The 57,671-nt window shown below is 57.1% G+C and carries 43 protein-coding genes and 1 pseudogene (1 of these 44 running past the window's edge); 38 read left to right on the forward strand and 6 right to left on the reverse strand.

Annotated features, from left to right (window positions below):
• Positions 1-742: 742 nt before the first annotated feature.
• Entirely contained in the window at positions 743-1,792 is a 1,050-nt protein-coding gene (locus ACR0L4_RS19240; RefSeq protein WP_480514685.1) for a LacI family DNA-binding transcriptional regulator, read from the reverse strand.
• Positions 1,793-1,919: 127 nt separating this feature from the next.
• Here ACR0L4_RS19240 and ACR0L4_RS19245 point away from each other — a divergent pair, with 127 nt between their 5' ends.
• From ACR0L4_RS19245 to ACR0L4_RS19330, 18 genes are all read left to right on the forward strand, one after another.
• On the forward strand, positions 1,920-3,425 hold the full coding sequence (locus ACR0L4_RS19245; RefSeq protein ID WP_170752983.1) for a sugar ABC transporter ATP-binding protein: 1,506 nt from the start codon (positions 1,920-1,922) through the stop codon (positions 3,423-3,425).
• 11 nt (positions 3,426-3,436) lie between these two features.
• On the forward strand, positions 3,437-4,456 hold the full coding sequence (locus tag ACR0L4_RS19250; protein WP_170752981.1) for an ABC transporter permease: 1,020 nt from the start codon (positions 3,437-3,439) through the stop codon (positions 4,454-4,456).
• 20 nt (positions 4,457-4,476) lie between these two features.
• Positions 4,477-5,523, forward strand: a complete 1,047-nt coding sequence (locus ACR0L4_RS19255; protein ID WP_170752979.1) for a substrate-binding domain-containing protein — start codon at positions 4,477-4,479, stop codon at positions 5,521-5,523.
• A gap of 119 nt (positions 5,524-5,642) precedes the next feature.
• Positions 5,643-6,404 (forward strand): ATP-binding cassette domain-containing protein, encoded by a 762-nt coding sequence (locus tag ACR0L4_RS19260; RefSeq protein WP_480514686.1) that lies wholly within the window; start codon positions 5,643-5,645, stop codon positions 6,402-6,404.
• Positions 6,405-6,415: 11 nt separating this feature from the next.
• Positions 6,416-7,543, forward strand: coding sequence for an ABC transporter permease (locus tag ACR0L4_RS19265; protein WP_170752975.1), 1,128 nt, complete (start codon positions 6,416-6,418; stop codon positions 7,541-7,543).
• A gap of 83 nt (positions 7,544-7,626) precedes the next feature.
• A complete protein-coding gene (locus tag ACR0L4_RS19270; protein ID WP_170752973.1) occupies positions 7,627-8,778 on the forward strand; it encodes a substrate-binding domain-containing protein in 1,152 nt (383 codons plus the stop codon).
• A gap of 133 nt (positions 8,779-8,911) precedes the next feature.
• On the forward strand, positions 8,912-9,874 hold the full coding sequence (locus tag ACR0L4_RS19275) for a YncE family protein (RefSeq protein ID WP_170752971.1): 963 nt from the start codon (positions 8,912-8,914) through the stop codon (positions 9,872-9,874).
• Entirely contained in the window at positions 9,871-10,875 is a 1,005-nt protein-coding gene (locus tag ACR0L4_RS19280; protein ID WP_480514687.1) for a 4-hydroxythreonine-4-phosphate dehydrogenase PdxA, read from the forward strand. Before ACR0L4_RS19275 ends, ACR0L4_RS19280 begins: the two co-directional genes overlap by 4 nt.
• Before the next feature lie 10 nt (positions 10,876-10,885).
• On the forward strand, positions 10,886-12,061 hold the full coding sequence (locus ACR0L4_RS19285; RefSeq protein WP_170752966.1) for an L-rhamnonate dehydratase: 1,176 nt from the start codon (positions 10,886-10,888) through the stop codon (positions 12,059-12,061).
• A 3-nt stretch (positions 12,062-12,064) separates the two neighbouring features.
• Positions 12,065-12,973, forward strand: a complete 909-nt coding sequence (locus ACR0L4_RS19290) for a dihydrodipicolinate synthase family protein (protein ID WP_480514688.1) — start codon at positions 12,065-12,067, stop codon at positions 12,971-12,973.
• Position 12,974: 1 nt separating this feature from the next.
• A complete protein-coding gene (locus tag ACR0L4_RS19295; protein ID WP_480514689.1) occupies positions 12,975-14,477 on the forward strand; it encodes an aldehyde dehydrogenase (NADP(+)) in 1,503 nt (500 codons plus the stop codon).
• A gap of 60 nt (positions 14,478-14,537) precedes the next feature.
• Positions 14,538-15,578: a LacI family DNA-binding transcriptional regulator gene (locus ACR0L4_RS19300; RefSeq protein WP_480514690.1), complete on the forward strand. Its 1,041-nt coding sequence runs from the start codon at positions 14,538-14,540 to the stop codon at positions 15,576-15,578.
• A 91-nt stretch (positions 15,579-15,669) separates the two neighbouring features.
• Positions 15,670-16,758, forward strand: coding sequence for an ABC transporter ATP-binding protein (locus ACR0L4_RS19305; protein ID WP_480514691.1), 1,089 nt, complete (start codon positions 15,670-15,672; stop codon positions 16,756-16,758).
• Between the two features lie 31 nt (positions 16,759-16,789).
• Positions 16,790-18,121, forward strand: a complete 1,332-nt coding sequence (locus ACR0L4_RS19310; protein ID WP_480514692.1) for an extracellular solute-binding protein — start codon at positions 16,790-16,792, stop codon at positions 18,119-18,121.
• A gap of 82 nt (positions 18,122-18,203) precedes the next feature.
• Positions 18,204-19,130 (forward strand): carbohydrate ABC transporter permease, encoded by a 927-nt coding sequence (locus ACR0L4_RS19315; RefSeq protein ID WP_480514693.1) that lies wholly within the window; start codon positions 18,204-18,206, stop codon positions 19,128-19,130.
• Positions 19,131-19,135: 5 nt separating this feature from the next.
• Positions 19,136-20,008, forward strand: coding sequence for a carbohydrate ABC transporter permease (locus tag ACR0L4_RS19320; RefSeq protein ID WP_480514694.1), 873 nt, complete (start codon positions 19,136-19,138; stop codon positions 20,006-20,008).
• Entirely contained in the window at positions 20,008-20,748 is a 741-nt protein-coding gene (locus tag ACR0L4_RS19325) for a cytochrome b561 domain-containing protein (RefSeq protein WP_170752951.1), read from the forward strand. Before ACR0L4_RS19320 ends, ACR0L4_RS19325 begins: the two co-directional genes overlap by 1 nt.
• Positions 20,748-21,665 carry an SMP-30/gluconolactonase/LRE family protein gene (locus ACR0L4_RS19330; protein ID WP_170752949.1) on the forward strand — a complete coding sequence of 306 codons (918 nt, stop codon included), beginning with the start codon at positions 20,748-20,750 and terminating at the stop codon, positions 21,663-21,665. Before ACR0L4_RS19325 ends, ACR0L4_RS19330 begins: the two co-directional genes overlap by 1 nt.
• 842 nt (positions 21,666-22,507) lie before the next feature.
• On the opposite strand, the pseudogene ACR0L4_RS19335 reads toward ACR0L4_RS19330, so the two are convergent.
• Positions 22,508-22,806 (reverse strand): annotated as a pseudogene (locus tag ACR0L4_RS19335) (IS110 family transposase); the annotation flags it as partial.
• 310 nt (positions 22,807-23,116) lie between these two features.
• Here ACR0L4_RS19335 and ACR0L4_RS19340 point away from each other — a divergent pair.
• From ACR0L4_RS19340 to ACR0L4_RS19435, 20 genes are all read left to right on the forward strand, one after another.
• Complete coding sequence (locus tag ACR0L4_RS19340; protein WP_480514695.1) at positions 23,117-23,992, forward strand: AfsR/SARP family transcriptional regulator; 876 nt, start codon at positions 23,117-23,119, stop codon at positions 23,990-23,992.
• A gap of 377 nt (positions 23,993-24,369) precedes the next feature.
• The gene (locus ACR0L4_RS19345) at positions 24,370-25,968 is read left to right on the forward strand and encodes a phage tail sheath family protein (protein WP_480514696.1); all 1,599 of its coding nucleotides are present in this window, start codon (positions 24,370-24,372) and stop codon (positions 25,966-25,968) included.
• Positions 25,969-25,994: 26 nt separating this feature from the next.
• Positions 25,995-26,522, forward strand: coding sequence for a phage tail protein (locus ACR0L4_RS19350; RefSeq protein WP_480514697.1), 528 nt, complete (start codon positions 25,995-25,997; stop codon positions 26,520-26,522).
• Between the two features lie 6 nt (positions 26,523-26,528).
• A complete protein-coding gene (locus ACR0L4_RS19355; protein WP_480514698.1) occupies positions 26,529-27,251 on the forward strand; it encodes a T4 family baseplate hub assembly chaperone in 723 nt (240 codons plus the stop codon).
• Positions 27,212-28,297 carry a hypothetical protein gene (locus ACR0L4_RS19360; RefSeq protein ID WP_480514699.1) on the forward strand — a complete coding sequence of 362 codons (1,086 nt, stop codon included), beginning with the start codon at positions 27,212-27,214 and terminating at the stop codon, positions 28,295-28,297. Before ACR0L4_RS19355 ends, ACR0L4_RS19360 begins: the two co-directional genes overlap by 40 nt.
• Positions 28,294-29,595 carry a Pvc16 family protein gene (locus ACR0L4_RS19365; protein WP_480514700.1) on the forward strand — a complete coding sequence of 434 codons (1,302 nt, stop codon included), beginning with the start codon at positions 28,294-28,296 and terminating at the stop codon, positions 29,593-29,595. The genes ACR0L4_RS19360 and ACR0L4_RS19365 overlap by 4 nt, the downstream gene beginning before the upstream one ends.
• Positions 29,592-31,700, forward strand: a complete 2,109-nt coding sequence (locus ACR0L4_RS19370) for an ATP-binding protein (protein WP_480514701.1) — start codon at positions 29,592-29,594, stop codon at positions 31,698-31,700. The genes ACR0L4_RS19365 and ACR0L4_RS19370 overlap by 4 nt, the downstream gene beginning before the upstream one ends.
• A 205-nt stretch (positions 31,701-31,905) precedes the next feature.
• Entirely contained in the window at positions 31,906-33,564 is a 1,659-nt protein-coding gene (locus ACR0L4_RS19375; RefSeq protein WP_480514702.1) for an eCIS core domain-containing protein, read from the forward strand.
• Entirely contained in the window at positions 33,554-33,805 is a 252-nt protein-coding gene (locus tag ACR0L4_RS19380; protein ID WP_170752931.1) for a hypothetical protein, read from the forward strand. Before ACR0L4_RS19375 ends, ACR0L4_RS19380 begins: the two co-directional genes overlap by 11 nt.
• Before the next feature lie 59 nt (positions 33,806-33,864).
• Complete coding sequence (locus ACR0L4_RS19385) at positions 33,865-34,482, forward strand: hypothetical protein (RefSeq protein ID WP_170752929.1); 618 nt, start codon at positions 33,865-33,867, stop codon at positions 34,480-34,482.
• 9 nt (positions 34,483-34,491) lie between these two features.
• Entirely contained in the window at positions 34,492-34,791 is a 300-nt protein-coding gene (locus tag ACR0L4_RS19390) for a hypothetical protein (protein WP_480514703.1), read from the forward strand.
• Positions 34,788-35,924, forward strand: coding sequence for a phage late control D family protein (locus tag ACR0L4_RS19395; protein WP_480514704.1), 1,137 nt, complete (start codon positions 34,788-34,790; stop codon positions 35,922-35,924). The genes ACR0L4_RS19390 and ACR0L4_RS19395 overlap by 4 nt, the downstream gene beginning before the upstream one ends.
• Positions 35,921-36,418 (forward strand): phage baseplate assembly protein V, encoded by a 498-nt coding sequence (locus tag ACR0L4_RS19400; RefSeq protein WP_170752923.1) that lies wholly within the window; start codon positions 35,921-35,923, stop codon positions 36,416-36,418. The genes ACR0L4_RS19395 and ACR0L4_RS19400 overlap by 4 nt, the downstream gene beginning before the upstream one ends.
• A gap of 319 nt (positions 36,419-36,737) precedes the next feature.
• Positions 36,738-37,100 (forward strand): GPW/gp25 family protein, encoded by a 363-nt coding sequence (locus tag ACR0L4_RS19405; protein WP_480514705.1) that lies wholly within the window; start codon positions 36,738-36,740, stop codon positions 37,098-37,100.
• Entirely contained in the window at positions 37,097-39,718 is a 2,622-nt protein-coding gene (locus ACR0L4_RS19410) for a putative baseplate assembly protein (RefSeq protein WP_480514706.1), read from the forward strand. Before ACR0L4_RS19405 ends, ACR0L4_RS19410 begins: the two co-directional genes overlap by 4 nt.
• Positions 39,715-43,125, forward strand: a complete 3,411-nt coding sequence (locus ACR0L4_RS19415) for a putative baseplate assembly protein (protein ID WP_170752919.1) — start codon at positions 39,715-39,717, stop codon at positions 43,123-43,125. Before ACR0L4_RS19410 ends, ACR0L4_RS19415 begins: the two co-directional genes overlap by 4 nt.
• Positions 43,122-45,698 (forward strand): hypothetical protein, encoded by a 2,577-nt coding sequence (locus ACR0L4_RS19420; protein WP_480514707.1) that lies wholly within the window; start codon positions 43,122-43,124, stop codon positions 45,696-45,698. Before ACR0L4_RS19415 ends, ACR0L4_RS19420 begins: the two co-directional genes overlap by 4 nt.
• Positions 45,699-45,710: 12 nt before the next feature.
• Complete coding sequence (locus ACR0L4_RS19425) at positions 45,711-47,654, forward strand: DUF6519 domain-containing protein (RefSeq protein ID WP_480514708.1); 1,944 nt, start codon at positions 45,711-45,713, stop codon at positions 47,652-47,654.
• 557 nt (positions 47,655-48,211) lie between these two features.
• Positions 48,212-50,431, forward strand: a complete 2,220-nt coding sequence (locus ACR0L4_RS19430; protein WP_480514709.1) for a hypothetical protein — start codon at positions 48,212-48,214, stop codon at positions 50,429-50,431.
• A gap of 18 nt (positions 50,432-50,449) precedes the next feature.
• Positions 50,450-51,445 (forward strand): hypothetical protein, encoded by a 996-nt coding sequence (locus tag ACR0L4_RS19435; RefSeq protein ID WP_480514710.1) that lies wholly within the window; start codon positions 50,450-50,452, stop codon positions 51,443-51,445.
• A 29-nt stretch (positions 51,446-51,474) separates the two neighbouring features.
• Here the strand turns inward: ACR0L4_RS19435 and ACR0L4_RS19440 are convergent, their stop codons facing one another.
• The 4 genes in view from ACR0L4_RS19440 to ACR0L4_RS19455 are tightly spaced (at most 12 nt apart) and all read right to left on the reverse strand, a layout consistent with a single transcriptional unit that may run on beyond the window.
• Positions 51,475-52,935 carry a hypothetical protein gene (locus ACR0L4_RS19440; protein ID WP_480514711.1) on the reverse strand — a complete coding sequence of 487 codons (1,461 nt, stop codon included), beginning with the start codon at positions 52,933-52,935 and terminating at the stop codon, positions 51,475-51,477.
• Positions 52,936-52,940: 5 nt separating this feature from the next.
• The gene (locus ACR0L4_RS19445; RefSeq protein WP_480514712.1) at positions 52,941-53,984 is read right to left on the reverse strand and encodes a caspase family protein; all 1,044 of its coding nucleotides are present in this window, start codon (positions 53,982-53,984) and stop codon (positions 52,941-52,943) included.
• Positions 53,985-53,996: 12 nt separating this feature from the next.
• A complete protein-coding gene (locus tag ACR0L4_RS19450) occupies positions 53,997-56,246 on the reverse strand; it encodes a GDSL-type esterase/lipase family protein (RefSeq protein ID WP_480514713.1) in 2,250 nt (749 codons plus the stop codon).
• Positions 56,247-56,256: 10 nt separating this feature from the next.
• Positions 56,257-57,671, reverse strand: the 3' portion of a protein-coding gene (locus tag ACR0L4_RS19455; protein WP_480514714.1) for a peroxidase family protein. 328 nt of this gene lie beyond the right edge of the window; the window shows 1,415 of its 1,743 coding nt (coding positions 329-1,743); its start codon lies off the right edge, out of view — the gene reads right to left on this strand; it ends in the stop codon at positions 56,257-56,259.

Here is a 57,671-nt window from a genome sequence, read left to right on the forward strand (position 1 = left end):
CCATGGATATCTTGGCAACGTAAGTCCAGCTGACTTCGAAGATCGGTCAGCCGGGTCCTTTCAAACCGTCCACTGAAACGGGGCAAGACGAGACTGCGGACGTCGGTCCGGGACGGTCGAACGGCAAAAAAGTCAGCATGTGGGCCGTCCGAGCCAAAGGCGCACAGCTTGCAAGTTGATTTGTGTACTGTCGTCGAGGCGGAAAAGAACCCACTTTGTAATTTCGCATTTCTTGATGCACGCGCCCGTAGTTCTAGAACAACAGTCAAGGCTGAAATTCCGGCGCTGCCAAATGAGATCATCACGGACTGCTCCAGTGATGTTCCGGCACACGTTAACAGAACTGCATTCGATCTGACAGGTTGGGGCGGAGTTTGCGACAGAACCCTCCGCTTCAGGTTTACCCTATGTTTTAGCCGCGTGTCACAGCACGGGAAGAAGCTGCGAGGTGCCGACTTTCTAGTCCGCCAATTTGTCGCGGGCTCCACTAAGCTGGAATGGAGGTTATCAGGTCGCCGCCGCGACGATCGCTTTTGAGCTCGGACCTGTCGCTGCGAAGATCGATCCGGGCGGCGGTTAATTTCCACTGACTGTGTTTTCGTCCAGCCTCCAATTTTGTTCCTGCAGCGAACAGCGGCAAAGCAGGCGCGCGCGCAGCATTGAGACAATGGGTCGGATATCGTCTCCGGGCCCGGGGCGACTGGCGTGCGTACCTTGCATCGCATCTGTTTCGCTCGCCAGTCTATCCATTCGGTCTGGATTTTCTCACTGTGCTCCCGGGAATGAGTCGAAACCCAACGTCCTTCGTAGACTTTGTCGGTTCGCCGTTGATTTGGGCAAGAACCATTTCTGCGGCGATCTGGCCGATTTTCAGATGGGGCACTGCAATGGACGTCAGCCGATAGGGTTGTATTGCTGAAATCGGCAAGTCGCCCCACCCAGCGATTCCGATGTCGTTTGGCACGGTCAATCCGATTTTTTGAGCATATTGCAGCCCGCCGATCGCCATATTGTCGTTTTGATAGAATATGACTTCGACATCACGATGAGCTGCCAACAATTGTTCGGTGCCATAAAATCCGGTGTAAAAGCCAGGGGTGTCTTTTAGCAGCAATTGCTTTTCGAGCCGACCGTTTGCATCTTCGATTGCTTTTGAGAAACCTTGAAGACGCGCGGTTGCCGCATTCGCAACGTCATGAGATGTACCAACGTATCCAAATTTTTTGTACTCCATCCCCGCAAGGTAGCGACCCATGCTGTAGCCACTGTCAAAATGGTTCAGCCCGACGCACATGTCCAAAGGGCTGGAGTTGAAGTCCCATATCTCAACTAAAGGTATGCCAGCGCCACGCAGCATTTGTATGGCTTTCTGGCTATGCGAACGGCCCGTAATGATCAGGCCCGCGGGCTGCCAGGACAGAACTGTTTCGATCCACTTTTCTTCATGGTCGATCTCATGTTCTGTCAAACCCAGAACGGTCTGGTGGCCGAACGCGCCAAGCTTGCGGTCTATGCCCTCCAGAACCTGTGCGAAGATTTCGTTGCCCAGTTCCGGGATGCTTACGCCGATAAAAGTCGACTTTTTGTCACCGGCAAAAACCGTCGCCAGACGATTCGGTAAATACCCTAGCCGGTCCACCTCGGCCATTACCTTAGCGCGTGTTTTCTCTGAGAAACCGCCTTCGTCTCGCAAGACTCGACTGGCAGTCATCTTGGAAACACCAGCGGCCTTCGCGACTTCCGCAAGGCTTACTTTGTTGTTTTTGCTTATTTTATCAGGGTCACTGCTCATTTACGTTACGGGTAACTCTTTTTTGTTGACATCCGCATGGCCTATGCGAATGCTAGCTTAACGTTACGGGTAACTCAATACGATGTTGAGGAGCATTGGAGTTACCTAGACCCAGGAGGAGTCAGCCGTGCCCGGCACTGCGCAAAACAATCTGTTCTTTGACGGGATAAAGAAGCATTTCGGAGGCACCTACGCGCTGCGCGACGTTTCTCTCAATGTTGAACGCGGTGAGATTGTCGCGCTGTTGGGCGAAAACGGGGCAGGCAAATCAACTCTCATAAAAATTCTCGGCGGCATTCACAAGGCGGACGATGGGCGGGTTTTGATCAACGGCCAACCATACGAACATCGCCCCGGTGGTTTTGGTGAACGTCAGTCCGTTGCCTTTATCCACCAGGACCTAGGCATGATCGAATGGATGACGGTGGCCGAAAACATCGCCCTAGCATTGGGCTACTCCCGAAAGAACGGTCTGATCAATTGGAAATCGGTTGAAGGCTTCGCGCAAGCCGCGCTCGACAAGGTAGGCTGCGAGTTTGACCCGACCACGCGGGTTCAGGACTTGTCGCGGACTGAGAAATCTCTGGTCGCCATCGCACGCGCATTGGCGGTGGATTGCGACTATCTGGTTCTGGATGAACCAACTGCTTCTCTTCCGGCGGATGAGGTCGAACGACTGTTCGAGGCGTTGCGACCGCTGAAGGAGCAGGGTGTCGGCATGATTTACGTGTCGCACAGACTGGATGAGATTTTTCAGATTGCCGACCGGGTCGCTGTTCTGCGGGACGGAGAAATGGTTGGTCTGCGCAGCATTGACCACACCACACCCGAGGAGCTGGTCTATATGATCGTCGGCCGCAAGACCCGGCAAGTGATGAAACCGGACACCCCAACGGGCGATACGCTGCTCGAAGTTTCCGGCCTGGATATGGAGGCGGCGCATAGTGTCAGTTTCCAGGTGAAGACAAATGAGATCGTCGGACTCGTAGGATTGCGCGGGGCCGGGCACGAGAATGTCTCTCGTGCGCTGTTCGGGTCGGAAGGATTTAGTGGCCAGATAACCCTGCATGGTGAAACGCCTGACCTGAGCTCGCCGCAGACCGCGATGGCGTCTGGGATCGGCTTGGTGGCGCGGGACAGAACCGAGGAATCGGTCGCCATGTCACTGACCATCCGCGAGAATACGTTCCTGAATCCGGCGGCCATTGGGCGGTCATTGTTATCGTTCATGGGCCATCGGGCGGAAACAGAGAGTGCCGCGCGGATCGGTGCCGACGTGGCCTTGTCTCCCAATGATCAGAGCATGACGATTGAGAGCCTGTCAGGTGGCAACCAGCAAAAGGTAGTCATCGGGCGCTGGCTTGAAACCAAACGCAAGTTGTTGATCTGCGAAGACCCGACCGCGGGTGTTGATGTTGGGGCCAAAGCGGAAATCTACGCGCTGTTGAACCGCGCGATGGAGGAAGGCGTCGGCATCATCGTCGTTTCAACCGACTTCGAGGAAGTCGCTGCCATCTGCCACCGCGCCATTGTCTTCAGCCAGGGTCAGATCATACGTGAGCTGACCGGCACCGAGCTGACCACCGAAAACCTGATACAAGCTGCCTCGGCGTCGAACGCCGTGGCAAGTTAAGGAATACGACTATGCAATCGCTTGAATCCAATGCGCTGGAACCCACCAAGGCCGAGTTGAAAGAGGCCTCGCTGAAGACACGTATCCTGCGGTTCTTGCCGGTCTATGGTCTGGTTCTGCTGACAGGTTTTCTGATCATCCTGTTCTCGATCCTATTACCGAATACGTTCCCTACGCTTCTGAACTTGCGGGCCATAATCTCGGACAAGGCGATCATTGCGCTTTTGTCACTGGGGGCGATGATCCCGATGGCAGCTGGCCGCATCGACCTGACGGTCGGGTACGGGATTGTTCTCTGGCATATCCTTGCGATTTCCCTGCAGACGATGTTCGGTATTCCGTGGCCGATTGCCGTGGCGATTGTTCTGTTGCTGGGTCTGCTGACGGGGTTTCTGAACGGTCTGCTGGTCGAGGTCGCCAAGATCGACAGCTTTATTGCCACGCTCGGAACAGGCACGGTTCTGTATGCGCTGGCGCTGTGGCACACGGGGGGTCGTCAGATGGTTGGTGCTCTGCCAGATAGCTTTTACGCTATCAACGGCACGTTTGTATTCGGCCTGCCAATCACAGGGTTCTACGTGCTGGGGATCACGGTCGCGATGTGGCTGATCCTGGAATACACGCCGATTGGCCGGTACCTCTACGCGATTGGCGCAAATCAGCGCGCCGCGCAGCTGAACGGTATTCCGACCCGGAAATTCGTCATTGGCGCGTTCATGTCATCGGGCCTGATCACAGCCTTTGCCGGAGTGTTGCTGGCGTCTAAATTGCGGATCGGGCAAGCCTCGGTCGGTCTTGAATTCCTGTTACCTGCTTTGGTCGGGGCCTTTCTTGGGTCCACCACCATCAAGCCGGGACGCGTGAATGTTTGGGGAACAGTCGTGGGTGTCGCGATCCTGGCTGTTGGTATCTCGGGCATTCAGCAATTCGGTGGATCCTTCTGGGTCGAGCCGATGTTCAACGGTGTCACGCTTCTGATCGCAATCGGTATCGCCGGTTACGCTCAGCGTCGCAAAGGCGCCAAAAAGTAAACAGCATAAGGGAGGAGATTATGCTGAAACGGACTTTCATGGCGGTATCCACTGCCGCTCTTTTGACGGGTTTGGGTTTTCCAGTGGTGGCCGAAACCGCGTTCGACGGGCCAACCAGCGGACCCAAAGCCGCCGAGGGCAAATCCATTGTCGTTGTTGCCGGTGATCTAAAAAATGGCGGTATACTCGGGGTGACCAATGGGGTCGAAGAGGCTGTTGGAACAATTGGCTGGGACGTTCGCGTGTTGGACGGTGCCGGATCCATTCAGGGCCGGACTGGAGCTATCGGTCAGGCGCTTGCGCTTCAGCCGGACGGGATCATTATCAATGGTTTTGATGCTGTCGAACAACAGGCCGCGCTGGAAGGTGTCGTTACTTCGGGTATTCCGATGGTTGCATGGCACTCAGGTCCCAAAATTGGCTGTGATGCTCCAGGTGGTATCTTTGCCAATGTCTCGACCGACGCGATGACCGTGTCCGAAGTGGCTGCGAAATGGGCGATGGAAGATGGTGGTGACGGAGTTGGCGCAATCATTTTCACCGACTCGACCTACCAGATCGCCATCGACAAAGCTGACCGGATCAAGGAAACCATCGAAGCTTCTGGTGGCAAGGTGTTGGAGTACGTAGACACTCCAATTGCCGATACTTCGTCGCGCATGGGGCCACTAACCACCAGCTTGCTGCAGAAATATGGTGATCAATGGACACACGCCTTGGCGATCAACGATCTCTATTTCGACTTCATGGGGCCGGCGTTGGCAGCGGCTGGAATATCGTCCGACGACGGACCTCAAGCTGGGTCCGCGGGTGACGGGTCTGAAGCGGCCTTCCAACGGATCCGCAGCGGTAACTATCAGACAATTACGGTGGCCGAGCCGTTGAACCTCCAGGGCTGGCAACTGGTTGACGAATTGAACCGCGCCATACAGGGCGAAGACTGTTCGGGCTACATCACTTCGCCAGCTCTCGTGACCGAAGAAGGGTTGGCAAAGCTGGGTGACAGCAATCAGTTCGACCCTGACAGTCCCTATCGCGAAGCCTACGCGACAATCTGGGGTAAATAACCTTTCTGGTGGTCTTCGTCACAACTGACGAGGACCCCGCTTTAAAAGATGACACAGCGCAAAGCCAGCTCAGCGGTTTTTCGACCGCTATGGCGGAGCTTTACGCAAAGGAGGAAACCATGAGCGATCAGCCATTGGTTCAAATGCAAGGAATAACCAAACGTTTTGGCGGGGTGACGGCCTTGCAGGACGTTGATCTTACGGCCTACGCAGGAGAAGTGCTGGCCATCGTCGGTGACAATGGAGCGGGCAAGTCCACTCTGATCAAGATTCTAACCGGGGTGTATCAACCCACCGAAGGGCGTATCCTGATGGATGGAAAACCGTTGGAGATGACCAGCCACTCTGACGCAATCGCAAACGGGATTGATGCGGTTTACCAGACCCTCGCGCTGGCCGATCATCTTTCCCCTGCGGCCAATATGTTTCTGGGCAACGAGCTGACCAAAAACGTGTTCGGCATTCCGTTTTTGGACAACAAACGCATGAAAACCGAGGCCGCGCGGGTTTTGGAAGAACGCCTTGGCGTGCGACTTCGGTCGATGGATGTGATGACGGAAAGTCTTTCGGGTGGTCAGCGTCAGGCAGTCGCGATTTCACGCGCAGTGTATCACGAAGACCTGCGCTTGCTGGTGATGGACGAACCCACGGCAGCCTTGGGTCCGCAAGAAACCGCGCGAACGCTGAAACTGATCAAGGCGCTGCGCGAACAAGGTCTTGCCGTGATCCTGATCTCGCATTCGCTGGATGACGTGTTCGAAGTGGCCGACCGCGTGCATGTGCAGCGCCGGGGTCGCGCGGTTGGCGTCGTTAAGACTGCGGAAAGTTCCGTTCAAGATGTTCTGGGCCTCATCGTTGGCGCTCAGGATGCGGCTGCGTGAAGGAGAGCGACATGTCCGCAACAACCACAAATCCCGAACACAGAACCATCATGGACAGGCTCGAGCCATACTTGGCTTTCATTGGCCCCATGGTGATGATCCTTGCGATCCTCATCTTCATGGGGATTGCGGAACCGGCGCGGTACTTCCGCCTTACCAACTTGAATCTGATCCTTCTGGATGCGGCGCTTTACATGCCAATGGCGATGGCGATGACCTTTGTCATTACGCAGCGCGGGATTGACCTGTCGATCGGTTCGATTGCGGCACTTTCGGCCATTCTCATGGCCTTTCTGGTGAAGCAATACGGTTTTCCGGCGTGGATTGCAGTGCCCCTAGCTATTGTTCTCGGCGCATTGATGGGGCTGATCAATGGCTTGGTCATAACACGGTTCAAAGTGCCGGACCTGATCGGAACGCTGGCGATGGATCTTGTTTATCGTGGTCTGGCGCTGGTGATTGCAAAAGGTCTGGTACTCGCGCGGTTCCCCGAACTCATTACCGAAATCGGTCGCGGTCAGATTCCGGGCTTCATTCCGGTTCCGGTCGTCTTGGGTTTGATCACAATGGCTATTGGCTACGTCGTCCTGACACGTACTTATTTCGGCCGCTACACGATTGCCATCGGCTCGAACCCGGAAGCCAGCGAAATGACTGGCGTGGCGGTCGACCGGCATAAAATCTATGCCTACGTGCTTATGGGCGCGGCGGCGGCAATGGCGGGTGTCATGCTGACCGGCAAGCTGAACGCTATTCAGGCGACATCGGCCCCGTATTTTAATCTGCATGTCATCGCGGCTGTAGTGGTGGGTGGAACCTCACTGTTTGGTGGGCGGGCTTCGATGTTAGGTTCGTTGGCCGGTGTTTTGCTGCTGTCGATGATGATCAACGCGTTGGTGACCTTGCGGATCGAATTCTTCTGGCAATCCGTTGCCTCTGGCGTCGTGATCGTCAGTTCGGTCGCGCTCTACACATGGATGCAGAAGAAAGACCGCGACGGAGCCCGCAGCCTGTTGGCCGGACTGCGCACTAAAGAGGCGCAGAAACTGATCCGTTTCTCGGCCGCGCTGATCGGCGCACTGATCTTGTTGCTGGCCCTTGGGGCGGGACTGGCAACCGAGCCTGCGCCAAGTGGCTAGGGCAACAAAGGTGGTGCGCCGGGAGGTAGGAGTCTCGGCGCACCTGCAAGACCCCACAATGTTCGCGAAAGGGAGGACTTACCGTGAAACAATTGAACAAAGCACTACTGACGACAAGCGTGTTTTGCTTGTGTGCCGCCGCGGCCTTTGCTGATGGGCACGGAAAACTGCCGCTGAAAGAATTGCCGGGCATCGAAGACCGGGACTACTGGGTGCCTGGTGAGGTTAACGCTGATGGCAAGCTGGAAGCCTTGCAAGCCACGACCGGCGCCGAAGCAGTCAAATATGCGGGTTCGCAGGATGGGCCATTGCAAATCGCTCTGATCTACCCATCTGCGGACACCTCCGATTTCTGGGCACGCAACTATCTGGCGATGACAAAACGCCTGGATGAGCTTGGCATCGAATATGAGACGACCGAGTTCGCCAGCCGCCAGATCGAGCACAGCCTGCAATCGACCTATGCCAATCAGGTTGTTCAGGACTCCGACCTGTATGATTTTGTCATCTTCGGCCCCTCGGAATTGGCTATTCAGGCGGACAACATCGACAAAATGGCAGGCAATGACGGATTTTCAACATTCGTCTGGGCCTTCCACACTCCACCGAAGGCGCTCGAAAATCAGCCAGATGCGTGGTTCGATTTTAGCTCGGCGGCCGGGGCTCTGACCATGTGCGACTATATGCTGGAACGCCTTGGCAGCGATGTAACCATGGCGATGAACCGCGGCATTCCGGGGATTACTGATGATCAGCGTTCTGGTGACTTCAAGGCCTGTGTCGAGGAAAAAGGCAACTGGACCACGGTGTACGAGCACTATGGTGAGTATCAGCGGGAAGGCGGTTTCGAAGGCACCAGCCTGATCCTGCAGGCATACCCCGAAGCAACGATCATCCACAACGCCAACACCGCGATGGCAATGGGGTCGGTCGAAGCGCAGGTTGCGGTCGGCAAGGAAAAAGACGTGTTCTCAACCGGCTGGGGTGGCACTGGCCTTGAGCTGGATGCAATCCGGCGGGGCGAGTTGGACGCTACCCCGATGCGTATGGGCGATGACGTGGGTGCGGCAACCGCTGAGGCCATCAAGGCACATATGGAAGGCCGTCAGGACGAGCTACCGTTTGTTTTCCTTGGTCGGATCACGGTCGCTCATGACCAGATGAGTGCGGAAGAACTGGACGCGTTGGAACAGGAAGCGTTCCGGTTCTCGGGCGTTGGCGCGCTGGAGCGTTGAACGGGCTGGGCGGGGCTTTCCCGCCCAAACCCACCTGGTTCAAACCGAATTGGGGATTGACGATCGCATGCGCGGTTAATAACGATGTGACCGGTCACATATGATGAAAAGATGATGTGGAAAGGGATCCAAGATGGCGCAATCCATGATGCTGATCGAAAAATGCAGCCATTGCGTAAGCTGGTACGATATTGAAACAGGGGCTCGTCAGGGCCGTTTGGATCTTCCGCATTTTCCCCATGAGTTCGTGGTCGACGATGAGTTTCGCTATGCCTATGTCGGCCACTACGGTGTGCAGAATTCGGGCATCGACGGTACCGATGGACGCTCAGTCATTGTGGTCGATATCCGCAAGCAGGAAATCGCACACACTTATGAGTTGGGCGAACACGCCCGACCGCACGGGATCGGACTTGATGAACTGGGTCGGCTTTATGTGTTGTCTGAATGGACTGGTCATCTGCTGGTCAAGGAAAACCCGCGCGCCTTCGATCAAGGCTGGGATCATATCACGCCCACTGGCGGAACAAAATCTCACCTGTTTGCACTGACCAAAGATGGGCACACAGCCTATTCAATGAACCTGACATCGGGTGATGTTACGACGTTCAATCCTTATGACGCATCAGTCGCCCCGATCTCGATCAAAACGGGGCAGAAACCCGAAGGGCGGTGCCTGCGCGAAGATGCGCAAACGCTGTATACCTCGCAACGGATTTCCAACACGGTTGCAGTGATAAACACCGAAACGCTTGAGATTGAGCGGACATTCCCAACACCGGATGATCCCTGCCGCATCTACTATGACGAAAAGCGCAATCGCCTGGTAACGATGAACCACTTTGGCGGCTCGTTTTCTGTCTTTGACGAGGCGACGGGCGAGATGCTGCATGATCAGAAGACACCTGCCAATCCCTTGGCGCTGTGCATCGATGATGAGGCTGCCTTTGCCTACATAGCAATCGATTGCGAACAGGTTCAGCGGTTCAACCTCGACACATTCGAAGTGGTGCAAACCTTTGACACGGGCAAGGAACCGGATGTGATGGTCATCCTGCCCGACGGATTTTCAAAACACTGGGAGAACGCGGCATGACCAAGCCCCGTATCGCTATCGTTCCCGGCGATCCATCGGGGATCGGACCGGAACTAATAGCCAAACTGCTCAATCAGGATGGCGTGCAAGAGGCCGCTGATATTGTCTTGGTCGGCGACAGCCATCTTTGGCAGCGCGGCGCGGAACAGGCCGAACTGGACGTGCCGCTGAACACTGTGAACGCGGTGGTGGATCAGCCGGGTCTGTCGCATCTGGAGCTTGATACGATCGCGCCCGACGACGTGAAGATCGCTGAGGTCACCATCGAAGGCGGAACGACTTCTCTTCGCTGTCTCGACAGGGCGATGGATCTGGCGATGGCCGGTCAGGTGGATGGCATACTGTTTGGACCATTCAATAAGGCTGCGATGACTGCCGCGGGGCTGAATGCCGAGGACGAGCATCGCTATATGGCGCGCTACATGGGGTATGACGGTTATCACTCGGAACTCAACGTTCTGGATGAGTTGATGACGACCCGCGTGACTTCGCATATCGGGCTCAAGGATGTAGCGGCCAATATCTCGGAAGAGGGGATATTGAAGGCGATCAATCTGGCCAATGAAACACTGCGCAAAGCGGGCAATACACGCCCTAACATCGCAGTGGCGGCACTGAACCCCCATGCTGGGGACAACGGAAAATTCGGACGGGAAGAGATCGACATTCTGGAGCCCGCTGTGCGCAAGGCGCAGCAGAAGCAGATGAATGTGACGGGCCCGTGGCCCTCGGACACGGTCTTTCTGAAGGCGCAGCGGGGTGAGGTCGATGCAGTCGTGACCATGTATCATGACCAGGGCCAGATCGCGATCAAGCTGATGGGGTTCGAGCGCGGTGTGACTGTCGCGGGTGGCCTCCCAATTCCAGTGGCGACCCCGGCGCACGGCACAGCATTCGATATAGCTGGACAGAACAAGGCTAACCCAGGAGCGACACGACAGGCGTTCGATCTTCTCGTGCGCATGGCCAAAACGCATAGCGCAGAACGCAGCGCGGACTGAGGAGACAACGATGACAAAGATCAAATCCGTGCGCACACGCGTCTGGAACTGGACGGGACCAACGGTTCCGCCGACCGGTAATTTCTGCACCAACGCGTCTGATGTTCTTTGGGACAAGGGTGATGCGATGTCCTCGTTTCGCTTTCACCAATGGCTGACTTGCGAGATCGAGACCGAAGACGGCACAGTGGGTATTGGCAATGCCGCGCTGGCACCGACCGTGGTCAAGAAGGCCATCGACGACTGGTTCGCGCCAATGGTGATCGGCGAAGACCCGTTTGACTACGCATATCTCTGGGAGAAAATGTACCGCCGCAGCCATGCCTGGGGCCGCAAAGGGATTGGGATGACCGCGATCTCGGCAGTGGATCTGGCGATTTGGGACCTGATGGGCAAGCTTGCGGGCAAGCCGGTATTCAAATTGCTTGGCGGACGTACCAAGGAGAAAATTCCGGTCTATTATTCCAAGCTTTACTCCGGCCCGATCGAACACATGCAAGCCGAGGCTGAGGAGGCCAAAAGGCACGGTTACTCAGCATACAAAATGCGCTTTGGCTGGGGGCCAAAAGACGGGATGTCGGGAATGCGGGAGAACCTCAAGCGTGTCGAAGCCGTGCGCGAGGTCGTTGGGTATGACGCAGATCTTATGCTGGAATGCTATCAGGGTTGGAACCTCGACTATACAAAACGGATACTGCCGAAACTCACCAAGTTTGAACCGCGGTGGCTCGAAGAACCGGTGATCGCTGACGATGTAGAAGGCTACCGTGAACTGAACGCGATGAACATCGTACCGATCTCGGGTGGTGAACATGAATTCTCGGTCATTGGCTGCAAGGACCTGATCGAGAAAAGGGCCGTTTCAGTTCTGCAGTATGACACCAACCGGGTGGGTGGCATTACGGCGGCGCAAAAGATCAATGCAATCGCCGAAGCCTTTCAGGTGCCTGTCATCCCCCATGCGGGGCAGATGCACAATTATCACCTCACCATGGCCAATACCAATTGCATGATCAGCGAGTACTTCCCCGTCTTCGATGTCGAGGTCGGGAACGAGCTGTTCTACTATATCTTCGAGGGCGATCCGGAGGCTGTAGATGGGTTCCTTGATCTGGACGACAACAAGCCCGGTCTGGGGATCGAGATCACCGATAAACATCTGAAACATTTTGAGATTACGGAGTAGACGATGACCTACACCGGTATCTGGCCCGTTGCGCCAACACCGTTCAATGAGGACGGATCGCTTGACCTGAAAGGCATGAAACGCGTTCTGGATTGCTTGATTGATCAGGGCGCGGACGGGATCTGCATTCTGGCCAATTTTTCGGAACAGTTCCTGATCTCGGATGAGGAGCGCGCCATCCTGACCCGGCTGAGCCTTGAGCATGTCGCCGGGCGTGTTCCGATGATCGTAACGATCAGCCACTTTGCCACCCAGATCGCAGTGGAACGTGCGCAATTCGCCAAGGATCTGGGCGCGGATATCGTGATGATGATGCCGCCCTATCACGGGGCACTTTTGAAAGGGACCGCGCAGCAAACCTTTGAACAGTTTTCTGCTGTGGGAGAGGTCGGCATTCCGATTATGGTGCAGGACGCGCCTTTGTCTGGCGTTGATCTCCCGGTGCCGCTTTTGGTGAAAATGGCGCAAGAGATCGAAATGGTAAAGCTGTTCAAGATCGAATGCCCACGCGCTGCAAACAAGCTGCGCGCGCTGATCGCAGAAGGTGGTGACGCGATTGAAGCCCCATTTGACGGCGAAGAGGGTATCACGCTGTTGGCTGATTTGGATGCTGGGGCCACAGGATCGATGACCTCGGGCATGATCGTTGATCAGATAAAGCCGGTCCTTACACATCACCATGCGGGTCGCGTAGCAGACGCAACTGCTGCCTATGGGCGTGTGGCGATGGTGATCAATCACGAAAACCGCCAATGCGGCTGGCAATCGTGCAAGGCTGCTATGGTCGAAGGCGGGGTAATTAAATCCGAATTCTGCCGTCATCCGATTGACCCGCTGCAACCGGCTATTCGCGACCGTTTGATAGACCTTTTGAAACCGTTGGACCCGATGGTCCTGAATTGGGGAAAATAACATGATCCTTGGACAAAACCTGATCGACGGCAAATGGGTCGGATCAGACAATTCGCGTGCGTCAGACGATCTGGACGGGCAGAGCTTTGCACAGGCAACAGCGGCTCAGGTGGACGAAGCCTGCAAGGCCGCACGCCGCGATTTCCGCGCGTATTCCGGCAAATCGCGGGCCGAGCGTGCCGCGTTTCTGCGCACGATTGCGGACCAAATGGATGTGTTGGGGGATGAAATCACCCAGACCGGTTTGGCCGAAACCGGCCTGCCCGAAGCGCGTCTGAATGGTGAGCGTGGGCGCACCACCGGACAATTGCGCATGTTCGCTGACCTGATTGAAGCGACCCGATATCTCGATATCCGTAAAGACGGCGCACTTCCTGACAGGACGCCACTCCCCCGTCCTGATCTGCGCCTGACGCACAAAGCCATCGGCCCTGTCGCCGTCTTTGGTGCGTCGAACTTCCCGCTCGCCTTTTCTACGGCGGGCGGGGATACGGCCTCGGCTTTGGCTGCGGGATGTCCCGTCATCGTCAAGGGGCACAGCGCGCATGCGGGCACCGCCGAGCTTGTGGCGCAAGCCATCGCAATAGCGATCGAGATTTGCGGAATGCCATCGGGCACGTTCCAGATGGTCCAAGGATCAGGCCGTGAGGTCGGGTCTGCGCTTGTTCAGCATCCAGAAATTCGGGCGGTTGGCTTCACCGGATCGCTGGCCGGCGGGCGTGCCCTCTATGATCAGTGCCACGCGCGTCCGCAGCCAATCCCATTCTATGGTGAGTTGGGCTCGGTCAATCCAATGTTCTGCCTGCCCGCCGCGATGGCTGCCCGCGCCGCTGAAATCGGGGCCGGGTGGGCCGCGTCCCTGACAATGGGCGCTGGTCAATTCTGCACCAATCCCGGCGTCGCTGTTATGCTGGCCGGGGCTGAGGCGGACGCGCTGGAATCGGCTTGTGCGGCTGCGCTGAATGATACGGCTGAACAGAAGATGCTGACCGATGGAATTCACGAGGCTTTTGAGCAAGGCGTTCGGGAGTTCCGCGACCTGATGGTCGAGGTCACCTCTTGCGGGGCGGCAACCGGCAAACGCGCGGCCGTTCCGGCATTGTTCAAGGTCTGTGCCAAGGAGTGGATGGCGAACCCAAAGCTGCAGCACGAGGTTTTTGGTGCGGCAGGCATTGTCGTTCGCTGCGAGACCCTCGAAGAGATGCAGGCGCTAGCCGAATGTCTTGAAGGCCAGTTGACCCTGACGTTGCACATGGATGATGCGGATGTAGGGCTCGCTGGCGAACTTATACCAATACTGGAAGAGAAAGCGGGCCGTTTGTTGGCCAACGGTTTTCCGACCGGGGTCGAGGTATGCTCATCAATGATGCATGGCGGGCCGTACCCGGCAAGCACCGATGTCCGTGCGAGCTCGGTTGGCACGCTTGGAATTGTGCGCTGGTTGCGTCCGGTGAGCTACCAGAATTTGCCGACCGCGCTTTTGCCCAGTGAATTGCAGAGCTGACGTTCTGAGATTGTGACCGGGAACAAGGTGGTCTAACTTCTGCCCAAAAGCGGTGGATGCATGACGAACAAGATTCCCGGTCGCACACATGTCACGATGCGAGACGTCGCCAAGGCGGCAGGGGTTTCGCGGATGACGGTCAGTCGGGCGCTGAAAAAAAACAGCCCAATTTCCAAAGAAACGCGCGATCATATTCTGCAAGTCGTCAAGCAAATGAATTATGTCCCCGACCAAATGGCGGGATCACTGACGACTAAAAAGTCAGGCTTTGTTGCAGTTCTTTTGCCTTCGCTAAATAACCTGCACTTTGCGTTGACGGTTCAAAGCCTGACGGAAGAACTTGAAAAAGTTGGTCTCCAACTGCTCCTGGGGCATACGGATTACTCGGCGGAACGAGAGGAACAACTGGTCGAAACGATGTTGCGCCGCCGACCGGAAGCAATCGTTCTCTCATATGATGGTCACACGCAGCGTACTCTGGATTTGTTGGCTGATGTGTCGGTGCCAATCGTGGAAATCTGGGAGAAACCGAAGAAACCGATCGCGCACACTGTCGGGTTTTCGAACTCAAAGGCCGCTTGCGAAATGACGAGGGCGTTGATCGAACGCGGTTTCAAAAATATCGTTTTTCTTGGCGAAGAGCAGGATGACTGGACCAGAGGCGCAGCGCGTCGAGAAGGTTTCGAACGAGCGATGCACAGTGCCGGGTTGAATTCCAAAGCCCAGATTATGTTGGGAACACCACCTCTCACCATCGAAAATGGTGCTGCGGCGGTTGACAATATCCTGGAGCGTTATCCTGAGGTGGAGTGCGTGTTCTGCGTATCGGATATGGCGGCTTTTGGCGTTCAAAGTCGTCTTCTGCAAATCGGTAAATCCGTACCGGACGATATCTCTGTCGTAGGGTTTGGAAATTTTGAAGTTTCGAGGTTTAGCTCCCCCTCGATTTCTACTGTCGTTGTCGATCCAACTGAGATTGGGCGACAAACTGGAAAGCTTATTTCACGCCTCTTGGATGATGAAGAGGCACCGGCAGATTCGCCTTGCCATGTCACGCTGACACCGCATATCGAATTCCGCGAAAGCTGCAAACCACTCTAAATTTATAACATATTGATAAGGATATATATAATTTACTATGTTACCGGTCACATAGATGATATTGTGACCGGTAACAAGGGGTGGAGGAACAATGCCCAGAATACGTTTGGAGGGCCTCGTAAAACGGTACGGGGACTTTGAGGTTCTGCACGGAATCGACCTCGAGATGGAGGAGCATGAGTTTACGGTGTTTGTCGGGCCATCTGGTTGCGGGAAGTCGACAACACTTCGCATGATCGCCGGGCTTGAAACGGTCTCGGACGGAGAGATTTTCATTGATGAAAAACCGGTTAGCCATCTGGAGCCCAAGGCCCGCGATCTGGCGATGGTGTTTCAGGACTATGCGCTCTATCCACACCTGGATGTCGCAAGGAACATGTCCTTTGCGTTGCGTCTGCAGAAAGTTCCAAAGGCTGAGATTGACAGGAAGGTGGGTGAGGTCGCCAAAATGCTGGGCCTTACCGATTATCTGCATCGCAAGCCGGGCGAGTTGTCAGGGGGGCAGCGCCAGCGTGTCGCGATGGGGCGGGCCCTGACGCGCGACAGCAGCACCTTTCTGTTCGACGAGCCGCTATCCAATCTAGACGCCAAGCTGAGGGGGCAAATGCGCGCCGAGCTTGCCCTGATGCGCCAGCAGGTCCAGAAAAACATGATCTACGTCACCCATGATCAGATCGAGGCCATGACGCTGGCGGATCGGATCGTTGTGATGCATGGGGGGTACATTCACCAGCAAGGCCCCCCGGAGGAGCTGTACAAGCGACCAGCCAACAAGTTTGTCGCCGGGTTCCTTGGGTCTCCGCCGATGAACTTTTTGGACGCAACAGTCGAGGATCGAAGTGGCCAGTTGTTTGTAACCGGAGCGGGCTTCGCCATCGGACTCAGTCAGGAACGTCAACAGAGCCTGTCGAAAGCAGACCTGAGCAACGTCATCCTTGGAATCCGACCTTCCGATCTAAGCTACAATCCGGATGCCCCCGAAAACACCAGTTTAAACCTCAGGGTCGTTGTCTCGGAATACATCGGCGCGCAGTCGGTTCTGATCTGTGACTGCGCAGGTCAAAAAATCGAAGTCGAATTGAAATCAGACACGCCCATCGCCTTGGGTGAAACCCTTCGGTTCGAAGTCAACGCAGACGCCATTCATCTCTTTGATCGCGAAAGGGAGGTCGCCCTCTAACAGCGACCCAAGACCAGCATGGGAGGAGCAAATGCTGAACTTACTCAAACAAACCGGTGCGGGCGTCGCGGCCCTGACACTGACAACTGGGTTGGCTGCCGCCAGTCCATACGAACCCTACGAAGGCACTACCTTGGTTGTGAACTTCCCGGCCCATCCGCACTTTGATGCGGTGATGCAGGTGCTGCCGCAATTCACGGAAGAAACGGGAATTCGCGTAGAAGTCGATCAGCTTCAGTATTTGAAGATGCGCGAGAAGCAGACGTTGGAGCTTACCAAAAATAACGGCGACTACGACTTGATCGCCTATGTGGTGTTTTCCAAAGCCGATTACGTCTATGCCGACCAATTGGAAAACCTCGCCAAGTATTTCATGAACCCGGCGCTCGCAGATCCGGCCTATGACGCGGATGATCTGATTGATGGTTATGTTGGCAACATTGGCGTCGCGGGCGGCAGCAAAGGATATCTGCCGGGACCAACCGGGTCGCTGTTCGGCATCCCGTTCGGATCAGAGACGTCGATTCTGGGTTATCGCAAAGACATTTTTGAAAAGCACGGGCTCGAGGTTCCGGAAACCTACGACGAATTGCTTGAATTGGCCTGTAAGATTCCAGAGCTGGAACCCGGTATGGGTGGATTGGCATCGCGCGCGGCTTCGGGGCATCACGCGTCGCACGCGTACCTGCTGCATCTTGCTCCTTTGGGCGGTCGCATCTTCGACGAAAACTGGAACCCAATCATGAACAATGAAGAAGGGGTCAAAGCCGCCGAAGCGTTGAAGACAATTGTCGACTGTGGCGCAGAGGGAGCCGAGACCTTCGGGTTCGCCGAAGCAGGCGCGTCATTCCTTCAGGGTAATTCAGCGATGTTCCTCGACTCCACCGTCTTTGCGGGTCAGGTCAATAACCCGGAGAAATCCAAAGTCGTCGGCCAAGTCGGTTGGGCTCCACATCCAGAAGGCGCGCGTCGCGGCAGCCAGACCGGTGGGTTTGGAATTGGTATCCCAACAAACGCCGAGAACAAAGATGCAGCGTTCCTGCTTATGCAGTGGTTGACGTCGAAAGAGGCAGACAAGGCAATCGCAATTGCCGGTGGAAACCCCTCCCGTTTCTCAACGCATTCGGATCCGGATGTTCTGGCCGCGCAGCCGCATCTTGAGGTTTTTGGTGAAGCCCTGAAATATGCCGATCCCGATTGGCGTCCGATCATTCCGGTCTGGGGCAAAATCAATGCTGATCTGGGAACAACGCTCAGTCAGGTCCTGACCGAAGATCTGGACATCCAAACTGCGCTGGATGGGGTTGCTGAACGTAGTAAGGCGATCATGGACGACGCCGGCTACTACACCTGGCAGCAATAGGCATTCTCCCTGAGGTGGTGCCTGAGTTTTACTCGGGTGCCCCTCTCAATACGGCAACCAACCAAGTCAAAGGGCCGCAGTCATGAGTGCTGTTGTACGGGCCAATCGGCTCACTCCATACCTGTTTCTTGCGCCAGCGGCGATTGTACTTGTTTTCGCGCTGCTCTACCCGATCGGATATATGATCTACGCCAGCTTTCTGGATTGGAGTCCAAGTCAACGCATAGGCCAAGCGGAATTTGTTGGCTTAAAAAACTACGGAAATCTTCTGCACGATAGCGCGTTTCACGAAAGTTTTTGGGTCACCATCAAGTTTGCCTTTGTTGTCGTGACACTTGAGATGGCCTTGGGTGTTGGTCTTGCGCTATTGCTGGACCGAAACATACGCGGCATGTCGATGTTGCGGACTGTTTTTATTCTGCCCATGATGATCGCCCCAATCGTAGTCGGCCTCATGTGGCGGTACATGTATCACCCGACTGTTGGCATCTTTAACCGTACAATCAAAAGTTGGGGGTTTGACGAGGGTATCCCCTGGCTGTCGGACAGCACATGGTCGTTCATAGCCGTTGTGATAGCAGATGTATGGCAGTGGACACCTTTCATTTTCATTCTTGCTTTGGCGGCTATGCAATCTTTGCCGCGTTCTGCATTGGAAGCGGCCGAAATCGACGGCGCCAGCGAATGGCAAAAGATTATCCTGATCAAGATACCCCTCATGATGCCGGTTCTGATCGTGACACTCCTTCTTCGTCTGATCGATGCCTTCAAAGTGCTTGAGGTCATTCTGGTACTGACCAATGGGGGGCCGGGCCTGTCCACCGAGATCATTGCCCTGCGAATTTTCCGAACGGCTCAGGAGTTTCAGGAATTGGGCGAAGCCGCCGCGATGTCGAATGTTCTGTTGTTGATGTTGATGGGGCTGACCATCGGAATGTTCATGTACACCAAACTGCAGGAAGCCCGGGCCGCAAGAATGCGCGCCGCTGCCGAGCAGACAGAGAGCTAAAGATCATGTCCACGCAAACAGAAAAACAAAACCCGGCCTTCTACGCCTTGCTCGCGGCGCTGGTTGTTATGTCAGCGGGACCGATCCTTTTGATGTTGGCAACATCGTTCAAGATGAATGTCGACATCTACGATGAAAGCGTTTCGGCCTTCTTTTTTACGCCGACAATTCGGAACTACGAAACGGTGTTGTGCGACGTGCTTTGGTATGATCCGGACCACGTTCAGTATTGTGACCCTACTTTTGGACGCTCCCTTCGCAACTCGTTGATTGTGGCCACCATCTCTACCGGCATAGCTCTATTGATCGGGTGCATGGCGGCTTATGCCTTGGTGCGTTTCCGGTTCATGGGGCGCGGTGCCGTCTCGATGACGACGCTGATGATGCGGATGGTGCCGCCTGCGGTACTTCTGGTTCCGGTATTTGGCATCTGGACGTTCCAATACCATCTTGATCAGTCCTATGCAGGGATCATCCTTGTCTATACGGCGATGAACCTGCCATTTGTGATCTGGATCCTTCAGAGCTTTATCGTGCAAGTTCCGATCCAGTTGGAAGAAGCGGCGCGAATGGATGGGGCCAACCCGTTTCAGGTCTTTTATTTGGTTGTCCTACCGATCATTAAACCCGGACTCGCAGCGGCAGCGATCTTCACGTTCCGAATTGCCTGGAACGAGTTCTTATTGGCCAATGCTCTGCTTGGACGGTCGACGCGGACAGTTCCAGTCACGATTGTAAACTCTATCACTGAATATGACATTGACTGGGGTGTGATTATGGCTACCGGAATGCTGCTTGCAGTGCCGCCGATTATTTTCACATTTGTGGCCTCACGACAGATTATCACTGGAATGACAGCAGGGGCCGTGAAAGGCTGATGATCGAGTGGCTGCTTTCACCCATCGACGCATCGCGAGGGCATGATGTTGGTTTCTTCCTGTCCTGGCACGCCCGTTGCATGGTCGTTGCCTGGGGGGTGATATGTCCCGCAGCAATCTTGGCAGCACGCTATTTTAAGATACTACCGGGTCAGAACTGGCCGCTGGAGCTGGACAATCGGGTATGGTGGTTGTGCCATTGGAAAGGCCAGACATTCGCCTTTGCCCTCTCGCTTGTCGGATTGGGGTTCGTACTTATCAGCGCCGGAGAACAGCCGGGTGGTTGGCTGCACAAGGGCCTAGGCTATGTCGTGCTCGCTCTGGGTACCGTGCAGGTCGCAATGGGGGCTTTCCGGGGCACTAAAGGCGGCCCTACTGCACCGTCGAAGGACGGCAGCTTGTGTGGGGATCACTATGATATGACACCTTGGCGCGTGGCTTTCGAGCACACACACAGAGTGTTGGGCTACCTGGCGCTTTTTTTGGCGGCGTCTACGATACTCAGCGGGCTATGGTCATCGAATGCGCCGCGTTGGATGTGGGTGGCGATCAACGGTTACTGGCTAATTCTGATCGTAGCGTCAGTATATCTTCAAAGGTCTGGCAGGGCCTACGATACCTATCAGGCAATTTGGGGACCAGACCCCACGCTGCCTGGTAACCGAAGACCAAAGATGGGATGGGGCACCGTACGCCCCGGAGACCAAATGGAATACCCCTCAAAAGAAGGAGCAGAATAGTGTTTGGCGTAATAGAAGGCACCGGATTTGAGGTCATCGAAAAAGAGTTTGAAAGCTGTTTCATAGGCCACGCGCGCGTCGAAAGGTTGTGGACCGGGGCACGTTGGACCGAAGGGCCTGCTTGGTTTGCTGCCGGGCGCTATCTTGTCTGGTCCGATATTCCTAACAATCGGATGATGCGCTGGGATGATACGGACGGTTCAGTTTCGGTTTTTCGCGAACCGGCCGACAACTCTAACGGCCATACGGTTGATGGACAGGGGCGTTTGGTATCCTGTGAGCATTTAACCCGCCGGGTAACCCGCACGGAACATGACGGGTCGATCTCCGTGATGGCTGATGCCTGGCAAGGCAAGCGGCTCAATTCTCCGAATGACGTTGTCGTAAGAACGGATGGCTCAATTTGGTTCACGGATCCTTCTTATGGAATCATGATGGACTACGAAGGAGAGCGCGCGGAAAGCGATATCGGCGCTTGCCACGTTTATCGAGTCGATCCTGACACGGGCGAGGTTGCTGCAGTTGCTACAGATTTCGTCAAACCAAACGGGCTGGCCTTTTCACGCGACGGCAATTCGCTCTTCGTCGCGGATACTGGCGGCACTCATATGCCAGGTGGTCCCGCGCATATCCGCAAGTTTTCCGTCAGCGAAGACGGTAAATCTTTGTCTGGTGGCGATGTTTTTGCCGAATGTACCAACGGGTTCTTCGATGGCTTCCGGCTGGATCGCGATGGCCGTATCTGGAGTTCGGCCGCCGATGGCGTTCATTGCTTGAACCCACATGGGGATTTGATTGGAAAAGTACATATACCTGAATTTGTCTCAAACGTCTGTTTTGGCGGCGCGAAACTAAACCGGCTATTCGTGACGGCAACAAGCTCACTCTACTCGGTTTACTTGAACGTCAACGGATAGCGAGGATGCGAAAGCGTGTCGAAGTAGGACAAGAGCGAGAGGATTGCCTTCGGCTCGTCGTGTCTTTCCTGGGGAATGCTGAATCCAATCTAGTTGAGCTTTCGCGCGATTGAAACTCTTCTTGCGTCAGAGCCACAAGGGCTTGGACGCCATTGAAAGGCAAGGTCGGGCATCTCTGTAAACTATTTTCATTTGGAAGCACCTAGTTTGGTCAATAATATCAGGTATTTGCTACACTATGATCAGGACTCATTGAATTCTGAAGCATAGCATGGTTCACGGCTCAAAAACGAGCGGTGAGTATGTCTGATCTTTTCTGGCTTTCAAGGGCGCAGATGGCGCGTCTCGAGCCCTTCTTCCCAAAGTCCAACGGTAAAGCGAACACCGCCGTAGTGATTCGACGACTTGTCCTACAATCTGCGAATTCTTTTAATTGGAGATAGCGCAGGTGCAGCGAACGGCAGCTTCGACGAGTTGCAGCACAGCAACCGAGTGTGGTAGCCAACGCCAGCGATGGGTCGTCTGTGTCATCATTATTTAGCGGGCAGGGAACATTTTTGCTACGTAACCGAGTTTTGAATGAGCCCAAAACACCGAATGCTGCAAATTGAACGAAAGCCCGCGTGTGGATAGCTCCTGCGTAGTAAGACATTTTGAAGTAATTTAGCACTGGTCAGAAGCAGACGTTTGTCCTGCCTGTTTGCGCGGCGCCAGTAGCCACTGGCCTTGATGGTGTCCGCGACCAAGTCCCAAACGGCTTATCGAACAACACTGTGTCCCGGACATTCGACAGGGTGTCTTGGTTGGCGGGCTGACTGTGCGCCGTCAATTCAAAGGTCTTGCTGTCTCGCGGCTTCGCAGACCACTTCCGCATCAGCAATGTCGTTCTTTTGACGTTTGACGAATGGTTGCTAGTAAGTCGGCGGGATCAGCCTGACATCAGGACCCAAACGATCAATCTCGCGGCTCCAATGTTGCTCACTGGCGCAGGCCTTCATCGCCACTAAGAAACGCGGCAGTTTTGCTAAGCACTCAAGGACCTGCCCCTTGTGCAGTTTCTTCCGAAGAACAGGGTGACCTGTTCTATCCGCCTGTGCACCTGGAACACATTCTTCGCCAAATCCAGGCCAATCTCTCCCATACACGCCTCTATTCAGATTGCTTGCAATCCCACCATGGCACATTTAGGCCAGCGGGGGCGTGTACACCTTCAGAACCTTCTCTGTCTCTATCTTAGTGCGTGCCGCTTCTATCAAGTGGCCGGGTTCGATGTGGACTCATATTCTGTGCACATTTCTATTTTTAGGCCTCCAGTAAATGTGATTGAAATAACGATTAACCTCACACTTAAAAACTACTGCATTTTCTGGTAGAATTGATCAGGTAAGATTCCCGCGTAAGCGGGGTGCCGCTTTTTCGGTTCAATTCTTCAGGCGTCGCGGGCTGCCAGAATGATTCATATTTGCACTTTCGGTGGTTTGTCCATTTTCGACGAGTCACGCCTTGTTTGCAAAAACTTGGGACCAACTACGCGAGAGTTGTTCAGCTATCTGGCCGTTCATTCGGATGCGTCGTTGCGCCGCGAACGGATTGCCGAGATTTTCTGGCCCAACAAGGCACCGTCGCGTTCGCGGGCCTCGCTGAATACGGCGTTGTGGCGCATCAACGGTTCGCTCAAAACGGCAAATATCAACGATCAGGTGGCCATCGTTCGCGCCAGTGAAGCCGCCGTTGTAATGAATATAGGTGCCGAGGTAACGCTGGATTGCGCAAGGCTGGCCCAGGACGTTGAGAATTGTACGATCGAGGCGGTCAAAGGTCCGTTGCGCCGTGAATCTCGAGACACTCTGAAACATGCTTTGACCCATTATTCTGATGAGTTCATGGAAGGCGCCGAGAGCGACTGGGTTATGCGCGAGCGCGAACGCTATCGCTGTCTCTACGAGCGCGGAATGACGATCCTGATGCGGGACAACGCGATGATCGGTCGTCTAGACGAAGCACTAGCTTGCGGATCCGCGATACTTGAGGGCGACTCTTTGCGGGAAACGACTCAACGTGCAGTGATGTGGCTCCATGTCATGAACGGACAGCGTGGCAAGGCGATCGAGCAATACCTGACTCTCAGGCGCAGATTGCGCGAAGAAATTGATGTCGATCCCATGGTCGAAACAACAATGCTTTACCGGCATATTCTAGGTAAAGACCGAGTGGTTGAGCCAAAGAACATCAGTTCTGCCACGATAAACACGCGTTTGCGTGAGGTTGGTGCGCAACGTACCGCAGTTCTCAATACCATTCTTGAGGCAGATCTCGGTCGTCTTTAAGTTTTCTGTTTTTTCCGATGTCTTTCTGGAACGCGCCGCAGCTTTTCGCGTGGCGCATTTGCCAAAACTCGACGTGATTGAGCGTGGGGTGATGGCTGTGTGATGGACCTGTCAGATCGGTGCAATAACGCCGTGGCGCTTGTTGAACTTCCGCGTAATTCAAGAGTTATTGCGTCACGGTATGCTGATCAAAACCCAGCCAGAATCCGGGATAACCGACGCCATGCGATGGATCGCCGATTTTTATGACGTTTATTTTCGCCAGCGCATTTCGGTCGATTGCCAGTTCGCTTCATGCGCCTGGAACCAAGTGCTTACTTCACGAGCCTACTGTCCCAGACTTTCTTGATTTTCCCCAACTGTAAGGAAGCTCAGCCATGCCCGCAGTCCTGACATACCCCGGTGTCTATATCGAGGAAACTCCAAGTGGGGTCCGAACCATAGCTGGAGTCGCGACGTCGATTACTGCGTTTCTGGGGCGTGCTTCAAAGGGGCCAGTCGATACGCCGGTCATCATCAACAACTATGGCGATTTTGAACGCGCGTTCGGAGGGCTCGGCATTGCGTATCCGATGAGCTACGCCGTCCGCGACTTCTTCGCCAATGGCGGCGGCCAGGCCACTATCGTTCGTATTTATACAGATCCGGCCGACGGCGGGGCCGACACTGCTCAGGTCGATGCGAACGGATTGGCCCTGACAGCGGCCAGCCCGGGGGCTTGGGCCAATGGGCTTCGCGTCCGGATTGACCACGACGTTCCGGCGCAGACGTCCCCGCACCCTTTGCCATGGGTTGACGCCGATGGACTGACCAGCGCGGACTTGTTCAATCTGACTGTTCGCGACACCGTGACCGGCACACAAGAAGTTTTCGTGAACCTGACTGTCGCCGAAAGTCAGCGCCGGGTCGACCGTGTGCTCGAGGCGCAATCCGCGCTAATCCGCGCAGCCAGCCCGTTGGCCGGGGCGATACCCGCAACGGATGCACCAATTGCCGACCCAACAACCGTCTGGACCGACGATACATTGTCCAGCCCAGTCTCGACCGACGGCGAGGACAGCGCGTTCCTGACGTCACCGACCGATTTTACCGGCAGCCTTGGCAACAAGACACGGCTATACGCACTAGAAGACGCCGACCTGATTAACATTCTTTGTATTCCACCAGACACGCGCGGCGGTGACACGCCAGCGGCGGTCTATAGCGAGGCACTAGACTATGCCGTGAGGCGACGCGCCATGCTGATCGTCGATTCACCAGCGGCATGGACAAGTGCTTCGGCTGCGTCTGGCGGGTTGGGAGCGCTTAACCTGACTGGCGTTCGGGCACGAAATGCCGCGCTCTATTTTCCAAGGGTGATCATGCCGGACCCGCTGAGACAGGGTCAGTCGGACACGTTTGTCCCCTGTGGCATCATCGCGGGGGTCTGGTCCCGCACGGATGTGTCGCGTGGTGTCTGGAAAGCTCCGGCCGGCGTTGATGCAGCCACGCGGGGCGTGCAACGCCTGTCTGTGAAACTGACTGATGATGAAAACGGGCAGATCAACCCTCTGGGCATTAACTCGCTGCGCGCGTTCCCGATCACCGGGCGTGTCGTCTGGGGTGCACGCACGTTGCGTGGGGCCGATCAGCTTGGGGACGAGTACAAATACGTTCCGATCCGGCGTATGGCTCTATTTATTGAAGAGAGCCTTTTCCGCGGTACGCAATGGGTCGTCTTCGAGCCCAATGACGAACCACTTTGGGCGCAGATACGCCTGAACATAGGTGCATTCATGAACAACCTGTTTCGACAGGGCGCTTTCCAGGGCAGCTCGCCCCGTGACGCGTATTTCGTCAAGGTCGACAGCGAAACCACTACGCAGAACGACATAAATCTGGGCATTGTGAATATCGTTGTGGGCTTTGCGCCGCTTCGCCCGGCCGAGTTCGTCGTCCTTAAGATTCAACAGATGGCAGGTGACATCGAAACCTGATCCGGCAGAAAAGGAATTGCAGGGCAATGGCACAGTTTTCCGTCAATACCGAACGCTTCGACCCCTACAAAAACTTTAAGTTTCGTGTGAAATGGGACGGGCGATATGTGGCAGGCGTCAGCAAGATCAGCGCGCTTGGCCGAACGACCGAAGTTGTTGAACACCGCGAAGGCGGCGATCCGTCAACGGTGCGCAAATCACCCGGTCAAACAAAGTTCGAAACGATCACTCTGGAACGTGGTGTAACCCATGACACCGAGTTCGAGAAATGGGCCAACAAGGTCTGGAATCTGGGGTCTGGTTTGGGAGCGGAAGTATCGCTTAGGGATTTCCGCAAGGACATAATCATCGAGCTTTATAACGAGGCTGGGCAACTGGCGATCAGCTACAATGTGATGCGCTGCTGGCCGTCGGAATACCAATCTCTTCCGGAACTTGACGCATCGGCCAACGCTGTAGCGATCCAGACCCTTAAGCTTGAGAACGAAGGGTGGGAGCGCGATCAAGCCGTGACGGAACCAACCGAAGAAAGCTTCACAGATCCCGAGGACTAATGCCTGATGTCGCCATTGACGCCTCGAAAGATGTTGCAGGTCTGGGAGGAGGGGCAGAGTGCCGCTCCCTGGGTTCGTGCAATGCTGCTGCTAAAGGCAGCCGAACCCTCTGTTTCCCGGCAACATCTGACACTGTTGCCCATCGGAGAACGCGACGCCCGACTTCTGGACCTCCGGCAGGCGATGTTCGGCGACGCTCTGAAAAGCCTAGCGGTCTGCCCAAAATGCGACGAGCAGCTAGAACTGAACTTTTCCACCGCAGACGTGAGGTTGCCCGCGCCGAAGGGCAAAGGTCCTTGGACCTACGAAGACGGTCCCTTGTCGGTCACGTTCAAGCTGCCTGCAACGGCTGATCTGGAGGCATTGACCAGCCATGCCGATGCAGCCGAAACACTGTTGTCGGCCTGTGTCTGCAATGTGATGAAAGAGGGCTCTAAGACTTCGATCAACGTGCTCAGTCAAGCGCAAAGGGCGGCACTGATCGAGACCATCAGCGATACCGATCCCCGCGCGGACATGAAAGCAGCAATGATCTGCCCGCGCTGTGGCCATGAATGGTCTGCTCAGTTCGATATTCTCGCCTTTTTCTGGGAAGAGATCGGTGCCTGGGTCCGCCGCCTTTTGACCGATGTCCACGTGCTGGCCCGGGCCTATGGCTGGCGCGAGCGGGATGTTTTGGACCTCAGCCCATGGCGGCGGCGTCAGTATTTGGCGCTGGCAAGATCATGACCGACTTTCTGACATCTCTCGCGGCCCGAAACCTTGGCCCGCTGCCGGAAACGTCGGCGCCCGAGTCAGAAAACGTACGCCCGCGTCCGGTTGGGGTTTTCGAAGCCGAGGGATCAGCAGAACAGGCGCTCGAAAAGTTGCCGGACGACACAGTTCAAAGCGATCCACCATCGGAAGCCCCTGTTCTAATAGTGCCTGAAAAACCTCCCGCATCTGAGCCGCCAGACCTCAAGAATCCGATACTGACGGCTCCACCATCTTCTTTTGTCGAGGACGCTCGTCCTCCTGCGACTTCCGCCTTGGAACCCGCGCCCGAGGAATCTGTCATACCTGAGGCGGTGCCAGAGACTCCTCAGACTGAACAGACATCGGATCCGGACATAGATGTGGCTGAGGTACAAGACCCTCTGCCGTCAAGAAACGAAACGGCTTTGCCAGCTGGACCGGAAACCATATTGGGGAAACTGCCTCAGCCTCAGGCAATCGAAGTGCAACACACAGACATATCGGAACCCCTTGAATCGCAGGGGAAATCCACACCGACCCCAAAACTGACGTTGGAACCTGCGCGACAGCCTCAGCCGGCCAAAAAAAATGTTGGCGCACTTGAACGCATCGTGAGGCAAATGGTTCTGAACCCCATGCCAGAGATATCACCTGTGCCGCAACAACCCGGGCCAGCAAAAGCCGATATGGAGCCGGTTTCTGACATCCCGAAGGAATTCTCTGAACGCAACCCGGAACCAGGCGCCGATCACATAGAACTCGTTTTGTCTCCTGTGCCGGAGCCAATCGAGACTGTGTCCTTGCGCCCCGAAGCCCCAGCGCACGAATCCGCGCCGCCCCTGGCACCCGTGTCGGATCAGCCGGTACCCATCGAAGTGGAACCTGCCAAGACGATTGTTCGGATCAATATCGGTCGGATCGAAGTCAATGCGCTTGCCGCCGAACAACCAACTGATGAACCCGGACCGGCGCGGCCCGAACCGGCATTGATGAGCCTAGATGAATATCTTGAAATGCGGAATTCAGGAGGTGCGGGATGAGCACACCTCTGGCAATCGCGGCGACGACGCTCACCCTACGCAACCTGCTCAATCCGGTTGCTACAGCCGATTACAGCACGTTGCCTGCCGATGCGCGACCGCTCAACCAGATCGACATCACGACACAGCCGCCCGATCAGGTACGTCCAGATGCCACGCGCAACCGGATCAACCTGTTTCTCTATCACACGGAATACAACGCTGCCTGGCGGAATACAGACCTTCCAGGTCAGGGTCGACCGGGCGAGAAGCTGCCGCCGGCCCTACCGCTCAACCTGCACTATCTGCTTACCGTTTATGCCGAGAATGACAACGAACTGATTGCGCAGGTCCTGCTGGGCAATGCGATGCGCGTCTTGCATGATCATCCGGTACTGGCGAGGTCCGAGATCGAAGCGGCGCTGGCTGAAGCAAAACTGGACGCGCAGGTCGAGCGGGTTCGCGTGACGGCGCTGCCAATCACACCGGACGAGTTGCTGGGGATCTGGTCGGGATTTCAGTCCGAATATCGTTTGTCGGCGGGGTACAAAGTCGGGGTGTTGCTGATCGAAAGCGCCCGCCTGTCTTCCGCGCCGTTGCCCGTGCTGAGGCGCGGCGAAACAGATCGGGGTCCGGCCATCGTTTCTGGCGCGGCCCCAAGTCTGAGCCGCATTGAGGCGTTCGTGAATCCAGCGCTGCCGACACCGCCGGCTCTGGCCAAACCGTCGGCTGAACTGGGCGACGTGATTGTTGTCAAAGGCAGCAACTTTTCGGGGGCAACTATGACGGCACGACTGACCGCGAGTGAGGATATTTTACATACGCGCCCGATACTGCCGGAAAGGGACGACACAACTATCCGGTTCTCGCTGCCCGAGATAACTGAGCCGAATGTGGCGCGTGACTGGCCTGCAGGTTTTTATCAGCTCGAGTTGGAAGTCTCGCACCCCGATGTGCCCTCCTGGGTGACAAACCGGCTGACCTTTGCGCTGGCCCCAACGGTTAGCGCACTGGCACCTTTAAACCAACCCGAGGCAGCGCAGCCTTTCGAGCTGACATTGACCTGCACGCCGCAATTGCGTGCTGACCAGCGCGTGGCGGTTCTGCTGGGCGACCGGGCGCTTACACCGGATGCCGCGGGCACAGTTACACCCGCTGATCCGGACGCGCCCAGCACGGTGACAGTGGATGTCGATAACCTCGCGCAGGGAGACCATGTTGCCCGGCTGCGGATCGACGGCATAGACAGTCTACCGGTTGATCTTCTTGCAGTTCCGCCCTCATTTGACGCGGCGCAGATATTGACGATATCGCCATGAGCAAACCTGACGACACATCCGCCGCAAGACCCACGGCCGTTGCTCCGACGACAGAAGATTGGCACGTCGCCAATGATGCTTTTCTTTCGGCCGCAATAACGCATCTGCGCCTGCGTCTGGCGGCCTTTGCGGCCGAACAGCACAAAGTCGCTGAAGCACCGCGCGGCAGCAACCGCTGGACGGGTTTCTTTGGTGAACGGTCAGGGACTACGCCTACGCCGACAAAAGCGCCAAGCCAGATGGATATTCAAAGGGCCGCTGATGCGCGCGCAAAGGCCGAAGCTGAAATCAAAGGAGAACCGGCTCTGCGTCTGCTGGGCGACCGGTTTGACCTGACACCTTTTGAACGTGAGGTTCTGTTGCTTTGCGCCGCTGTCGAACTGGACACCCGGATCGCCGGGTTATGTGCGGCCGCGCAAGGTGACGCATCGCGGGACTATCCGACATTTGCGCTGGCCCTGGCTCTGTTAGAGGAACCGGCCTGGGATGTTCTTTCACCGCTGCGACCCCTCCGCTATTGGCGCTTGGTGGAAGTTTCGCAACCCGGTGACAAGTCGCTGACAACCAGCGCATTGCGCGCAGACGAGAAAGTTACCAACTTTCTGAAAGGCCTGACTTATCTTGACGATCGTCTCGCACCCCTGCTGTTGCCCTTTGACGACGATGCGCGGGCGGTTCTTCCGACCTCGCAGGAAAATGCGGTGTCTCAGGTCGTTCGGATATTGCGGCAAACCAACGAAGGGCGCCCGTCTTCCGTACAGCTTGTCGGCCCCGATCCCGCCTGCCAGCAAATGGTAGCACAGCGGGCCTTGCGGGCTTTGGGTCTGACGCCGTGCAGGATGCCTGCGGGCCTGTTGCCAAGCGCGCCGGAAGATCTGGAACAGCTGGCACGGCTCTGGCATCGCGAAAGCATGCTGATGCCGATTGCCCTGTATCTGGATACGCATGTCGAAATGTCAGCCGAACACTCTGACAGCGCGCCCATTTCACAGTTTCTGTCTCGTAGCGGCGGCGTGTTTGCGCTGGGAACGCGTATTGGTCAGTCAGCCTATGGTCCCAGTGTCGAGGTCCATCGCCCAACCGCCCGTGAACAAAGCGAGCTCTGGTTTGGTGCTCTGCCGGATGTAAACCCGGATGTCGTAACGCAGATCACCGGTCAATTTGACCTGAACGCCTCGGCGATCCTCCGCATCGCCCGTCTGACCCGCAACGAGGCAGGGGCGTCCGACACTTTGTGGAAAGCGTGTGTCGACCACACCACGCCGGTTCTGGATCGTCTGGCAGAGCGCGTTCGCCCGGTCGCAGGATGGGACGATATCGTTTTGCCACCGGCAGAACTGGCCCTATTGCGTCAGTTGGCGGCGCAAGTCTCACGCCGCTCGCAGGTCTATGATGACTGGGGTTTTCGCGACCGGATGAACCGTGGTCTTGGGATCAGTGCCTTGTTTTCCGGGGATAGCGGGACAGGCAAGACGATGGCGGCCGAAGTGATCGCCAACGCGCTGAACCTGCGGCTTTACCGGATCGATCTGTCTGCAGTGGTCTCAAAATACATTGGCGAGACCGAAAAGAACCTGCGTCAGTTGTTTGACGCGGCCGAGGGCGGAGGGGCAATCCTGTTTTTCGACGAAGCCGACGCTCTGTTCGGCAAACGATCCGAAGTGCGTGACAGCCACGACCGCTATGCCAATATCGAAACCAGCTACCTGCTGCAGCGGGTCGAAAGCTTTAGCGGTCTGACCATTCTATCCACGAATATGCGCGGTGCCTTAGACGCGGCGTTTTTGCGCAGGCTGCGTTTTGTGGTCAATTTCCCGTATCCCGACCCGTCGCGCCGACGCGAAATCTGGCAGCGGGCCTGGCCGCCGAGCGTTCCAGTTGTGGAAATCGATTACGACCATTTGGCACGATTGAACTTATCCGGTGGCAATATCACGACCGTGGCGATGAACGCCGCTTTCATGGCGGCGGAGGCGAAGGAACCGGTGACGATGCCGTTGGTCCTGTCTGCGGCACGGGCAGAGTATGAAAAGCTGCAACGCTCGGTCAACGAAGGCGATTTCACCTGTAACGAGGCACCCGCGATCAGGGAGGTGCGGGCATGAGGATAGAGGTCACGATCAATCAATTGGTACTGAACGGGCCCGCAGATTTCAGCGACCCGGAATTGCGATCCGCGATCGGTGATGCACTTGCTACAGAGCTTCAATCTGCCGGGCCGCGGTTCCGCCAGAACAGGGCAGTTCTCGCGCAAACTGTGGATGACGTCGTGAACGGCATTGAATCAGCCACGAGGGTGAGGTTGAGAGGATGAAACGACAGCTGAAACCCATCGCAACCCAAAATGCCTACATCGGAGCGGCAGGTACACTTCGGACCAGTCGAGCCGCACCAAAGCCTTTGTCGCGACGGGTTCACGCGCTGGGCCACGGTTGGGATATCAGCACGGTGCCGACAAGCCGGACAAAGCTCCAGACCACGCTTCGCGTCGGGTCGGCTTCCAGCCCTCTTGAGCGTGAGGCGGACCATGTTGCACGAACGTTTGATCCGTCATCGGCATCCAGCGCGTATGGAGTGGCGAACGGCAGGGACGGCACTGTCGCCGCCTCAACGGTGCGATTGAAGGCGCGAGGTGGGGAAGCACCTGAGCATGTAAGTTCCAGCGCTCTGGCGGTGGTTGAAAGCGTTGTCGCGACGGCGGGACGACCGCTCGATACCGCAGACCGGGCTCTGTATGAGCCGCATTTTGGTGCCGACTTCAGTGGCGTGCGCGTGCATTCCGACGAACGTGCGGCGGCATCTGCCGAACAGATTGGCGCGCGCGCCTACACTGTGGACAATCATATCGTCTTTGGAAGCGGGCAATTTGCCAGCGGGACGGCATCGGCCCGCAGCCTGATGGCCCATGAGTTGACCCATGTCGTACAGCAATCAGGCGGGCTCACCGGGTTGATACAGCGCGATCTGGCCGTGCCGCCGACCACCCCCGACGCTGCCCGGAAGATTCTGAGTCCGGCGGAAATATCAGATGCCATCACGTTTAATCAGATCACCATCACCGAAGCGGCGGAAATCCAACTGTTGCGCGACATACTTGGCATTTCGTCGTCTCCGGCGGCGATCGACGCCAATTTCGTCCAGGCGGTTGCCGACTATCAGATCCTCTATGGTCTTCCGGCCACCGGAAAGGTCGATGGCTTCACGCGCAGGCGGCTCAGCCGTGAAATCCTTGGCGAGGCCGACTTCCTGGGGTTTACCGGATTGGGTGGTCTTGCAGCAGGTGTCGAGCTGCGCAGCGATCTTGACGGTTTGATGACGGCTGGAAACACAACCTACGCCGATTGGAGCACCACGATCAGAGCGGCAACGGTTTTGCAAAAAGATGTCATTCTGGCCGAAACTGCGTTCCTGACCCGGATGCGGTCGCATCTTTCAACCTGGAACGATTTTGCCCGTTGTGTGGAGCTGCTCGGACGGCGTGCACCGACGCACAACCGCCTTGTCGCAAATTCGACTGTCTCGGCAGCTTTGGCCACGGCCTGGACGGATTCCGACGTTGGAGTGAACCCGCCGCTGGTCAGTCAGCATGAAGAGGGCGGGTGGGTCTACCTGAACCTCACTACGAACAGATTGTCGGTACGCCGTCAGGCGGCGGGTGCCACTGCAGGGATCAACCTCGCCTCACCACCAATTGTTGCCGACAGCATCGTGGTCGCCAAGTTTCACACCCATCCCAATCTGGGGCCAGCATGGGCCGCAGGGCCAAGCCCACAGGATACGACCGTCGATACTGCACATGGTGTCCCGGACATCGTCGTCGGGTCAAACGATATGGTGACGACAACCTTTGATGTATTTGCCAGCGGCCCGAACCGGCGGTTGCATCTTGCCGGAAATCAGGGACTGCCAGGTTCAGGCGGCGGACTCGCACCCCAAGCCAAAACGGACGGATCCCATGATGAGCAATGAACCCATGTCGACTGAAACTGAATCTGGAGGTATCCCGGCGGATTCCGCGCTTGGCATCGCAATGGAAGACGCACGGCAATATGTTGCGGATCTTTCGATCTACAGGATCGGGATCGTTCTTGCCGACACCCAATGGCAGATCGACTTTGAGCCGAAGGACACGCAATCGCAGGGCGGAGGACTGCACTTCACGGTCTCTGCCACGACGGGCGAAATTCTTTCGCGGCGGTTCGAGCAGTGATCTGGGTCGCGCGACATACGTCGGGCCCATCGCCTTCCAAGGGTGAAGGAGCGTAGCGCATGCGGAAAGGTGCCCTCATCGGTCTGGACCCGTTCAACCCCGTGGCGTCGATCACGGTGTTCCAGTTCAATCCGGAAAAGATCACTCGGACCCTGACACCACAGAGCGCGGGCAAGAAAGGGTCAATTTTCGAAACGGAAAGGCTGAAGGGCCCGCCCGAGGAGGTTATCAAATTCGACCTAAAATTCGATGCCGCCGATGATCTGGATATTGGCGACAGCATCACTGAGTCACTGGGGCTGTACCCGCAGCTTTCGGCGCTTGAGATGCTGGTCTACCCCAAAAGTGCGCTGGTTATCACCAACACCGTTCTTCTGGCCACAGGTACCATCGAAGTGATCCCACCGACAGGTCCGCTGACATTGTTCGTCTGGGGACCGCAACGGATTTTACCGGTGCAGGTCAAGGAGTTCAAAATCGAGGAAGAGAGGTTCGACAGCAACCTCAACCCCATCGAAGCAAAAGCCAGCCTTGGCCTGCGCGTGCTCAGCTATAACGATCTCTCGCTGACGCATCCGGGCTACTGGATCTTCATGCTGCATCAGATCGCCAAAGAGGTGTTCGCCACGATCGGGAGCGTCGCCAATATCGACAATCTCGACGAGTTATTTGAGTGAGGATTGCCCATGTTCGAGCCCGGCAGCAGATATGCCAATGTTGAGGTTTTGACCCATACCGTACCGGACGGGCGTGAAACACGATATGTGGCGCGCCGTTTCCTGCCTGCGCCGGGTGGCGGCACTGTGATCCGCGAACATCTGGTCAAGGAAGGGGATCGGTTAGATCATCTATCTTCGCTGTATCTGGGTGATCCAGAACTGTTCTGGCAGATCGCGGATGTGAACAATGCAATGCGCGCCGAGGCGCTGGTTGAAGAAACCGGATCCCGGCTGATCGTCTCGCTCTTGCCCGGAGAGTCACCATGATCAACCTGTTCGGCCTTCACCTTCAGCTTCTGATGGGCGACACCCTGCCGACACCGGCACCGCTCAAGCTGAACGAAGCGCTGCAAAGCGTCGAGGTGACGGCCAAGGACAGCGAACGTTCCGGGTTCCAGATGGTGTTCCAGGTCGGGCGAGGATTGGCCGACCAGAAGGACTTTGCCCTTCTTAAAGAGGCAAAGCTGAAGCCGTTTAACCGGGTCGTGTTGTCAGTGCTGTTTGGCGTCAAGCCCCAGCCGATCATGGACGGGATCATTACCAAACAACAACTCGCGCCCAGCGATGAACCCGGCCAGTCCAAACTGACGGTGACCGGCGAAGACGTCAGCGTCATGATGGATCTGGAGAAACAGGAACGGCCATACCCGCAACTGGGCGATGACGTGATTGTTCCGCTCATCTTGCTGCCGTATATTGTCGAATTCGGGATCGTGCCGCAGGTGATGCCGCCGAATGACTCGCTAACGCGCCCGGTCACCGAGCAGACACGCAGCCAGACAACTAAGGAAACGGATCTTGAGTTCATCAAGAAGCTGGCTGGAAAACATGGGTTTGTTTTCTACGTCGAACCAGGCCTCATCCCGCTTTCAAACGTTGCTTATTGGGGGCCACCCCAACGCTTGAACGTGCCGCAACCTGCGCTTTCGGTGAATATGGGACCGGGAACCAATGTCGAAACGATGTCCTTTTCCTATGGCGAGTTGACGCCAACGGCAGTGACCTACACCAAGTCTTCTGGCGATACCGAGACAATCGATAGCTATGAGCGGGGTGTTCCGCTGGCTGCGCGCATCCCCGACCCCAAAAAGAAAGCATTTCTGGATGACGGGCCGGACGGTGAAACCGATGCTCAGAAACGGGTGCGCGCGCAAGGCAAGGTCAACACCTCCTATGACAACGTGGTGACCGCCGAAGGCACGCTGGACGCCTTGCGCTATGGTCGCATTCTCAAACCGCGCAGCCTGGTAGACGTGCGCGGAGCAGGGGACAGTTTTGATGGGCGGTTCTACGTTAAATCCGTCACCCACACGATCGATGTAAAAGGCGGCATGTACAAACAGAAATTCAACCTTTCGCGTGAGGGGCTTGGAACAACCACGCCACTGGTGACGCCATGACAAGCGGAGCGCGACTGGAGGGACTATTCCGTGGCGAAGTGACCAACAACATCGATCCGCAAAGGCAAGGTCGTGTTCAGTTCAGCCTTCCCAGTGTGTTTGGAAGCAATACGTTGACCTGGGCAATGCCTTGCGTGCCCTATGCCGGCCCGGGCGTTGGATTCTTTTTCATCCCGCCCGTCGGGGCCAAGCTGTGGATTCTGTTCGAAGCCGGAGACCCGGAGTATCCGGTCTGGATGGGCGGGTTCTGGAACAGTTCCGACGATGTGCCCGCAGGCCTGCAGATTGCCGAGCTAAAAGTCCTGAAAACGGACACGGCGACCATCACCATTGCTGATGGGCCGGGGCCTGCTTCGATCACGATAGAAGGGCAGGGTGGGCTGAAGATCACCATGGGACCACAGGGCATCGAGATCACGACCGGGCAGGGGGCGACGGTTGCTCTGCAAGGGCCAAAGACATCAGTCAACGGCACAGCGCTGGAGGTGACGTGATGCCGGGTTTTGTGCTGCATCAGGGGGCGACTGTGACCTGCATGCATGGCGGCAATGCTACGCCGACAAAACCGGATTTGCGTGTCAGCGTAAGCGGAGCGAAAGTCACTGTTCAGCCAGCGCCGTACACCGTTGCTGGTTGCGCTCTGCCACCGCCTACTGCTGGAAACGGGCCCTGCGTCACGGCCCAGTGGACCAGTGGCGCGACACGGGTCAAGGCCAGTGGTCAGCCAGTTCTGGTGCAAAGTTCTCAGGCAGTCTGCGCGCCAACTGGAACAGGCGTCATCATTGCGCAGACTCAGACAAGGGTGAAGGCGACATGATACAGATTGATTACCCTTTTGACTTTGATGCACGCGGTCGAACAGCGCTCACGGATGGTGACAACCATATCCGAGACATGATCGAACAATTCCTGTTTACGCGTGCGGGCGAACGGGTCAACCGGCCGGATTTCGGGGCCGGGCTGGCCGAAGTGGTGTTTGAACCGAACAGCGACGCTTTGGCGTCGACCTTGCAACGCAATGCGCAGGCGGGGTTGCAGCAATATCTGGGTGACTTGATCACCGTTCAGGTGCTGGTCGCCTCAACGCGCGAAGCAGTACTTGAGGTAGAAGTTCGCTATCTCATCAAGCGCACCGGCGAAACCCGCACGGACAGTTTCCAGCGGAGCCTGCCATGACCGGGTGTGGATGTCATACCTCCAAAGATCTGGCCTGTCTGACCGAAACGCGACGGGCGATGGTTCGGGCAAGTGATTTCAATGGCTTAGACTACGTTGAGGTCAGCGACGATCAGCGAGAATTGACGGTCTATTTCCTTGGACCCGCACCGGAAGATCTGCGCCCAGAGAATTTTGCGATCTGCGGCGGGGTGCGTGAAAAAGACTTAGCCGTGGTTGACTTGTGCCTTTGCCCCGAGGTCGATCCTGAACTGGACAATTGCGTGGTGGTGACAGTGGACCGGCCGGGCGATTTCTCGAACTATTGTCTGTGTCTGGTCAACTTGCCCGAGGATGCCCCTTACGATCCGCGCTATCGGTGTCTGGCATTCAGTTTCAAAGCCAATTGCCCGTCGGAAATGGATTGCAAGGATGACAGCATCTGCCCCGAAACCGTGCCGCCGCAACCGGAGTTGGACTATCTCGCCAAGGATTACGCCAGTTTCCGCGCCCTAATCCTAGATCGTCTGGCTGTCACGATGCCCGAATGGACCGAGCGGCACATTCCCGATGTGGGTATCACTCTGGTAGAACTTCTGGCCTATACCGGCGACTATCTGAGTTACTATCAGGACGCGGTTGCGACAGAGGCCTACATGGGCACCGCGCGCCGCAGGGTCTCGGTTAAGCGGCACGCCCGTCTGGTCGACTATCATCTTCACGAAGGATGCAACGCGCGGACCTGGATTGCGATCGGAACAAGTCAGGATCGGGAGATCCGGGCCGGAAGCCTGTTTTTTACAACGGGATTCGAAGACGCCCCTGACACCAGCACTGCAGTTCCGGACTGGTCCTCATTCGACGGTATCGACGAAACACGCTACGAAGTGTTTGCGCCTTTGGTACCCAATCCTGACGCTATGTTGCCGCTGCGCGCTGCGCACAATGAAATTCACGTCTACACATGGGGGGATGCGTCCTGCTGTCTGCCCACCGGCGCAACCAGCGTTACTTTGAAAGATGGATTGCCACCCGCGCCTGAAACTGGCGACCCGGGTGCGAATTACCAGGAAAGTTCGGACTGTTATGGGGATGATGTGGAACCTGACAAACCCTCACAGGGAACGCGTGCGCTGGACCTGCATCCCGGTAATGTCCTGATATTCGAAGAGCGTCTGGGGCCGGAAACCGGTAACCCGACCGATGCCGACCCATCGCGCCGCCATGCTGTGCGGCTTGTATCCGTAAATCCATCTGTCGACCCCTTGAATGGCCAGCCAGTTCTGGAGGCTTGCTGGGCCGAAGAGGACGCTTTGCCCGCGCCGTTCTGCATCTCAACACTGGGTCCGCCACCAACCTGCGCGATGCTGGAAAACGTCTCGATCTTGCGCGGGAATGTCGTACTGGCGGATCATGGCCGTTGGCGGCCCACCGAAAATCTGGGATGCGTTCCGATGGCGGATGATCCGACGGTTTGCCTAGCCGAAGGACGCACTGCAGAGGTGACGTACAGGGCTGGGTGTTTCACCCATACGCCAATACCGGGCCCCTTGACCTTCTCGGCTCCAGTTGATCACGGTGCACCAGCCTCGGATGTTCTCAGACAAGACCCGCGTCAGGCCGTGCCTGCCCTGACCGTGGTGACAGAGCATGATCCGGATTGCGTCCCAGGCAAAATCGACGTGGGAGGTCATGATCAACGCCCGCAGAACTGGACGGTAGTACAGGATCTGTTGAACAGTGGTGCGCGGGACGCGCATGTAGTTGCCGACATCGACTCTCGCCACAGGGCCGTATTGAGATTTGGCGATGATCGCTTGGGCCGCGCTCTGGACCCGTTCAGCCGGGTACACGCTACCCGCCGCACCGGCAATGGTCCGCTGGGCAATGTCGGTTCCGACAAGCTTACGGTGCCTGTGCATGAGACGCTGATTGACGGGTTGATCCTGACCCCCCGGAATCCTCTGCCTGCCACCGGAGGCACTGAGCCAGAACCCATTGAAGACGCAAAAATCTTTGCTCCTCATGGCTTTGGGCAGGAACTGGCCCGGGCGATCACCCCCGCTGACTACGCCGAGATTGCGGCGCGACATCCAAAGGTGCAGCGCGCCGCCGCCGAGCAGCGATGGAATGGCAGCTGGTATGAAATTCGGGTCGCCATTGATCCGCTTGGGCAGGCGGTCGCGGATGACGCGCTACTATCCGAGTTGTTCACCGAGTTGAACCGCTATCGCCGCATTGGTCACGATCTGGCAGTGCGGCCGGCCGCTCAGGTGCCGCTAAAAATCTGCATATCCGTCTGCGCCGCCCCCACCCATCTGCGGGAAGCTGTAAAACGGGACCTGCAAGAGATCTTTGGCGCAGGGTGTTTGCCCGATGGCACGCTCGGTTTTTTCCATCCTGATCGGTTGAGCTTTGGCGAGGACATTGCGCTCAGCCCGTTGCTGACGGCTGCTCAGGCGGTCGATGGGGTTGAAAGCGTGACGATGGCCTGTCTCGAGCGTTTGTTTGAAGGGCCGAATGGAGAACTGGCGGCGGGTGTGTTGCCGATCGGGCCGCTGGAAATCGCGCGTGCCGACAGCGATCCGGGCGCGCCGGAAAACGGGCGTGTCGTCTTTGACATAAGAGGTGGCAGATGAGTACCAACGCGACTTGCGGCTGTTGCAAGGGCATCGGCCCTGTCACCCCCCGGACGATCCGGAACCGGCCGGGGCTGAATTCGATTTCGGCGCGGGTCGGAACACATCCTGACTTCTTTGCAACGATGGTGGCACGGTTGACCAGCCACAGCCTGCCCGAAGGAACACGGCCCCTGCAACGATTGACGACGCGCGACCTCAACGATCCGTCCATTGCTCTTCTGGACTCGTGGGCTGTAGTCTCGGATGTTCTGACATTCTATCAGGAGCGGATTGCCAACGAGGGATATCTGGGCACTGCAATTCAGCGACGCTCGATCCTCGAACTGGGTAAACTGGTGGGGTATCGGCTGCGTCCCGGAGTGGCGGCCAGTGTTTACCTCGCGTTTACGCTCGAGGAAGGGTACGAGGTTACGATCCCGGCCGGTACATTGGCGCGCAGTCTGCCGGGTCCCGGTGAAAGTGCCGAGCCTTTCGAAACAAGCCACGGCCTACCTGCACGTGACCTTTGGGCGGCGATGACACCTAGGCTGTCCCAGCCTCAGGCATTGTTCCCGGAGACTGGGTTCGGCGGTGTCCGATCGGTCTATCTGGATGGCACAGCAACGGGGTTGGAGCCCGGCCAGATCATGCTGCTGACCGGCCCGGGTCATCGTCTGCCGTTCGAAGTGCGCGGGGTGGAAACCGACACAGATGCAGATCGCACGCGGATCGACTATGCAGACAAAGATGTGTTGCACGTTCCGAACGCTGCGGAAATTGTGGTCCGCGCGCCGACCAACCCGTTGAAACAGCTGGGCGACGCGGTCGCGGCATTGCGCAAACCTCTGTCGAACCAACCGGTGTCGAAGTTTGCGCTCGGTCGGGACCCGGGTCAGACCTACGGCGCATCTGCCGATTTGGGGCCGCAGCTATTGGCGGAATTGCAGCCGGGCATTCGGGACGCACTGTTTACAGCCTATGGCAACGCACCCGTTTCCGGCAGCCGTCCGGAAGAGAGGTTGGGCGTTGAATCGCTGCGTGTTTCTGCCACGCCATTCGGCGCGACGGCCCCGCTCGATTTTGAGTACCTTGTCGATGGTGAAGTGCTGCGACAGGAGTGGCCTCTGGCCGAGGTGCGCAGCCATCTGTCAGTTGAGGCGCGGGTGGATGTCGGAGGGCCGGATCTGCTGGCGGCGGCATTCCTGCAGGAGGTCGATCTGGATGCCGGCGGCTCGGCCCCGATTAGCCTGTCCCTTCGAATTTGGGACAGAATGGTAGCACGGAACGGAACGCCGATCAGCCTCGCCCAACTTTCTGATGGGGTCGCAGTGTCCAGTGGCCGCCAGCAGGTGCTGGAGACCGACATCGACGGCATACCTGTTCGTGTTGAAGCCATATATATCGGGCCATTAGGTTCGACGGCCCTATTCAGGTTGAGCGAAATCCGAGTGCTTTGGGGAGGTGGTTCTTCGGCTCGGAGCATTACAATATCAGCCGCCACGGACGGTATCCCAAGCGTATTGCTGGCGGCAGCCGCAGTGTTGCCAAACTCGGGTGTCAGGGTCTCGGTTGATGGGGAAAGCGAATTCATCCTTGCCGGACAGCCCCCGGTTCAGGTGGAAGTCGCTCCGGACCGCCAGGCAACACTGGCAATGAACGCCTCAGGTACGGCATTGACGGTGCAACGTCAGGATACAGGGTTCGCAGGAACCCCGACGGCGGCGAGCATTCTGTCTCTGGATGCCGAATACGAGGGAATAGTTCCCGGCGGATTGCTCTTGATCGACCACCCTGTCGAAGGGTGCCATGTATTCGAGGTACTTGCCGTCCGGAATGCCGCGCGATCGGACTACGGAGTATCGCAACCCGTCACACATGTTTTGCTGGATGGGACCTGGTTGACCGGACGCGAGGCGACACTGGCCGATATTCGGGGGCTCAAGATACGGGCCGCGAATGAACCACTGGCTCTAGCGCAGGAACCTTTGATTGCGGACGTGTCCGGGGCGTCGGTCGACCTCAATGGTCTTTACGAGGGGCTCGAGGCCGGGCGCTGGATCGCTATCACAGGCGAGCGCACCGATGTGTTGTCATCGGACGGTCAGGTTGTGCCCGGAATCGAAGCGACCGAACTGGTGATGATAGCTGGCGTTGACCACCGCCCGGCGCAGATCACCGGACCCAATGGCAACGACATCAACCTTCCGGGTGACACCCTGCATACACGGCTGACACTGGCCGAACCACTTGCCTACAGCTACCAGCGGGAGAGTGTGACGCTGAACGCAAACGTCGTTCTGGCGACGCATGGAGAAACCGTATCCGAGACAATCGGTAGTGGGAATAGCGCGACCCGGCTTCAGACTTTTGCCCTGGCGCATGGCCCGGTCACGCATGTCTCGGCGCCCACATCTGCCGGAACCGAAAGCACGCTGTCGGTTCGGGTAAATGACATTCTGTGGCATGGAGGTGAAACCCTGCTGTCCTTTGCAGGCGACGAGCGCGGATACCAAAGCCAAACAGATGATGACGACACTACTTCTGTCACCTTCGGCGACGGCATTCGGGGAGCGCGCCTGCCCAGCGGTTCGGAGAACACACGCGCGACCTATCGGGCGGGGATCGGACGGTCGGGCAACGTTGCAGCCAGGCAGATCTCGACGCTTGGACCCAAGCCGCTTGGCGTGAAGGAAGTTTTCAATCCGCGTGCTGCCAGCGGTGGTGCCGCACGTGAAACCCGCGACCAGGCTCGTCGCCGTGTTCCGCTAGCTACACGGGCACTGGACCGGCTTGTCTCGGTGGAGGACTACACAGATTTCTCGCTGCTATATGCCGGAATCGACAAAGCCCATGCCTTGCGGCTATCCGATGGCAGCCGCGATATTGTACATGTGACGCTGGCTGGCGCATTGGACGCGCCAATCGATCCGTTGTCGTCCCTGTATCGAAACTTGATGACCTCGCTGGCCAAATTTGGCGATCCTTCGGTTCCGGTCGTTCTGGCCGCGCGAGAGGCTGCGTATCTGTTCCTGAGTGCAAAAGTGTCGGTTCATCCGGACCATCTTTGGGAAAATGTCGAACCGCCCTTGCGTAACGCGTTGACCGAACAATTCGGGTTTGACCAGCGTGATCTTGGGCAACCTTTGCGTTTAAGCGAGGTGGTCGCGGTGATGCAGGTCGTTCCTGGTGTTGCGTTTGTGGACGTCGACCTGTTCGAAGCTGTGGGCGAGGTAGATGCCGCGTCGCCGGAAATGCTGGCTGAGCGGCTTGGTGCCTTCGCCAATCGCCCGGCCAATTCCGTGCCCCGATCTTTCATCGGTGCAGGTTTCGCAACCAGAGAGAACGGATCAATCCGACCTGCACAGCTTGTTTTCCTGCCCGACAACCTGCCCGACGCGCTTATTCTGACTGAGGTGACGCCATGACCGTGCGAGATCCAGACAGGCTGTATGACCTGCTTCCTGCCATTCACCGCAAGCGCGATGTCGACCGGGGAGGGCCTCTACGGGCATTGTTGCAGGTTATCGCCGAGCAGGTTGATGTGCTGGAGGACGACATCGATCAGCTTTATGAGAACTGGTTCATCGAAACCTGTGACGACTGGGTTATTCCCTATATCGGCGCGCTGATCGGCTATGAATCTCCTCCGCAGATTGCGGCTGATGATGAACAAAGCACTTTGCTGACCTCGGTTCTGGCACCCCGCAGGGCGGTTGCGCACAACATTCGGGACAGGCGGCGCAAGGGCACGTTGCCATTGTTGGAGCTTATCGCGAAAGACACGGCTGACTGGCCGGCGCGGGCGGTCGAGTTCTACCGTCTGCTGAATTGGATGCAGCCTCTCAATCACCAAAGGCTTGCCCGTGGGCGCACGGTCGATCTGCGGAACGGGCTTGATCTTGCGCATCTGGGTGGACCCTTCGAACAGATTGCACATGGGGTCGATGTACGACGGATTACATCCACACGTACGCTGGGCCGGTACAATATACCCAATGTCGGCGTATTTGCATGGCGGCTGAAACCCTACGAAATCCGCCGCGGGCCTGCCTACGCAAGAGAAGATCTTGGGACTGGCCTGTACGCGTTCAGCGTACTCGGCAATGACACGCCCCTGTTTAACTTGCCCCAACCGGAGACGTCTGAAGACGCAATTGCGGAACCTAAAAATCTGCCGATCCCAATTGGGTTGCGAATGTTTTCGGAAGATATCGCTAGTTATTGCGGCGCGGACAAAAGCCTTGCGATCTGGGCCGAAGATTGGCCTGAAAGCGGTCAGAGCGGCCTTGTGCCGGTCAAGAATATCGTTCCTGCCGATCTGAGTGGCTGGCACTATCGTCCAGCGCGGGGTCAGGTGGCGGTCGATCCCGAACGGGGTCGGATCGCCTTCCATCCGCGCCAGTCGCCGGGTGGCGAGGTGTATGTGCGCTATCACTACGGATTTTCGGATGACACAGGGGGTGGCCCCTACCTGCGCAACCCGACCGAACCTGCTGGGGCGACACGTTACTTCGTCGGTGCAGGCGCGGAGTTTGAAGATATCTCCGGTGCGCTTGCCAAATGGCGGGATGAAGATCCGGATGATGCGGTGATAGAGATCATCGATGGTGGCGTGTATACCGAACGACTGACAGTCGACCTGCGCGAGGGACAGAGCTTGCAGTTGCGCAGCAGGGACGAAAGTCGGGCTGTGCTGCGGCTGCTGGACTACAGGTCATCGCGAGGGGACGCGCTGATGATCCGCGGCGGTGTAGGCAGCCGAATAACGTTGGATGGCCTCATCGTCGTCGGGCGCGGTCTGCAAGTACGCGGTGCTCTGGATGAGTTGCGTTTGCGGCACGCCACTCTGGTTCCGGGGTGGAGCCTTGGGTCCGATTGCGTGCCCGACCGACCGGGAGAAGCGAGCCTAGATCTGGTCGACGGACCGGTCTCGGTTCGGATCGAGCGATCGATCCTTGGCCCGATACAGGTCAGCGGGGATGAGGTCGGGGCAGATCCCATAGCCGTGGCAATTCTGGACAGTATCGTAGACGCCAACTCGGATACGCGCGAGGCAATTGGCGCGCCGTCCTGGCCATTGGCACATGCCGTTCTGGATATTCGCCGCTCGACCCTGATCGGAACAGTTCAAACCCATGCGATTTCCATGGCCGAGGACAGTATCTTTACCGGCACGGTTCGGGTCGCTCGCCGTCAGATCGGCTGTATACGGTTTTGCCATGTCCCGAAGGGGTCAAGAACACCGCGGCGGTTCAGGTGCCAGCCTGATCTTGCCATTGAAGCGGCCGTTTCAGCGGTGCCGCAAATACCTCTTAGCGGAGCGGTCTCCGTTCCTGTCGAGATTGGCAGTACGCCGATTGGGCCGTTCGGTGCTCCGACCGATAGCGCCAATTTGCGTTTGCGGCTGGACACGACCGAGGCCGCCCCCGCCATCGGAGATGCCTTTTCACTGAGCCTGACAATCGACAATCTGGGGCCACGGTCAGCGGGAAAGATTGCGGTCACGATCCTGCCGCCCAGAGATGCCGGCGATCCAACAAACAGCGCGTTCGAAGATGACCCAGATGTCACCGTCAGCCGCGGTGCCTTGTTGGCGGACGCCGACCCGCCGATCTGGGAATTGTCCGGACTGTCCCCTGGGGAATGCGCCGTACTGACCGCCAACCTTGTCGCGGCTGCGCCGGCCGACCCACCGCATCTGGGGGCATTTGTTTCCTCTCATGCATTCGAAGATGGAACGTCGGATTATGTCGACAGGTTGCGCCGCGCGGCTATTTCTTCGATGCGTCCTGTCTTTACCAGCCTCCGGTACGGAGAGCCCGCTTATTGCCAGCTTGATCTTTGTACATCCGAGGGCGTTCGCAAAGGGGCCAGCAATGGTTCTGAAATGGGCGCATTCCACGCCTTGTTTCAACCGCAACGCAGTGCTGCGCTGACGGCGCGGCTTGCCGATTATGTTCCGGCCGGAATGTCCGCCGGGCTTATTTTTGCCAACTAGGAGGGTGGATATATGAAAGCCGACCTCAGCCGTGAAAGTTATCGCCAACAGCACGGATACGCGCGGGTTTTGATGCAGCAGGGACGCGTTCTGCTGGATGCTGATTGGAACGAGCAGGTGTCCATCTTGCTGGAACAGACCCGCATGCTGGCCGCCGACCTAATCGGTCCGCATGGCGGGCCGGGTGACGGGTTCAGGATTACCTGCTCCGATGACCTTCTGTGTGACTTCGAAATCGGAAGGGGGCGATACTACGTCAACGGCATAGCTTGTGAACTATGGCCAGAGGTACATTGCTCACCCAACGGGGACACGCCTCCTGTGTTGTATACAATGCAGGCCGATTTTCCCGTGGCCGAAGGGGGCGAATTCGAGCTCAGCCCGGGTGCACGTTATCTGGTGTACTTGGACGTCTGGGAACGTCATCTGAACCACCTTCAGGCCGATGGTATCTGTGAGTTGGCGCTTGGTGGTTCGGACACGGCGACCCGGGCCAAGGTCGTGTGTCAGGTCAAGGTCGCCTCTCTTGAAAAGGTGGAGGATGACGATCTTGGATGCGAAGACCTTCTGGATATATTGGTGGGGGATCGGTTGAAACTGCCCCGTTGTCTGCGTGCACGGGCTAAGGTCGACATTCCATCAGAAGATCCCTGTCTGGTGCCGCCCACTGCGCAGTACAGGGGGGCAGAAAATCAGCTCTATCGCGTCGAAATTCACAATCCCGGTGCCGTGGGTGGGTCCAAAGGGCAAGCGACGTTCAAGTGGTCGCGCGAAAATGGCTCGGTTGTGTTTGGAATCCAAAGCCTGCAAGGCGCGGTTGCAACGCTGGTCAGTCTGGGCCCGGATCAGGCGCGCGGGCTCAAAGAGGGCGATTGGGTCGAAATCGTCGATGACGTATCGGAACTGACGGCCAGCCCACGGCCCTTGTACGCGATTGAGGCCGTCGACAGGGTCAACGCCGCGGTGACTTTGCATGTGCCAGAGGGGGAAGAGTTGCCGGTCTTCAGCGAAGGCGCGGATACCCACCCAATACTACGACGTTGGGATCAGTCATCAGCGGCAATTCCAGTGCAGGAATCCAAGTGGATTGAGCTGGAAGACGGTGTGCAGATTTGGTTCGAGCAGGGCGGGGACTACAAAACCGGGGACTATTGGCAAATCCCGGCCCGCACGGCGATAGCCGACGTGCTCTGGCCGCAAGAAACCGGTCCTGACGGGGCACCCTGGCCCAAGGCGCAACCTCCGCACGGCATCCGGCATCATCTGGCACCCCTGCGTCAGATCGAACTGGATGAAAACGGCCGAGTGACCTGTGCCGAAGAGGAATGCCGCTGTGTCTTCCCAACGCTATGTGCGCTGGCCAATGACGAACGCCCTGATCCGCCAGATCCTGACCCGGCATTCTCTCGCGTGGACTTGGGGGCAATCGAGTTCGAGGCGGAAACGGTTACGCCGCTTGAGGCGTCTGTCGCGACGCTTTCCGCCAACGTTACCCGCATTCGCACGTCGCTGGCGGCTGGTGGTTTCCATCAGGTCGAGGTTCGGTCTATGTCGGTCGAATCCGGGCCCGCCGGTCTGGCTTTGGGGAAACGTCGTGAGGATCTGGTGGCTGAATCCTATCTCGAAGCTGGTGTGCCGGCGGCCAGCATCGTTCGATCTGATGTTCAGATCGTGAACGACGGCGATCCACGGGTTGAAAGCGTTCTGGCCGAGACCGCCACAAGCGCGACAGATCCCATCGAACGCCCCCGAATTCCGGTCAACGATGTTCCGGGCGTCGGCAACACTTCTGCTGAACGGTTGATCGCAGCCGGGATCAAAGACGCGGCGGCCTTGGCGCGGGTTGATTTGGACAAACTGGTGGAGATCCTCGGTACTCCCGGCGGCCGGGCATTTCCCCGGTCAAGAGCAAGCGAAATCATCCGCGAGGCGCGACGACTTGCAAGCGAGGGCTAAGAGCTGAAAATGGAAGGGTGCCTGTGTGGGTTCTTCGGCAGTTTTTCAATAGAAAAATGCTTGTTTTCTGCCTGATGCCACACTGCCACCGACCAGTAAAAACCTTGACTAAAGTGGCAGTTTGAGAGACCCTGAAATCTCTAAAGTAAACGCATTTTGGTTTACCTAAGAAGGATTGTGACATGTACCATGCAGTCAAGTCCCAGAGCATCCGGAAGCTACTTGTCGTTGAAGGCCCGTCGCTGATAATTTCGATCGCCATCGCAAACACGTATTATAAGTTTGGTTCTTTTCTTCTGGAACTTCTGGCCTTTCTTCCGACCTGGTTTGTGGTGAGCTTTGTGATCTCGCAACTGCTGTCCCGATTGCAGCCCGAAAAGAGACCTTAAGCCGGGGCGGGGCCGCACGGGACACGTCACACCAAAGACCTTGGGGCTGATTGGGCTGTGAAGCCCGCAAAGCCGTCTAAACGAACGCTGTGTTTTTTCAATCGACGGCAAATCAAACCCAATTGGCAGGCGTTTGACCATTGGAACTGAACAAAAGAGGGGAGTGTGATGAATTGGATACCGCAAGGACCGCGACCCGCTACGGACGGTCAGTCTGAAGGTGTTGCAGACCGCGAAATCGTGGGGGCCGTGAATGCCGTAGCGCCTCACCCGTTTGACAGTGACATCCTGTATATCGGTACCGTGAACGGAGGTGTGTGGCGCACGCGGAACACGTTGGACGCAAGACCGGACTGGGTCAGTTTGATGCCCAACGAAGACTCTCTTTCCATCGGAGCACTATGTCTGGATCGAAACGATCCGACGGTGCAGACTCTCGTCGCTGGTACCGGTCGATTTAGCAGCATGCGTCGTGTCGGCGGGGCGTTGTTGGGCGTTATGCTGTCAACGGATGACGGAGCAAGCTGGAACGTACTGGACAATGGTGGGTTGTTTCGCGCCTTGCATATCAGAGCGATCCACGCAGCCGGGGATGTGATCATTCTAGCGGGCAACGGTGGTCGGGCATCTCTGGCGGATGGAGTTTATCGTTCGGATGACAAGGGGCAGAGCTTTACTCATCTGTCGCCTGTTAGTCTGCAAACAGGCCCGTCCTTTGCGGTCGAGGCTTCTCCGGTCGATGCAGATCTGGTCTATGTGCATGCTGGCCGAGCGATCTTTGTGACAAATGACGGTGGCGTAACCTGGGCAAAGATCAGTTCCAGCGTCATGGAGACGTTTTTGTTCAGTCCAACCAGTGTGCGGATAGCACCTGGGCCGGGCGATACGGTCTTTGTTGCTATTGCCGTGAATGGACGGCTTGCCGCTTTGTTCCACTCGGCCGACCGAGGCGCCAACTGGTCCAACCTGGATCTACCTACGACTACCGAGGGCAGTGGCAATACCTTTGGCCTGCATCCGGGCGGGCAGGCGGGGATCCATTTTTCCATGGCCGCTGACCTGCAGGATGCCAACATCGTATACATCGGGGGTGACCGGCAACCCTCGTTCGATGAGAACGCGCCGCCAGGGCTTGCCTTGCCGCAATTTCCCAACTCAATCGGCGCAGAAACCTTTTCGGGTCGTCTGTTTCGCGTAGATGCGAGCCAGCCGCCCGGAGCACAGGCCAGCCCAATCACGCATCAGAACTCCGGTGCAAATAGTGCGCCACATGCGGATTCCCGGACAATGGCCATTGCATGCAACGGCGACCTGATCGAAGGCGATGACGGTGGCGTTTACCGTCGCACGGATCCGCGTTCGAACACCGGGGACTGGATAACGATGATAGGGTCGCTGCAGAACACGGAATTCCATTCCGCTGCTTGGGATCCGGCGACACAAGTCGCAATGGGCGGTGCGCAGGACAACGGAACGCTGCGACAACCCGGGACCGGAGCCGAAAGATGGCCCACCGTGATGGGTGGGGATGGTGGAGTTGTGGCGATTGCACCAGACACCACAAATGGCGGGTCGGTGCGCTATTTTAGTTTTCAGTTTCTAGGAAACGCGCATCGGCAGTTTTTTGATGGAAATGGGGTTTCACTTGGGTTCCAGCGGCTTCAGTTGTTTGAGGTTGGCACGACGATGTCTCTGTCTCCACAGTTCTATTCTCCGATCCAGACGAACCCCGGCGACCCTCTGCGTCTGGTGATTTGTGGAGCCAATGCCGTATGGGAATCTTTTGACCGCGGGGACACTCTGCATCTTGTCGGACCGATCGGGGTTCAGGCCAATGCAGCAGCCTCTGTGGCATATGGCGGCACTAACGACGCTGAAGTGCTGTATGTCGGAGCGGGTTTGGATGTTTTCGTTCGGACCGGCCCCGCGCCAGCGCAGATGCAGCAAGCAACACGGTTCAGCAACGGAGAGGACGTAACCGCTGTGGCGTTGGACGCGAATATGCCAACGACTGCGTACGCAACTCTGTTCAACAGCGTCCATCAGACAATCGATTCAGGACAAACTTGGGTAGACATAACCGATGACCTGTTGACGGCAGGGGGTCGCACCATTCGATCGGTCGTCTGGTGCGGAAATTTCGGAAACGGTCATCTTGTCGTCGGAACCAATGCGGGCATCTTTGCTGCCGAGGCTCCGAACTTTACAGGATGGTTCCGATTGGCGGCCGATCTGCCTGCAGTGCCGGTCATGCAACTGCAATATGACGATGCCAATCAGGTATTGCTGGGCGCGACACTTGGCAGAGGAGCATGGACCTTGGATCTGTCGCAGCCGCTGATCGCCCTGAACCCGAACCCCGCGGCCAACGCCGTGCAACCCAGCTGAGAGGAGGCGTAGAGGACTATGACCACAAGCATCGAACTCAGCTCTGGCATCGTCATCGACACCGAGGGCGGACAGGCTTATGTCATGGCCCCCCAAGGGGGCGTGACCGCCATATCACTGCAGGATGGATCCAGTATCTGGCATTCCGTAAATGCAGATAAGCCGTTATTGCTGAAAGAGAACCTTCTTCTCAGCCAGGCGTTGCCGAAGGATTCAAACAATGGTGTCGCGATCCGCACCTTGCGGGTCGATGACCAGGGGGCCGTGCAAAGTGAAAGCACGGTGCCGCTGCCTGCTGGGGTTCAGTCACGTCTTGCCCCGTCGACGGACCGCGGTTTCAATGTTTCTGCAGTGCCTTTGGACGGCGAAGCCGTGTTGCGTTGGGAGTACCGTGAACGTCCACTGCGCGGACTTGCCACCGGCCCTGACGAGATTCTACCCGATGAAGTTCTGCCCGGAATGGGTCCCCCGACCGGAGGGCTTGGTGCATTGCCGGGTGCAAGCTCTGCCAAGGCGCAGGACGAAGAAACCGTTGTCCGGGGGCAGGTCCGGTTGTCTCCACAGGACGGAACGGTAAGCCCGATGGTTGAACCGACCGTTGAGCGGGCGCTTCCCTCCGTTCCGCAGTTTTCAGTCCGTCGCCCCGGCGCGGCTGGACAGCCAGCGGCGGAAAGCGCTGCGCCCAATCCGTTTGAATTTCAGTCTGCCGACGGCAAGACATGGTTGCAAAGTGTTCCTGAGGAAGGCGCGATTATCTGGACCGTCTACCGCTGGAATCTGCACAATACCGGCAGCACCGAAGTTCTGGGATCGGTCGATTTGCCGGTCAGTTTTTCGCCCTTTGTCGTGTCTGACGGCATGCTGTTCGTCGAGTTGCAACCACACGCGCGTTTGCTTGACGGAGAACTGACGGAAGAACCTATGCAGTTGCGCGCTTATGACATCGCGACGGGAAAAAGACTCTGGTCGGTCGAAGTTAGGGATATCTATGCGGTCCCGGTCCCGCCGCCTTAAACCGGCTTACCCGGCCAGCAGTGGGCCTGTCACCTGAGGATCAGATCAACGACCGAGCGCGGAGCTTCAAAAAGCGAGACGCATTCGCGCACGAACGCGTCGCGCACCGAGGCGTCCGCACGACCGCTCCGCAAACCGGCTGCTGACTCGTCATAGCGTTCGCGTTCATCTGCAGCTTCAAGAACGGCGCGGGTCAGTTCTATTTCACGTTGCATGATGCGATCTCCGCCATATTGCGGAATGCGCCATGCGAAGAATGGTTGTGTACGAGATCGCAGTGCAGTGCGGCGCCAAAGGCTGGGTGGGATCAGGTCGGGGTGTTCAGCGGAACTGGCCAGCAGCTCCGACCAGCTGCGTGAAAGCATGGGTGGAAATTTTAGCGTGTTCATACTTTTGTCCGGGCCGCGCAGTGCGACAATGTCAGGGTGCTGGTGTCCAAAAATACGTGCCGTGTTTTCCACAACTTCGCGAAACAGGCCGTCGTCATAGTCAACCGGGCGCGGGATGCTGGCGGATGAGCCCTTCTCTTTGAGCAGCAGCAACAAATGTGCCCCGTAAAGACCAAGCATCGGGTTTTCAAACTTGCCGCCCACGTATCTCAGTAATTCGTTTGTTGCGGTCGACCTTTCATCCGCCAGCGCGAACCGTGCGGCATCTGTCAGACGGACCATCTCGTCACCCATCAACATCTGGTCGCGTGAGATGTGAATCGAGATGTCAACAAGTCGCTTGTTTGCGGAGGTATCGATGCCTCCAATATCCTCGATCGGTGGCTCGTACAGGGCGAAAACATGGGTACGCCAGCCGGGCAAGATGGTGATCATCTGCTCGATCTTGCTTTCGCCGTCGGACAAAGACAGGGAATACATACCAGGTGCTACGTTCAAAGAAGCACCGGAGTATCGGTCCGAGGACAGATCACCCGAGAACCACGTCGCTTCGGGTGCAACTCGGGGCCCAGCACGCGTGGGACCCGTTCGGACGCCTTCTTCTGTCGACAGGTCCAGAGGCAGCAGACCCCTGCCACCGCCCGTACGCAAGATTGCCCCTTCTGCCGGATTGTCCAAGTTCATCGGTCCAAAGTCGCTCCACGGTGTCCACCAACGGGCCATGAAGACAAGAGATCCGTTGTGGACGGGCGCGCGCCGCCGGCCCAAAGACAGTGCAATGGCCGGAGCTGCATCGACAGTGCTCTGTTCCGGTGGTACGGCCTGTTCGGCTGCATACATATGCGTTTCGTGTGTTCTGTTCGTGCTGGCCAGCGGTGCGGCGGATCCAAACTCGATCCTTGGTACATCGAGGATGGTATCCTCGCGCAGGACAATGACCTTTTGCCATTCACTCCGACCGGAAACCGCACGTACCTTGTATATGCCCGCCACCAGATCCTGATTCAACTGTCGCGCACCGCGACCACACAGGGCGAAATCTGCCGCAATCACGAAGATCTCGGTGGTTTCATCTGCGGCGCGTACACTCAGTTTCGGCATTGCTCTTACCCTGCCTCCCGCAAATTTATTTCGGTTTCTGCTCCGGTAAACTCAAACGCGCTTTCCCATCCGGCATTGTCGGAAAGCACGTACAATCCCGGCGAAAGGTCCAGCGTGATCCTTTCTTCGATAACGTTTAACTGACCCTCTTCCTCAAGTTTGGCATTTACCAGAAACAGTGTTTTGCCGACCATCGGGTCGGGCAACAGGATCTGGACAGATTTCTGAAACAGCGGGGCGTTTTTAACCAGCGTGACCGAGTCAAACGGACCAAAATCGGGTTCCGTTGACACCAGAGGATGCTGGCGCTGTTCGTCCGTCATCAGCTTTTGCATTGTTGCGATAAGGTAGTCTCGCAGGCTTTCGCTGGTGATAACTCGGTTGCCCAAACCGTCGTCAACCGCCGCCGCCCCGTCCAACGCCATTTTCAACGCAAATGAAAACGCGCCGTGGTCCTTGCCGTTTGCCATAGTTCGTTCCACTGCGCGCCCTGCGAACCTGGCCGCATAAACACCAACCGCCTTGATGTTGTGGCTAACCCGGTCGACTTCGCGCCGCCAATGGATCGGCGCGGGGGAAGCCAATCTCCCTTGATCCATACACGCGTCGTAGAACAGGACGCATTCCTTGAAGCGGGCCGCATCCAAGAACCAGTGAAAATAGTCGGTGACAAACAGATTGTTCAGATTGTCCGGCGTGGCGTCGGCAAGGTAGAGCCCGCCTTCGGTCCGCCGCCGTCCATAGCCATGACCGCTGACGTAGATGTACAGGCGCTCTTTGGCAGGCGGTTCCTTGGCGACCTTTACTAGATCGTCTAGCTTTTTGGTCAGGTCCACCAATGAGGGGCCAACGGGCCCTGTATCGGGAAAATCGTCAGAGGTTATTTCAAAGATGTTTTTGTTCGGAATCTGCTGTGATTTCAGCCAGTCCACAAACGCGGATGCGTCATTTACCGGGCCTTTGAGATCCCGTGAGCCCGACGAGGCATTTCCCCCAAAGCTGGGGTATCGCTTGATCGCGATCACCAGCGCCATGTCATTCTGGGCCATTATTCGCAGACCTCAGATAGACGGATAGGCGCGTCGGATCAGTTCGCGATCTGACGGGCTGAAATCCGAATTGAACCCGGTTTCGAAGTTCCCCATCGTCCATTTATTGGGTATAGGGTACATCATGATCGAGTGCGGATCGATTTCGGTAAGGGTCAGGGTTGCCGGATCATAGTGATCCAGAACGTTGCGCCGGATCGTGGCCTCATCCCAGAAATTCGGCGCACCGGAAAGTTCCTGTAGAACAACTGCTTCGTCCCATTGGATCCCCCCATCGGGGTTCTGATGCTCGTGGATCAGTCCAAGGGCATGCCCGAATTCGTGTAACACTACCTCGCGAATTTCTTCCTCTCTGGACTGGTCTGTCAGCCAGCCAAAATTCATAGTGGGTTTTGTCTGATCGGGCTCCGTAAAGCACTCGGTCCCCACTAGGGACCAAGAGCCCGCACCCTGCATGAACGAAATCCTGATATCCGCGTCGCCGTCGGTGACGAATTCAAATGTCAGGGCGGCCATGTCATCCGAAACCCAGAGCTGAGCATAATGTTCAACCCGGGCTTTCAGGTGATCCGTTCCTTCAAGGAACCGCACTTTGATCTTTGAGTTAAAGGGCCATTTCGCGCTGTTCAGCAAGGCCGCCTTTGAACCTTGGAGTGTTTCCGCTTCGCTTGGGTCTTCGTTTCTCATAAAGGCGGCACAAAATCGGTCAGGGTTGGTTTCCGCGGTCTGGATACCGCGCTGAGCGATATTGAGGCTGGCTTGCGCCGTGCCTCCGCCTTTCAGCTTCTCTCCCCACAACATGCAGGTTTCTTCCCAACTGGGGGCCAGGAATCGGCGCACGATAATCGCTGCGACAGGGGCCGCGACAAAGGCTGTCAGACCCAACGGACCGCTGGCAAGCAGGCCCGCAATCGCTGCGGCCAGTGCGCCCTGACCGATGTTGAATGCATCTCGCAGCGCTTCACGGTCTTCCTTGTCGGCATCGTCGGTTCCACACAGCAAACCGTGTAACTCTCGATGTGCCCGCCCGAGAATTCTGGCACCCAGTCGGCGAAGTGTTGGATACCCACCGGACAGGCTGGATTCGGGCACATTGGCGACATCGCGTTGCATGGCCATTGCCGCACCTGCAGGCACCGCCCGTTCCAGCGACGCACGGCGCCCAATCTCAGACAACAGGATAGAATCGTCGAATTGGCCAGCGAGGGAAAGAACGGTTTCGGCCAGTACGTTTTCCTCCGAAGTTGGACGCCGAAGCGTTCCCATCGCACCGAGCGCGTGCGCGGGTTGTGCGCCGGCGGTTACCCGTTTGATGACCGTCTGGAATTTCTGTGCGACCTTACCGAACGAGTTGGAATTTGGATGAAGCTCATCTTCCCAACCGGAATCAGGCACGGTGCCGCGACAATCTACGACGTGGAGTTTCCCGGAGAGGCTTGGTTCCTTGGCGAGGCTAAACAATGCATCGGCCCAACGGTCGATCAGGATGCGCACGATTTCACGCTGCAGTCCCTTGTCGGTGATACCGCGTGAGTTTAAGGGGCGACCCAGCCAGCGGCCATTGTTCGGAATAGCGTGATCATAGGTATGCGTCACAATCGGCGTGCCTGGGGCCGCCGCCGCCAAGTTGTTTGTGATGTTTCGCATATGCTGCTTCACATCGGCCAATATCCGGTCGAAAGCGTCCGTGATGTGGCCTTCTGCATCCAAACCAGGCGTGAAGGTTTGGACGATGGCGGCAAGGTTGCCGCCACCAACAAGATCATTGCCGCCACCGCTGAGAAGTACGACATGCGGTCGTTCCGCCAACACCGCCGTGACCAGCTCATTTTGCGCAGATACATCATCCAACGTGTCTCCTGCGGCGCCGAGGCTCAGGATGGCGTGCTTCCGAGACAGATGGTCGATGACGTCCTGCAGCAGGAAAGGGTATTGAAACCAGCTGTCGCCTTCAGACACTACCTTCAGCCCATTCCACCCGGCTGCAACCTTTGCCCGGTAGGCTTGACGTCTGCGTGCCCGAGACACGTCATTCAACCCACCAAGAGCCAATGCACCCTGCATGGCGCTGTTCAGACCGCTACCACTGGGCGGGGGCTGGATCAGCGCCGGGTTCACCCGCACGACCGGAGCGAAAGGCCGACTGGCTGATGGATCGAGCATCATATAGGCCGCCAGGTCTTCTTCCGAAACGGAAGGATCAAAAAGCATACGGCGCAACTCGTCGGTTTGAACAGGGCCGGGCAGGGTGCTATTGGGCATTGGGTTCTCCTTACATCCAGAGCGCAGCACGGATCATTGCGGGGATATCATCCACGACAATCCCGTCCGGTTTGGCTCCGTCTTGAGGGTGCCAACGCCCATTGTCGGAGCCGGATTGGTGCCAGTAGGACGAAGGATCACACAGGGTCAGGCCGACCAGTGTTTCGGCGACAATGCGGCTGCCCAATTGGCCCAGATGGGCACCATCGGCCTGAACCTCGGCTTCGCGCAGGACATAGAACCAAAGGGGCGTTTCGTTTTCGAAACCTCCATCCAAAACGGCCTGTCCGGTGTCGCCAGAGGTCAACTCCGCCGTAGTTAGCGGAGTGATGTTGCCATAGCTGCCAGTGTTGAGTTCCGCGGTACAGGCCTGAGCCGAGGGCAGGTTCAATCGATGACCACGCCGCAGATTTCGACGGGCAAGATGTTTGAAGACACCAGAGGGTTCGTTGCGCATATCGGCAAGCGGCGGTGCCAGCTGCGTGTCGATCTTACGCGCGACGTGGTCGGACTCGTTTGGATTGTCGAGCGTGAACCGGTCCCACTCGATGATCCAGTTCGTTGGCAGCGTAGGATTGTCGCCGAGCCCCCCGCCTCCGGTAAATGCGAACAGCAGGTCGAAGCCTGCTTGCGGCAATATCGGTGACGGTCCACGCCCAAAGAACCGATTGTGATCGTAAGCTCCGCGTACCATCGAGTGGCCGAAGCGGAAAGCAGCCACAGAAAACTCCAATGGCAGTGGCAGGTGTTCGGCAGGCAGAGCACCGCCGTTTTCGGACTTAACGCGATCGAAAAAGGTCGCATAGCTTGCCGCATTGTTTGCGATGACGTCGGCGACCGTGGCAGGGTCGCACACCTTGTTCAAGTAGATGTTTATTACTAGCCATTGATAGTGCCAGCGCGTCAGCTTTTTGGCTTCGTCGAAGACAGCCTCTTCACCGGTAGGCGCACCGGGTTGACCCCTCAACCAGACGACAACGCGGTTGTGGAACCGAAGGAAAGCGGCATGGAGTTGCGCAACCAGAAGGTTCTCGTCATTCCGTGCGTCTCCGATAACTGCTGCGCGCCGATTGATCACACCATTTTGCGCGAAGGCGCTTTCGATCGGAGTTCCGAGAATATCGTTTTCCTGTAACGTTCCCTGATCCAGCAATGTGCCAAGCCGAAGCAGATCGCAGGCGTCATCCTCAGGCAGCGGGGGTCGACCGCCGACATCAGTGGGCACGTCGAGACGCATCATGGCCGGAAATCCGGGCGACCGCATGGCGTCCTTCAGCTTGACCGCAGTCGGCCCGTCATCCGGTCCGTCACCATAAAGGCTGTCGAGGCCCAAAGACCCTTTGCGCAGGTTCAGCAGGGATGACGTCACGGTGCTTCTGGGCAAGGGATCCAGTGTTTCCCCGGCAGGCGGTTCGATAATAGACT

The organism is Ruegeria sp. AB5 (assembly GCF_056542645.1).

Bases quoted from the DNA above. Each gene is read 5' to 3' on its own strand.
- ACR0L4_RS19240 (WP_480514685.1), bottom strand. From the start codon at position 1,792: ATGAGCAGTGACCCTGATAAAATAAGCAAAAACAACAAAGTAAGCCTT.
- ACR0L4_RS19250 (WP_170752981.1), top strand. From the start codon at position 3,437: ATGCAATCGCTTGAATCCAATGCGCTGGAACCCACCAAGGCCGAGTTG.
- ACR0L4_RS19255 (WP_170752979.1), top strand. From the start codon at position 4,477: ATGCTGAAACGGACTTTCATGGCGGTATCCACTGCCGCTCTTTTGACG.
- ACR0L4_RS19260 (WP_480514686.1), top strand. From the start codon at position 5,643: ATGAGCGATCAGCCATTGGTTCAAATGCAAGGAATAACCAAACGTTTT.
- ACR0L4_RS19265 (WP_170752975.1), top strand. From the start codon at position 6,416: ATGTCCGCAACAACCACAAATCCCGAACACAGAACCATCATGGACAGG.
- ACR0L4_RS19275 (WP_170752971.1), top strand. From the start codon at position 8,912: ATGGCGCAATCCATGATGCTGATCGAAAAATGCAGCCATTGCGTAAGC.
- ACR0L4_RS19280 (WP_480514687.1), top strand. From the start codon at position 9,871: ATGACCAAGCCCCGTATCGCTATCGTTCCCGGCGATCCATCGGGGATC.
- ACR0L4_RS19285 (WP_170752966.1), top strand. From the start codon at position 10,886: ATGACAAAGATCAAATCCGTGCGCACACGCGTCTGGAACTGGACGGGA.
- ACR0L4_RS19290 (WP_480514688.1), top strand. From the start codon at position 12,065: ATGACCTACACCGGTATCTGGCCCGTTGCGCCAACACCGTTCAATGAG.
- ACR0L4_RS19295 (WP_480514689.1), top strand. From the start codon at position 12,975: ATGATCCTTGGACAAAACCTGATCGACGGCAAATGGGTCGGATCAGAC.
- ACR0L4_RS19300 (WP_480514690.1), top strand. From the start codon at position 14,538: ATGACGAACAAGATTCCCGGTCGCACACATGTCACGATGCGAGACGTC.
- ACR0L4_RS19305 (WP_480514691.1), top strand. From the start codon at position 15,670: ATGCCCAGAATACGTTTGGAGGGCCTCGTAAAACGGTACGGGGACTTT.
- ACR0L4_RS19310 (WP_480514692.1), top strand. From the start codon at position 16,790: ATGCTGAACTTACTCAAACAAACCGGTGCGGGCGTCGCGGCCCTGACA.
- ACR0L4_RS19315 (WP_480514693.1), top strand. From the start codon at position 18,204: ATGAGTGCTGTTGTACGGGCCAATCGGCTCACTCCATACCTGTTTCTT.
- ACR0L4_RS19320 (WP_480514694.1), top strand. From the start codon at position 19,136: ATGTCCACGCAAACAGAAAAACAAAACCCGGCCTTCTACGCCTTGCTC.
- ACR0L4_RS19325 (WP_170752951.1), top strand. From the start codon at position 20,008: ATGATCGAGTGGCTGCTTTCACCCATCGACGCATCGCGAGGGCATGAT.
- ACR0L4_RS19340 (WP_480514695.1), top strand. From the start codon at position 23,117: ATGATTCATATTTGCACTTTCGGTGGTTTGTCCATTTTCGACGAGTCA.
- ACR0L4_RS19345 (WP_480514696.1), top strand. From the start codon at position 24,370: ATGCCCGCAGTCCTGACATACCCCGGTGTCTATATCGAGGAAACTCCA.
- ACR0L4_RS19350 (WP_480514697.1), top strand. From the start codon at position 25,995: ATGGCACAGTTTTCCGTCAATACCGAACGCTTCGACCCCTACAAAAAC.
- ACR0L4_RS19355 (WP_480514698.1), top strand. From the start codon at position 26,529: ATGTCGCCATTGACGCCTCGAAAGATGTTGCAGGTCTGGGAGGAGGGG.
- ACR0L4_RS19360 (WP_480514699.1), top strand. From the start codon at position 27,212: ATGGCGGCGGCGTCAGTATTTGGCGCTGGCAAGATCATGACCGACTTT.
- ACR0L4_RS19365 (WP_480514700.1), top strand. From the start codon at position 28,294: ATGAGCACACCTCTGGCAATCGCGGCGACGACGCTCACCCTACGCAAC.
- ACR0L4_RS19370 (WP_480514701.1), top strand. From the start codon at position 29,592: ATGAGCAAACCTGACGACACATCCGCCGCAAGACCCACGGCCGTTGCT.
- ACR0L4_RS19375 (WP_480514702.1), top strand. From the start codon at position 31,906: ATGAAACGACAGCTGAAACCCATCGCAACCCAAAATGCCTACATCGGA.
- ACR0L4_RS19380 (WP_170752931.1), top strand. From the start codon at position 33,554: ATGAGCAATGAACCCATGTCGACTGAAACTGAATCTGGAGGTATCCCG.
- ACR0L4_RS19385 (WP_170752929.1), top strand. From the start codon at position 33,865: ATGCGGAAAGGTGCCCTCATCGGTCTGGACCCGTTCAACCCCGTGGCG.
- ACR0L4_RS19390 (WP_480514703.1), top strand. From the start codon at position 34,492: ATGTTCGAGCCCGGCAGCAGATATGCCAATGTTGAGGTTTTGACCCAT.
- ACR0L4_RS19395 (WP_480514704.1), top strand. From the start codon at position 34,788: ATGATCAACCTGTTCGGCCTTCACCTTCAGCTTCTGATGGGCGACACC.
- ACR0L4_RS19400 (WP_170752923.1), top strand. From the start codon at position 35,921: ATGACAAGCGGAGCGCGACTGGAGGGACTATTCCGTGGCGAAGTGACC.
- ACR0L4_RS19405 (WP_480514705.1), top strand. From the start codon at position 36,738: ATGATACAGATTGATTACCCTTTTGACTTTGATGCACGCGGTCGAACA.
- ACR0L4_RS19410 (WP_480514706.1), top strand. From the start codon at position 37,097: ATGACCGGGTGTGGATGTCATACCTCCAAAGATCTGGCCTGTCTGACC.
- ACR0L4_RS19415 (WP_170752919.1), top strand. From the start codon at position 39,715: ATGAGTACCAACGCGACTTGCGGCTGTTGCAAGGGCATCGGCCCTGTC.
- ACR0L4_RS19420 (WP_480514707.1), top strand. From the start codon at position 43,122: ATGACCGTGCGAGATCCAGACAGGCTGTATGACCTGCTTCCTGCCATT.
- ACR0L4_RS19425 (WP_480514708.1), top strand. From the start codon at position 45,711: ATGAAAGCCGACCTCAGCCGTGAAAGTTATCGCCAACAGCACGGATAC.
- ACR0L4_RS19430 (WP_480514709.1), top strand. From the start codon at position 48,212: ATGAATTGGATACCGCAAGGACCGCGACCCGCTACGGACGGTCAGTCT.
- ACR0L4_RS19435 (WP_480514710.1), top strand. From the start codon at position 50,450: ATGACCACAAGCATCGAACTCAGCTCTGGCATCGTCATCGACACCGAG.
- ACR0L4_RS19440 (WP_480514711.1), bottom strand. From the start codon at position 52,935: ATGCCGAAACTGAGTGTACGCGCCGCAGATGAAACCACCGAGATCTTC.
- ACR0L4_RS19445 (WP_480514712.1), bottom strand. From the start codon at position 53,984: ATGGCCCAGAATGACATGGCGCTGGTGATCGCGATCAAGCGATACCCC.
- ACR0L4_RS19450 (WP_480514713.1), bottom strand. From the start codon at position 56,246: ATGCCCAATAGCACCCTGCCCGGCCCTGTTCAAACCGACGAGTTGCGC.